This is a genomic window from Shinella sp. SUS2, from assembly GCF_001262505.1.
Classification (GTDB): domain Bacteria; phylum Pseudomonadota; class Alphaproteobacteria; order Rhizobiales; family Rhizobiaceae; genus Shinella.
In genome coordinates this window covers 169595-226031 of sequence record NZ_KQ410727.1, presented here as the reverse complement: position 1 = coordinate 226031, position 56437 = coordinate 169595, and the positions used below count along the sequence as shown (strand labels likewise).

The following is a 56437-nucleotide window of genomic DNA, read 5'->3' as shown; positions in this document are numbered from 1 at the left end:
AGGGGAAGGCGATACCTGGCTGATCCAGAAGCCGGTACACGTCGAAACGGCGGCCGTCGTCGAGGCGGTAGCGGAAGACGCCTGAGAGGCACCGCCACGGCACAGGCCTTGAACGGCCGCTGATCTTCAGTGGCTGCTTGCCGCGACCTCGTGTGTGCCGCCCTCCGCGGCGGCCGCACTTTCCGCCGGAGCACCGTCGCCGGCCCCCTCTTTCGCCTCGCCACCAATCGCAGCCGTCTCGGTGCCATCAACAGCACTCGGATCGACGCAATCCGCGCGGTCTTCCATCGCAGTCACGATGACCTTGATCTCATCCAGCGAAAGTTCCTTGCGTTCGCCGTAGAATTCACCGTTGCCCGCCGGCTGCCCGGTCGTGTAGCGCGCGACGAACGGCGCCGCCATGCCGGGAATGGCGGCAGGATTGCGCGCGAAAAGCACCTCGGCACCGATGGCCCGACCACGCATGTCGGCCCGGTTCACTGGACCGGCGGCATCGAGCAGGATGACCTGGTAGAGATCGGCTTCCTCATTGTTGGACACGGCGCCGGCGACGCGCAACGCCGTCTTGATGCGCACATCCCCATCCTTGGCGTCCGAGCGCACATATTTACGCAACCATTGCTGGCCATTCCTATCGAGGCGAACGGTGGACACCGTCGTGCAGACGGCGCCCGACACCTGTTCTGCCGGTGGCCCGAGCAGCGCATCGCGCCCGACAAAAATCGCGGCCGCCCCTGAGGCACCCGTCAACACGACGATGCCGGTGACGATGATCAGAAGCTTCCGGGACAAGCGGAAGGAGGTCGGAAGGAACTTCACGGGCGATGGTCTTCTCTTAAAACGCAGGAACACGAACGCGCCGAGAGCGCGCGAACTGCCCGCACTCTACAGGCCGTGCGTTTCGGAAGTTTTAAACGCGGGGCGTCCGATTTCGGGACGCTGTTGCGAATGATTTGCAATTGCGTTGACAGAAGCAAAAACAGCCCTATAGTTTAATGCAACTCATTCGCAAAAGCACATCAGGAGAACCGATGCTCCGCCGTTCATTTCATGCCCTTCTTCTCAGCCTGCCGCTCCTTGGTGCGGCCCCTGCTTTTTCCCCCGCCTTCGCCCAGGAAAAACCGAAGGTCGTCACGACCTTCACCATCATCGCCGACATCGCAGCGAATGTGGCGGGCGATGCCGCCGTGGTCGAATCCATCACCAAGCCCGGCGCCGAGATCCACAACTACCAGCCGACCCCGCGCGACATCCTGAAGGCACAGGACGCCAAGCTGGTTTTGTGGAACGGGCTGAACCTCGAACTCTGGTTCCAGAAATTCCTCGCCAATCTCGGCGACGTGCCGAACGTTACCGTCAGCGACGGCATCGAGCCGATGAGCATCGTGCAGGGCCCCTATGAGGGCAAGCCGAACCCGCATGCCTGGATGTCGCCGGCCAATGCGCTCGTCTATGTCGAGAACATCCGCAAGGCACTGGTCGCGCTCGATCCCGCCAATGCCGCGACCTACGATGCCAATGCCAAGGCCTATAGCGCCAAGATCACGGCACTCGGCGCAGAGATGAAGGCGAAGATCGACGCATTGCCGGAAGAAAAGCGCTGGCTCGTCACCAGCGAAGGCGCCTTCAGCTATCTCACCCGCGATTTCGGCCTGAAGGAACTCTTCCTCTGGCCGATCAACGCCGACCAGCAGGGCACGCCCAAGCAGGTGAAGGCGGTGATCGACGCGGTGCGCGAACACAACATCCATGTTGTCTTCTCCGAAAGCACCGTTTCCGCCGACCCGGCAAAACAGGTCGCCGCCGAAACGGGCGCAGCCTATGGCGGCGTGCTCTATGTCGACTCGCTGAGCGAGGTGGATGGCCCCGTGCCGACCTATCTCGATCTCCTGCGCGTCACATCGGAGACCATCGTGAAGGGTCTGTCACAATGATGATGGGCGGCAGGCCGAAGAAGGTGGACGGCATTCGCGCCGAGGACGTGACCGTCACCTACCGCAACGGCCACACGGCGCTGACGCATGCCAGCTTCTCCGTGCCGAAGGGTACGATCACCGCCCTTGTCGGCGTCAACGGCGCCGGCAAGTCCACGCTCTTCAAGGCGATCATGGGCTTCGTGCCGGTCGCCGCCGGCAGGGTGACGATCCTCGGCCTCTCGGTGAAGGAGGCGCTGAAGAAGAACCTCGTCGCCTATGTGCCGCAGGCGGAAGAGGTCGACTGGACCTTTCCCGTGCTCGTCGAGGACGTTGTGATGATGGGCCGCTACGGCCACATGAACTGGCTGCGCATCCCGACGAAACGCGACCACGAGATGGTCGACGAGGCCCTTGCCCGCGTGAACATGACCGCCTTCCGCAAGCGCCAGATCGGCGAGCTCTCGGGCGGACAGAGAAAACGCGTCTTCCTCGCCCGCGCGCTCGCACAGGAAGGCCAGGTGATCCTCCTCGACGAACCCTTCACCGGCGTCGATGTGAGAACCGAAGAGCAGATCGTCGAACTGCTCGGCAAGCTGCGCGACGAAGGCCGCGTCATGCTGGTCTCCACGCACAATCTCGGCAGCGTTCCCGATTTCTGCGACCGCACCGTCTTCGTGAAAGGCACCGTCATCGCCTCCGGCCCGACGGCCGAGACCTTTACCGAAGCCAATCTCGAGCGTGCCTTCGGCGGCGTGCTGCGCCACTTCATCCTCGGGGGCCATGACCTGCACGACGACGAGGACAAACGCTCCGTCAAGGTCATCACCGACGACGAACGCCCCTTCGTCATCTACGGCGAGCGCGACACGGAGAAGACGCCGTGATCGACATGCTCCTCGAGCCTTTCGGCTACGGATACATGGTGAATGCCATGTGGGTGAGTGCACTGGTCGGCTGCATCTGCGGCTTCCTTTCCGCCTATCTCATGCTGAAGGGCTGGTCGCTGATCGGCGACGCGCTCTCCCATTCCATCGTGCCCGGCGTTGCCGGTGCCTACATGCTGGGCCTGCCCTTTGCAGCCGGCGCCTTTCTTTCCGGCGGGCTTGCCGCCGCCGCGATGCTCTTCCTCAACCGCAAGACGCGATTGAAGGAAGACGCCATCATCGGCATGATCTTCTCCTCGTTCTTCGGCCTCGGCCTCTTCATGGTCTCGCTCGCACCGACCCCGGTGAACATCCAGACCATCGTGCTCGGCAATATCCTCGCCGTCAGCCCGGAGGATACGATCCAGCTCGCCATCATCGGCGTCGTTACGCTCGTCATCCTGCTCTTGAAGTGGAAGGACCTGATGGTCACCTTCTTCGACGAAAGCCATGCCCGCTCGATCGGCCTCAATCCGACGGGCCTGAAGATCCTGTTCTTCACGCTGCTCAGCGCCTCGACGGTCGCAGCCATGCAGACGGTCGGCGCCTTTCTGGTCATCGCCATGGTGGTGACGCCGGGCGCGACCGCCTATCTGCTGACAGACCGTTTCCAGCGGCTGATCACGATCGCCGCCGCGCTGGGCGCCGGCACCAGCTTCGTCGGCGCCTATATCTCCTATTTTCTCGACGGTGCGACGGGCGGTATCATCGTCGTGCTGCAGACGGCGATCTTCCTTGCCGCCTTCCTCTTCGCACCGAAACACGGCCTTCTTGCCGCGCGCCGCAGGAGCCGCCGCGCGCTTGAAACCTTGGGGGCCAAGCAGCCATGAACGAGACCCTCGAACTCGCAATCATGCCCTTCCAGCTCGCCTTCATGCAGAACGCCTTTCTGGTGACACTGATGATCGCGGTGCCGATGGCGCTGCTCTCCTGCTATCTCGTGCTGAAGGGCTGGTCGCTGATGGGCGATGCGGTCTCGCATGCCGTGCTGCCGGGCGTCGTCATCGCCTATGTCGTGGGCCTGCCCTTCGCGACAGGAGCTTTCGTCGCGGGCCTGTTCTGCGCCCTTTCGGCCGGCTATCTCAAGGACAACAGCCGGGTGAAGGAGGACACCATCCTCGGCATCGTCTTTTCCGGCATGTTCGCACTCGGCCTTGTTCTCTATGTGAAGATCCAGCCGGATATCCATCTCGACCACATCCTCTTCGGTGACATGCTCGGCATCGCCACGTCCGATCTCGTGGAAACGGCGGCGATCGCAGCGGCCGCGACGGCCTTCATCCTTCTCTTCCGCAAGGACCTCCTGGTGCATGCCTTCGACAGACAGCACGCCTCGGCCATCGGCCTGCCGGTGAAACTGCTGCATTACGGTCTGCTCGCCGTTCTGTCCCTCGTCGTCGTCGGTGCGCTGAAGGCGGTCGGCATCATCTTCGCCATCGCCATGCTGGTCGCGCCGGGCGCCATCGCCACCCTCGTCACACGGCGCTTTCCGAGCATGCTCATGGTTGCCGTCGCCGTCGCCCTTGGTGCCACCTTCTTCGGGATCTGGCTGAGCTTCCTCATCGACAGCGCCCCGGCCCCGACCATCGTGCTGCTGATGACCATCCTCTTCATACTCGCCTTCCTGTGGCAGGTGCTCCAGAGCCGTAAACCGGCACAGGAGGCCGGAAAACAGGCCTGAACGGCCACGGTTTGCGGCTCAGTCGACAGCCGTGCGCTTTCCGTCTATCGTCCGCCGCAATCCGCCGTTCCTGCTTCGCGGGCGGCGGCGCAACGAACGAAAACAACACGCAACGGGACGGCATGGCGCATATCGGTATCGTCGGCGGCGGCCTCATGGGCTGCGCCACAGCGCTCAATCTCTTGGAACAGGGCCACAGCGTCACCATTCTCGAGCGCGATGCCGGCGGCCTGCCGGCGTCCGTCGGAAATGCGGGCATCCTGGCCGTGCCGGAAATCGATCCGCTCGCCCGGCTCGACATGCTGCTCTCGGTGCCAAAATGGCTGCTCGATCCGCTGGGGCCTTTGGCCCTGCGCTGGCAGGACCTGCCGGCGCTCACCCCCTGGCTGATCCGTTTCCTTCTCTCCGCCCGCTCCGGCAAGGCTGCGGAAAGCCGCATGGCGCTGCTCCACCTGATGAAGTCGGCGGAAGCCGATCATGCCCGCCTCGGCGCGATGGCCGGCATCTCCGGCCATATGCGCGACACGGGTGCGCTGACGGTCTTCGACAGCGTGGCAGCACGTGACAAGGCGTTTGCACACGAGATAGAGAATGCCAGGCTGCTCGGCTGCAACGTCGAGACGCTGGATGTGGCGGAAGCCCGTCGCCGCGTGCCGGCACTTTCCGGCCCCTTCGCCGGCGCCACCTTCAACGATGGATACAAGACCTTCGAATATCCGCTAACCTTCCTGCGACGGCTGCAGGCGCTGCTGCGCGAACGGGCGGCGCTGATCGACGCCACCGTGTCGCGGGTCGCCCGCACGGAGAGCGGCATCTCCGTGACGACCGAAGGCGGCCGGACCTTCACCTTCGATCGCCTTGCCATTACCGCGGGCGTCTGGTCGCGCCGCTTCGTCGCCGATCTCGGGCTGAAAGTGTTGCTCGAGACCGAACGCGGCTACAATACCACGTTCATGAACCCGTCGACGGCACTCGAAATGCCGGTCTTCTTCTCCGAGCACGGCTTCGTGGCGACGCCTTTCGAAAATGCGCTGCGCATCGGCGGTGCCGTGGAGCTTGCCTCGCCGGACGCACCCGCAAACTACAAGCGCGCCGCCGCCATGCGCCGGAAGATGCGCCGCTATGTCCCTGATCTTCAAGAGGAAGGCGGCACCGAATGGATGGGGCGGCGCCCTTCCACTCCGGATTCAGTACCCGTCATCAGCCTGCACCCGGGCGATCCACGCATCGCCTTCGCCTTCGGCCATGGTCATCTCGGCCTCACGCTTTCCGCAACGACGGGCCGCCATGTGGCGCGCCTGCTCGCGGGCGAAGGCGAAAGCGCACTTGCCCCCTTCTCCATCGCCCGCTTCCAGTAGGAAGCGCGATCACAAGAAACCCCATAAGAACAACAAGAAAGAGATACACCATGCACAAGGTTATTTTCGATACGGACCCCGGCGTCGACGACGCGATGGCGCTGCTGTTCCTGCACAATCATCCCGGGATCGACCTCATCGGCATCACCACTGTCTTCGGCAATGCCGCCATCGAGACCACGACACGCAACGCGCTGTTCCTGAAGCGCGAATGGGGCATTGCGGCCCCCGTCGCCCGCGGCGACGGCAAGACCTACAACCCGATGCGCAACCCGATCGACTGGCCGGTGATGATCCATGGTCATGACGGGCTCGGCAACATCGACGTGCCCGACACGATCGACCTGCCACTCGACCCGCGCCCGGCGCACCGCTTCATCATCGAGACGGTGCGGGCCAATCCCGGCGAAGTGACGCTCATCGCCGTCGGCCGCATGTCGAACCTTGCCTATGCGCTGAAGGAAGACCCCGGTATCGCAGGCCTCGTCAAGCAGGTCATCATCATGGGCGGCGCCTTCGACGTTCCCGGCAACATCACACCGGCGGCGGAAGCCAACATCCACGGCGACCCGGAAGCCGCCGACGCGGTGATGGCGGCACCGTGGAAGGTCGTGGTCGTCGGCCTCGACGTAACAATGAAGACCGTGATGACCCGCAGGCGCCTTGCCGAACTCACCGAGAGGAACGGCACGCACCTGAAGTTGCTCTCCGACATCTCGCAGTTCTACATCGACTTCTACGGCCAGCACGTGAAGGACGAGGGCATGGTGGTGCATGACAGCTGCGCCTGTATCTACCTCGTCTCGCCGGAGCTCTTCACCACACGCCCCGGCGCCATCCGCGTCGTCGCCGGCGGCATTGCCGACGGTCAGACGATCCAGAAACCGGATGCCCGCACGTTCCCGCCCGGCAACTGGGACGATCTGCCGAGCCAGCATGCCTGCATCGGCATCGATGCGGAAAAGGTGATGGCCCTGCTCGACGAGACGCTCGTGCGATAGGACGGAGCAGCCGGCCGGGGACTACCGCCCGCCGGCTCGTTCCTGCCACCAGCGCAGCACGCGCAACGCCCTCAGCGTGATCCAGCGCGAGGGCTTTCCCACCTCTTCCATCTCGAACCATACCGGCCCTTTCAGCTGCCAGTCGAGCGGCCAGGTACCGTCTTCCGACTGCCGGGAGCGAAGATGATCGATGGCCTCGCCAAGCCTGGAATCCGGGGGTGTGCCGTCCACCAGGGAAGCCGCGCGAAAATAGTCGAGCCCGCGCAGAAGATCGTAGCGCCAGCGGTACGGGTGGAGGAAGGCCAGATAGCGCATATCGGCCGGCACGCCGCTGACCAGACGGCGAAAGAGGCCCCGTTTCAAGAGATATTCTTCACCGGCCGAGCGCGCAGCACGCGTTCCCGGCGTTGCGCCCACGGCGGTTTCGTATTCCAGAAGACCTTCCAGCACATTGATCGTAGAATGGAAGGAAGAGCGGTGCGAGCCGTTGCAGCGCTCGCAGTTCCAGCCGCCATCCGGCTGCCGCTCGCCGAGAAGACGCGCGACAATCGGCGAGACGTCGACGCCGAAATAGGCGCCCGTAATCACCGTCCGCCCGTTGATGCACTCCTCCACCTCGCCTTCCCAATAGGGCTGTCCATCATGATCCCAGCGTGAATTGCGTCCGATGAGGTCGACCGTCCGCCGTGCCGGTTCACTCGATGGATCGAGGCCGAAATCGTAGAGTTGCTGGAGCGAGAAACAGGTGGCGGTCCAGGCCTGGCCGAATTCACGCCATTTCTCTTCGGTGTAGTTCGCCGGCAGGAAGGCGCCGCCGGCCCATTGCCCGTCCTCATCCTGGTGGGAGAGAAGTCTTGCACCCCAACCTTCGGTCTCCACCCGCGCACGCTCGGCCCGCCATTCCGCCTCCGGCACGTCGAGAAGATCGCGCATCACCTGCCAGCGGATCGCGGGATCCGAAGCAAGAAGCCAGTCGATGACGGAGCTGGTGGACGCCATGCGGCAAGCCTACCAGCCCTGCTTGTGTCTGGCTATTGCGCCGCCGCCGGCAACTGCCAGTCGATCGGCTGGCGTCCGTGCTGCTCAAGAAAGGCATTCGCCTTGGAGAACGGCCGCGAGCCGAGAAAACCGTTATGGGCAGACAGCGGCGAAGGATGGGCGGACCGCAGGACGAGGTGACGATCCCGGTCGACGAAAGCCGCCTTCTTCTGGGCATAGGAGCCCCAGAGGATGAAGACAACAGGCTTTTCCTGCTCGTTGACAGCGCGGATGACCGCATCGGTGAACCGTTCCCAGCCACGCCCCTGGTGCGAGGCCGCGCGGCCCATCTCCACGGTCAGCACGCTGTTCAAGAGCAGGACGCCCTGCTTGGCCCAATGCTCCAGAAATCCGTGACGGGCCGGCGGGATACCGAGGTCCTCCTGCATTTCCTTGTAGATGTTGACCAGTGACGGCGGGGTGCGCACGCCCGGCTGCACGGAAAAGCAGAGTCCGTGCGCCTGCCCCTCGCCGTGATAGGGGTCCTGCCCGAGGATGACGACGCGCACATCTGCAAGCGGCGTCAGGTCAAGGGCCCGGAAGTACTCCGCCCCCTTGGGGAAGATGCGCCGTCCTGCCTCTTTCTGCTCCAGCAGGAAGGCCCTGAGGTCGGCCATGTAGGGGCTGGAGAACTCCGCCGCCAAAGGCGCCTTCCAGCTTTCCCCCACCTTTACTTCACCCGCTGCCATCGCCTGCTCCCGCCAAACTTTTCGAGAAAGCGGAGCTTAGCGCCTGACGACGGCGAGAACCGGCCGCAAGGCCAGTCATCCACAGCTAATCTTGCCCGACGCCAAGCACGGACATCAGGTTTTTCATGCGTGCAGCGGCGAGGTCCGGCCTGTCGAGCACGTTGGCCCGGTCGGCCAGGCGGAAGACTTCGGCATAATGCAGAAGGCCCCGGGCCGACTGCATGCCATCAGGCATGGTGAAATGGTCCTGGTGACCGTTCAGCCAGGCGAGGAAGACGACGCCGGCCTTGTAGTACGGTGTCGGCGCCTCAAAGATCTTGCGCGAAAGCGGGACCGTCGGCGCTATGACGGCGCGAAAGGTGGCAACATCGCCAGCCGCAAGCGCTGCAAGCGCCTTGGAAGCCTGCGGCGCCACCGCATCGAAGATGCCAAGCAGGGCGTGGCTGTATCTCTGCCCGTCCCCCTCGATCAGTTCGGCGTAATTGAAGTCGTCGCCCGTGAAGCAGATCACACCCTCGGGCAGCCGGTTGCGCAGCGCCACCTCACAGGCATTGTCGAGCAGCGAAATCTTGATGCCCTCAACCTTGTCGCGGTTCTCGGCGATGATCGACAGAACCGTTTCCAGCGCCGGCTCGAAAGTCCCGGAACCCCAGTAACCGGCAAGCTGCGGGTCGAACATGTCGCCCAGCCAGTGCAGCACGACCTTGTCCTTCGCCTGGCCGAGAATATGGCCGTAGACCCTGCGGTAATCGTCCGGCGAGGCTGCCAGGCGGGCGAGTGCCCGGCTCGCCATCATAATGGCACGGCCGCCGTGTTTTTCCACGAAACCGACCTGCTCCTCATAGGCCCGAATCACGTCGTCCAGCGAACGGGCATCGGCGGGGTTGAGGTGATCCGTGCCCGCACCGCAGGCAAGATCGGCACCTGGCACGGTCTTCGCCTCGGCGAGCGAGCGGCGGATCAGCTCCTGCGCGCCGGCCCAGTCGAGCCCCATGCCGCGCTGCGCCGTGTCCATCGCCTCGGCGATCCTGAAGCCGAGCGACCAGAGGTGATGCCGGAACGCCATCGTACGCTCCCAGTCGATGGCCGGCGCCTCCCAGGGCCGCGCATCGCGGCGCGGATCGGAAACCACATGGGCCGCCGCATAGGCGATGCGGCTGAAGGTCGGCACAACGGAGGGGCGCGGAAGCGGCGTCCCGACAAGATCGTAGCGGGAAAGGCCGCCATCCGGCAGCGGCAGGGTAAGGCTGATCGGCATGAAATCCTCCCGAGGTTTTTCACGGCAATAATTTAGATCGTTCCAAATTTCAAGATGGATTTTTTGAACGGCCGGTCGCCGCAGTCGAGTAGATTCGGATGAATTTGAGGATCCGGCCCTTTAACTTCCCTCTCGGCAACGCCAAAAACAACCGAAAAACCACTGAAAATCGACCAAAAATAGCAATATCGGCGCGATCTGATAAGAATGCGAACAATCCAGAAGACATCCAAGCACTGTCACCGCAGAGCCTACGCGAACGCACTTGACAAATTTGGAACGATCCAATTATGTTGCGCCAACAAACAGCGAAAATGATCGCCGCGCAGGGAGGAAGACCGTGAACAAGAGCCGGGTGACCGTCGTCGATATTGCACGCGCCGCCGGCGTGTCGAAGTCGACCGTCTCGCTCGTCCTGCAGGCAAGCCCCCTGGTGAACGAGGTGACCCGCGCCAAGGTGAACGCCGTCATTCGCGACCTCGGTTACGTCTACAATCGCGGCGCGGCGAACCTGCGCCAGTCCGCCTCCTCGCGGATCATCGGCATCATCGTCAACGACCTCACCAATTCCTTCTTCGCCGAGCTTGCTGTCGGCATGGACATGGTCATGCAATCGGCCGGCTACGTGCAGTTCCTGTCGAATTCGGCTGAGAGCGTCGACCGCCAGCGCGAGGTTATCGCCTCGATGCGCGAACACGGCATTGCCGGCCTCATCCTGTCGCCGGCCCGCGGCACGGAGGCGGCCGATCTGAAACCGCTCGCCGCCAGCGGCATCCCGGTCGTCGCCGTGGTGCGCAACGTCATCGGCGCCAAGGTCTCGACGCTGTTCTCCGACAATTATGCCGGCGCAAAGGATGCCGTCCGGCACCTCGTCTCGCTCGGCCACACCCACATCGCCTTCCTCGGTGGCATCGCCAACACGACGGTCTTCGCCGAGCGCGTCGAAGGCTGGCGGGATGCCCTTGCCGAAGCAGGACTTGCAGCGCCGGACCGGCTCGTCATCAGCACGGCGGCCTCGCGCGCCGGCGGCGTCGCCGCCATCGAACGCGCGCTGCTGCTGCCCGAAGCGCCGACCGCCGCGCTGTGCTTCAACGACGCGGCCGCCTTCGGCGTCTGCGACGGCCTGCGTGCCGCCGGCAAGGAGCCCGGCCGCGACTTCGCCGTCGTCGGCTTCGACGACGTGATCGAGGCCCAGACCGCCGTGCCGGCGCTGACGACGGTGTCCGTCGACCCCCAGGGCATGGGCCGGCGCGCCGCGCAACTCTTGCTGAAACAGATCAATGCCGGCCGGGTGGAACCCGAGACCATCGTCAGCTCCGTGCGCCTCGTCGTGCGCCAGAGCTGCGGCGCCGGCCAGACGGACAGGACGAGGAGGATTTCCGCATGACACGGTGGGGTTTGATCGGCGCCAGCACGATCGCGAAGGAATGGGTGATCGGCGCGATCCGCGCGACGGGCGGCGATGTCGTATCCGTGATGAGCACGAGCGCCGAGCGGGGCCGCACCTATGCGGACGAACAGCGCATCGCAAAGTCGGTCACGACGCTCGCCGATCTGCTTGACGATCCGGAGATCGACGCCGTCTACATCTCGACGACGAACGAACTGCACCGCGACCAGGCCCTCGCCGCAGCGAAGGCGGGCAAGCACATCCTGTGCGAAAAGCCGCTTGCCCTCTCGCTCGACGACGCCCGCGCCATGATCGCGGCAGCCAAGGCGTCCGGCGTGGTGCTCGCGACGAACCACCACCTGCGCAATGCTGCGACGCACCGGGCGATGCGCGATGCCATCAAGGCCGGGCGCATCGGCAAGCCGCTGTCAGCCCGCGTCTTCCACGCCGTTTACCTCCCGCCGCACCTGCAGGGCTGGCGGCTCGACAAGCCGGAGGCCGGCGGCGGCGTCATCCTCGACATCACCGTGCACGACGCCGATACCCTGCGCTTCGTGCTCGACGACGATCCGGCGGAAGCCGTCGCCTTCTCGCAGGCTGGCGGCATGGGCAAGGCAGGACTGGAGGATGCGGTGATGGGCGTTCTGCGCTTCCGCTCCGGCACGATCGCGCAGTTCCACGACGGCTTCACCACGAAATTCGCGGAAACCGGCCTAGAAGTCCATGGCACGGAAGGCTCGCTGATCGGCCGCAACGTCATGACGCAGCGCCCCACCGGCACGGTGACGCTGCGCAGTGCAGATGGCGAGCACGACCTGCCGCTCGACCACCGCAATCTCTATGAGACCACCCTTGCCGCCTTCCACGCCGCCATTGCCGGCGAGGGAACGCCATCGGCCACCGGCGAGGACGGTATCTGGTCGCTGGCGACAGGCCTTGCCGTCGTCGAAGCGGCGCGCACGGGCCATGCGGTCCGCATCGAGCCGGGGCTGTGAGCCCCATGAGCAAGCATATCACCCCGCGCGAGGCGGCAGGCCTGATCCCGGATGGCGCCATCGTTTCGGTCTCCTCGTCCTCCGGCCTCGGCTGCCCGGACCTGATGCTGAAGGCGATCGGCGAACGTTTCGACGAAACGGGCCATCCGAAGAGCCTGACGACGCTGCACCCCATCGCCGCCGGCGACATGAGCGGCATCAAGGGTATCGACCACATCGCCAGGAAGGGCCTCTTGAAGAAGATCATCGGCGGCTCCTATCCGTCCGGTCCCTCCTCGTCCGAGCCACCTCTCATCTGGCAAATGATCGGCGCAAACGAAGTCGACGCCTACAACATTCCCTCCGGCATCCTCTTCGACATGCATCGCGAGGCCGCTGCCAAACGCCCGGGTGTCATCACCAAGGTCGGCCTCGAAACCTTCGTCGACCCAAGCCGCGAAGGCTGCGCGATGAACGCCTCCGCCGCAAACGAACCGGTGGTGGAGAAGATCACCTTCGCCGGCGAGGAATGGCTCTACTTCAAGGCGATCGCGCCTCACGTGGCGATCATCCGCGCCACCACCGCCGATGAGCGCGGCAACCTCACCTACGAACACGAGGGCGCCTATCTCGGCGGGCTCGACCAGGCGCTCGCCGCCCGCAACAATGGCGGTATCGTCATCGCGCAGGTCAAGCGCATCACCAAGGACGGCTCCCTGAAGCCGCACGACGTGCGCGTGCCCGGCGTGCTGGTCGACTACATCGTGGTCGACCAGGAACAGAAGCAGACGACGCAGACGCTGTACGATCCCGCCATTTCCGGCGAGATCTTCCGCCCGCTCGACACATTCCGCGTGCCGGAATTCAACATCCAGAAGGTCATTGCCCGCCGGGTCGCCGAGGAGCTGGAAGCCGGCAGCGCCGTCAATCTCGGCTTCGGCATCTCCGCTAACGTACCGCGCATCCTGCTCGAAGAGGGCCTGCACGGTGCCGTCACCTGGGTGATCGAACAGGGCGCGGTCGGCGGCGTGCCGCTGCTCGATTTCGCCTTCGGCTGCGCCTCGAACGCCGACGCCTTCATGCCTTCGCCCTACCAGTTCACCTATTTCCAGGGCGCCGGCTTCGATGCCTCGCTGCTCTCCTTCCTGGAAATCGGCAAGGACGGCTCGGTGAACGTTTCGAAACTCTCCTTCCGCCCGCATGTAACGGCAGGGGCCGGCGGCTTCGTCGACATCACGGCGCGGGCAAAGAAGATCGTCTTCTCCGGCATGTTCAATGCCGGCGCGAAGCTTGCGATCGAAGGCGGCAAGCTGGTGATCGAGAAGGAAGGCAAGCTGAAGAAACTGGTCAATGCCGTCGAGCATGTCACCTTCTCCGGACCGCGCGGCGTGGCGCAGGGGCAGGACATCACCTATGTCACCGAGCGCTGCGTCATGAAGCTGACACCGGAGGGTATCGTACTCATCGAGATTGCACCCGGCGTCGACCTCAGGACACATATCCTCGACCAGTCGGAGTTCGCGCTGATCGTTTCACCCGATCTCAAGGTGATGGACGCAAAACTCTTCACCGATGCGCCGACCGGCCTCACGCTGCCCGAAAAGGCGCCGCGCAAGCTGGTGGGGGCCACCCATGGCTGAACAGCGCATCCGCATCTCCATCGAAGGCCCCGTCGCGACGATTACCGCCGCGCGGCCGGAAAAGCTCAACGCCTTCGACATCGACATGTTGAAGGAGCTTTCGGCGGCCTGCGACACCATCGAGGAAAATGCCGCGGTGCGCGTCGCCATTCTCACCGGCGAGGGCAAGGCCTTTTCCGCCGGCGGCGATATCCGGGCCTGGGCCGGCATGGAGGCGAACACGTTCGGCCATGCCTGGGTGCGCTTCGGCCATCGTGTCTTCGAGCGGCTGGCGACTTTGCGCATGCCGCTGATTGCTGCCGTTAACGGCCATGCGCTTGGCGGCGGGCTGGAACTGGCGGCCGCAGCCGATATCCGCATCGCGGAAACCCAGGTGAAGATCGGCCTGCCGGAGGCCGGCCTCGGCATGGTGCCCGGCTGGTCCGGCACGCAGCGGCTGGTGAAGCGCTTTGGCGCACAGGCGGTGCGCCGGATGCTGCTCGGCGGCGAGGTACTGACAGCGGTAGAGGCGCAGATTGCCGGCATCATCGACCAGGTCGTCAAGACAGGCACGGCCGTCGAAGCCGCAAAGGCCTACGCAGCGCGCATCGCAGCGCGCGGGCCGGCGGCAACGGAGGTGTCGAAGCTGATGATCGCAGTGGCGAACGGCGAGGACAATGGTGCGGCGGTGGAGGCCCTCGGCTCGATCCTCGTCGCCAAGACCGGGGACCTGAAGGAAGGTGTCGCCGCCTTCACGGGCAAACGCCCTGCCGATTTCAAGGGAGAATGGTAATGGCCGCGCATGTGAAACCCAAGGCGCTCGAAAACTTCAAGGCGCGCGATTTCCGCATGCTGATCGACGGCATCTGGACGGAAGGCGCCGGCGACCCGATCGAACGCATCGCGCCGGGCCATGGCATCGTGGTCAGCCGCTACCCGGCCGGCAGCAAGGCCGATGCCGAACGCGCCATTGCCGCCGCACGCAAGGCCTTCGACGACGGGCCATGGCCGTCCATGACCGGCGCCGAACGCTCGAACATCCTCCTCAAGGCCGCCGACCTCATTGCCGCCCGGGCGGAGGAACTGGCCTTCCTCGACTGCATCGAAAGCGGCAAGCCGATCAGCCAGGCAAAGGGTGAACTTGGTGGCGCCGTCGATATCTGGCGCTATGCCGCAGCGCTCGCCCGCGACCTGCACGGCGAAAGCTACAACACGCTTGGCGACGGCACGCTTGGCGTCGTTCTGCGCGAGGCGATCGGCGTCGTGTCGATCATCACGCCGTGGAACTTCCCCTTCCTGATCGTAAGCCAGAAATTACCATTCGCGCTCGCCGCGGGCTGCACGACGGTGGTCAAACCGTCCGAACTCACCTCGGGATCGACGCTTGTCCTCGGGGAGATCCTGATCGAGGCCGGCGTGCCCGCAGGTGTTGTCAACATCGTCACCGGCACCGGGCCGGAGGTCGGCGCGCCGATGACGACGCATCCCGACGTCGACATGGTCTCCTTTACCGGTTCCACCGGTGTCGGACGTCTGACCATGGCCAATGCCGCCCAGACCTTGAAGAAGGTATCGCTCGAACTCGGCGGAAAGAACCCGCAGATCGTCTTCCCGGATGCCGATCTCGACGCCTTCATCGACGCCGCTGTCTTCGGCGCCTATTTCAACGCCGGCGAATGCTGCAATGCCGGCTCGCGGCTGATCCTGCACAAATCCATCGCGGCCGCTGTCACGGCCCGCATCGCGGAACTGGCGAAGAAAGTGAAAGTCGGCGATCCACTCGACCCCGCAACGCAGGTCGGCGCGATCATCACGCCGCAGCATCTCCAAAAGATCGGCGCCTATGTCGAGGATGCAACCAAGGCCGGTGCTTCGGTCGCGCTCGGCGGCGCGGCGCTGGATCTCGGCCTCGGTCAGTTCATGGCCCCGACCATCCTCTCGGGCGTTCAACCTGACATGGCCGTCGCCCGCGAGGAAGTGTTCGGTCCGGTGCTTTCGGTTCTGACCTTCGAGACGACGGAAGAGGCGATCCGCATCGCCAACGCCATTGACTACGGCCTGTCCGCCGGCGTCTGGAGCCGCGATTTCGACACGTGCCTCACCATCGGCCGCAAGGTTCGCGCCGGCACGGTCTGGATGAACACCTTCATGGACGGCGCGTCCGAACTGCCCTTCGGCGGCTACCGCCAGTCCGGCCTCGGCCGTGAACTTGGTCGCCATGCGGTGGAGGATTATACGGAGACCAAGACACTCAACATGCATATCGGCGCACGCACCAGCTGGTGGATGCCGCGATGAGCAACGCTCTCCCGACAACCACGGCAGGGACCGGCGCTGCCGCCCGCTCAGGGCGTCGGGAAGCTGAATTGCGGGCTCTGCAGGATGGTGAGGTCCTCGATCGGCTCACCGCCGATCCGCTTCAGCAGCAGTCGGCCCATCGCCTCTCCCGCCGAGGTCAGGTCTTCGTAGAGCGTCTCGACCTTCGGCTGGATCTGGCTGAGCAGCCGCGAGGTCTGCTTGGCAACAATATCGTATTCGCCGCCAAGCGAGAGGCCGCGGTCGCTCATTCCGGTGATCGTGGCGAGCGCCGAGACTTCGCCGGGACAGGCAAAACCATCCGGTGGATCGGGCTCGGTGCTGCGGCGGCGCACATAGTCGCGGATCATGTCGGCGGGACTGTCGAGATCGAGCGCGTCGGGGATCTCGTAGGCAACGCCGGCCTCTCGCACAGCGGTCATGAAACCGTGCAGCATATGCTGGTAGAAGGTGAGGCGCCGGGGTGGCAGGACGATCGTCACCTTGCGCCGGCCCTTGGCGATCAGCCGCCTGGTGGCAGCATAGGCGAAGGCGAAATTGTCGTAGTCGACGAAGGCGTGCGGCGTGGAGAACTCCGTACGGCCATGCGTGACGAAGGGAAAGCCGTTTTCCAAAAGCAGCCGTACACGCGGATCGAAGGGTTCCGTGCGCGAGAAGATCAGCCCGTCGGCCATACCGTTGCGGATGATGTAGTTGACCGCTTCGACATTGCTGCCGTCGAGGAAATTCGGCGTGACGATGAGGTGGTAGGGCGTTCCCTGGAGGGCGCGCGCCAGACCGTGCATGATGGACGTGCCAAAGCCCAGGATCTCCTCGTGTGGATCGAGCAGAACGGACACGACATTGGTGCGGCCGGTCTTGAGGCGCTGGGCGGCACGGTCCGGCAGATAGCCGATTTCGGCTGCGACCTCATGCACGCGACGGCGCGTCGTCTCGGAAATCTGCGGCGCGTTGCCAAGTGCACGGGAGACCGTGGTGACCGCAAGGCCCGTCATTTCCGCAATCGTCTTCAGCGTCGGCTTGCCGGTTCGAAGCGCGGAGCGGGCGGGGTCACTGTCGGCGGGCTTTTCGATGCGGGACACGGGTGCGGTTCTTCAGATAGCGGCAGGCGATATGCGGCACCATATCCACGCACCTCGCCTTCGGCAATCTTGCGCTGCACAGAATTTAAAACGATTTCAGTGCGCCGCACAACGCCCTTCGAACTGCCGAAACCACCTGAGTCGCCGCAATTTACTGCATTTGTAGAAGCATATCCGGGGACGCACGCCGCACGCTTGACTCTGCAAATTTACAACGTTTTAAATTGGAGCGGCGCTTTGAGCCGCAGATGAACTATCGGCGGGAGGAGGCTCTCGCCCTTCGAACTTGCAAACGGGAGGAATACGATGCGCAAGTTTCTGACAACCACCGCGATCGCCGCGGTGATGATGACGATGGGCGGCATGTCCGCCAAGGCCGCCGAAGGCGTGGAAGTCCTGCACTGGTGGACCTCGGGTGGTGAAGCCGCCGCGCTCGACGTCTTGAAGAAAGATCTCGAATCCAAGGGCATTTCCTGGACCGACATGCCGGTCGCCGGCGGCGGCGGCACGGAAGCCATGACCGTCCTGCGCGCCCGCGTCACGGCCGGCAACGCGCCGACCGCGGTGCAGATGCTCGGCTTCGACATTCTCGACTGGGCCAAGGAAGGCGCACTCGGCAACCTGGACGAGATCGCCGCCAAGGAAGGCTGGGACAAGGTGATCCCGACCGCCCTGCAGCAGTTCTCCAAGTATGACGGCCACTGGATTGCCGCTCCCGTCAACGTGCACTCCACCAACTGGGTGTGGGTGAACAAGGCGGCGCTCGACAAGGCCGGCGGCAAGGAGCCTGCGAACTGGGATGAGCTGGTCGCGCTGCTCGACAAGTTCAAGGAACAGGGCATCACGCCGGTCGCCCATGGCGGCCAGCCGTGGCAGGACGCGACGATCTTCGACGCCGTCGTGCTCTCCTTCGGCAACGACTTCTACAAGAAGGCCTTCATCGACCTCGATCCGGAAACGCTGGGCGGCGCCCAGATGAAGGAAGCCTTCGACCGCATGACGAAGCTGCGCTCCTATGTGGACGACAACTTCTCGGGCCGCGACTGGAACCTCGCTTCGGCCATGGTCATCGAAGGCAAGGCCGGCGTGCAGTTCATGGGCGACTGGGCGAAGGGCGAATTCATCAAGGCCGGCAAGAAGCCGGGCACGGACTTCGTCTGCATGCGCTTCCCGGGTACCCAGGGTTCGGTCACCTTCAACTCCGACCAGTTCGCGATGTTCAAGGTCGCCGACGACAAGGTTCCGGCCCAGTTGACCATGGCCTCGGCCATCGAAAGCCCGGTCTTCCAGTCGGCCTTCAACGTGGTCAAGGGCTCTGCCCCGGCCCGCACGGACGTTTCCGACGAAGCCTTCGACGATTGCGGCAAGAAGGCGATCAAGGACCTTGCGGAAGCCAACACCAACGGCTCGCTGTTCGGCTCCATGGCGCACGGCCACGCCAACCCGGCCTCGGTCAAGAACGCCATCTACGACGTCGTGACCCGCCAATTCAACGGTGAACTGTCATCGGAAGAAGCCGTCACGGAACTGAAGGCCGCCGTCGAGGCTGCGAAGTAAGGCAAGGGCGCTGCCCCTCACCCTAACCCTCTCCCCGCAAGCGGGGAGAGGGGACAGAGAGGGCACGGCAGAATCCCTTCTCCCCGCTCGCGGGGAGAAGGTGCCGGCAGGCGGATGAGGGGCAAGACCCCACCGCACCAACACGATTTTCAACGGTGGTACCGACCATGGATAGCCGAAGCCGGCTGCAGGAGCTTTTGCCGAAGCTCGTGCTGGCCCCCAGTTTCCTCATCGTGCTCGTCTTCGTCTACGGCTTCATCGCCTATACGGGCTTTTTGTCCCTGACGGACAGCAAGATGCTGCCCTCCTACAATTTCGTAGGGCTCAGCAACTATTCAAAACTCTGGGCGCTGCCGCACTGGTGGCGGGCGATCTCCAATCTGGCGATCTTCGCTTCGCTCTACATCGTCATCTGCTCGGTGCTGGGCCTCGGCCTCGCCATCCTGCTCGACCAGAAGATCCGCGCCGAAGGCATCCTGCGGCCGATCTACCTCTATCCGATGGCGCTCTCCTTCATCGTCACGGGCACCGCCTGGAAATGGTTCCTCGATCCCGGCATCGGGCTTGAGAACACCATGCACCTCTGGGGCTGGGAGAGTTTCGCCTTCAACTGGATCAAGGACCGCAACTACGCGATCTACTGCGTGGTGATCGCCGCCGTCTGGCAATCCTCCGGCTTCGTCATGGCGATGTTCCTCGCCGGCCTTCGCGGCGTCGACAACGAGATCATCAAGGCGGCGCAGATCGACGGCGCCTCGACCTCGACCATCTACCGCCGCATCATCATTCCGCTGATGCGCCCGGTGTTCCTGTCCGCCTTCGTCGTGCTCGCCCACCTCGCCATCAAGGCATACGATCTTGTGGTGGCCTTGACAGGCGGCGGCCCCGGCCAGGCGACCGAACTGCCGGCGACCTTCATGTATTCCTACACCTTCACCCGCAACCAGATGGGCATCGGTGCGTCCTCGGCGATCATCATGCTGGTCATGATCTTCTCGATCATCATCCCCTACCTCTATTCCGAAATCCGCGGAGACAAAGGCCGATGAGCGCGCAAAATCCCGACAACGTCATCTCGCACAACAAGCTGACGCGCGCCCTCATCTATTCCGCGCTCATCCTCTTCGCGGTCTACTACCTGCTGCCGCTCTACGTCATGCTGGTCAATTCGCTGAAGCCGCTGGAGGAAATCCGCCAGGGCGGCATGCTGAACCTGCCGCAGGTCTGGACGATCGAACCCTGGTTGCAGGCCTGGTCGACAGCGCAGATCGGCGTGCAGCCGACAGGCCTTCGTCCCTTCTTCATCAACTCGATCCTGATGGTGGTTCCCGCCGTCGCGATCTCCACCATCGTCGGCGCGCTGAACGGCTATGTCTTGACCAAGTGGCAGTTCAAGGGCTCGAACGTCTTCTTCGGCCTGCTGCTGCTCTCCTGCTTCATTCCGTTCCAGATCGTGCTGATCCCGATGGCGCGCATTCTGGGCGCGCTCGGGCTTGCCGGCTCGCTCTGGGGTCTCATCCTCGTGCATGTCGTCTACGGTATCGGCTTCACGACGCTCTATTTCCGCAACTACTACGAAAACTTCCCGACCGAGCTGGTGCGCGCGGCGCAGATCGACGGCGCAAGCTTCTTCCAGATCTTCTACCGCATCCTGCTGCCGTCCTCGGGCCCGATCATCGTCGTGTCCGTCATCTGGCAGTTCACCAACATCTGGAACGACTTCCTGTTCGGTGCGTCCTTCTCGGGTGCTTCCACGACGCCCATGACCGTGGCGCTCAACAACCTCGTCCAGTCCTCCACCGGCGTGAAGGAATACAACGTGCACTTTGCCGGCGCGATCCTCGCCGCGCTCCCCACCCTCATCGTCTACATCGTCTCCGGACGGTACTTCGTGCGCGGCCTGATGTCCGGCGCCGTGAAAGGATAACGCCATGTCTTTCTTGAAAATCAGCAGCCTGCGCAAATCCTACGGTTCGCTCGAAATCCTGAAGGATATCAATATCGAGATCGAACAGGGCGGTTTCCTTGTGCTCGTCGGCCCCTCCGGCTGCGGCAAGTCCACCCTGCTCAACACGATCGCTGGCCTCGAACCGATCACCTCTGGTGATATCGCCATCGACGGCCGCTCGGTTTCAGGCCTGCATCCCTCCAAGCGCGACATCGCCATGGTGTTCCAGTCCTACGCGCTCTACCCGAACATGACGGTCGCCGGGAACATCGCCTTCGGCATGGAAATCCGCGGCGTGCCGAAGGAGGAGCGCGACAAGGCGATCAAGCAGGTCGCCGACATGCTGCAAATCGGCCATCTCCTGGAGCGCAAGCCCGGCCAGCTCTCCGGCGGCCAGCGCCAGCGCGTCGCCATGGGCCGCGCGCTGGTGCGCGACCCGAAACTCTTCCTGTTCGACGAGCCGCTGTCGAACCTCGACGCAAAACTGCGCGTCGACATGCGCACGGAAATCAAGCGCCTGCACCAGCGCATGAAGACCACCATCGTCTACGTGACGCACGACCAGATCGAGGCGATGACGCTCGCCACCAAGATCGCCGTGCTGAAGGACGGCGTGCTCCAACAGTTCGGCTCGCCCGCGGAAATCTACAACAACCCGGCCAACACCTTCGTTGCCGATTTCATGGGATCGCCCGCCATGAACCTGCTCAAGGCCAAGGTCGAGACCAACGGTTCGGGCATGGCCGTCTCGCTCGCCCGCCATCAGGCGGAGCCGCTGGTGCTTTCCGTCCCCAACGCCCCCGGCAGCCTTTCGGCCTATAACGGCAAGGACGTCATCTTCGGCATCCGCCCGGAGGCGCTGACCGACCCTGATGGCGCGGACCGCAACGCCCGCACCGTCGCGGAAGGCGATTGCCTGATCGAAGTGGTCGAGCCCGCCGGTGCCGACACCTTCGCCGTCACCCATCTCGGCGGCAAGGAGATCGTCGCGCGCCTGCGCGCCGACGTGCGCATCGCTGCCGGCCAGATGGCGCGCCTTGCCTTCAACCTCGACAAGGCGGTGTTCTTCGACCCCGCAAGCCAGCTTCGCATTGCCTGAGATTTTTCAATGACCACGCAGCCGGACATCGTCATCATCGGATCGGGCATCGGCGGCTCCACCATGGCCGCCGCGCTTGCCCCGACGGGCGCAAGGATCGTCATCCTCGAAGCGGGCGACCACCTGCCCGACCGCCCGGAAAACCGCGACCAGCGCGCCATCTTCCAGCGCGGCCATTTCCGCCCGAAAGAGATGTGGTACGAGGCTGACGGCACCGCCTTCAACCCCGGCAACTACTACAATGTCGGCGGCAATTCGAAATTCTACGGTGCGGTGCTGGTGCGCTACCGCCGTGAGGATTTCGAGGAAATGCGCCACCGCGACGGCGTCTCCCCCGCTTGGCCCTTCCCCTATGAGACGCTGGAGCCGTGGTATTCGGCTGCGGAAAAACTCTACAATGTCCGCGGCACGCTCGGCGCCGACCCGACCGAGCCGCACCATTCCGCGCCCTACCCCTTCCCGCCGGTGCCGGACGAGCCCGCCATCGCAAAAGTGCGCGCCAAGATGAAGGCGAACGGCCTGCATCCCTATTCGCTGCCGCTCGGCGTCGATATCGACCGCTGGCTCGCCAAGGCGAAGACGCCCTGGGATGCCCACCCCAACAGCAACGACGGCAAGATGGACGCCGAAAGCGCAGCGCTCGCCGAAGCGCTGAAACATAAAAATGTCGAACTGCGCACCAATTGCCGGGTGACGCGGCTCGCCACCGCCCCGCACGGCCGCACCATCGCGACCGTGCACTATCAGCGCGGCGGCGAGGCGGAGAGCGTTTCACCGAAACTGGTCATCCTCTCGGCCGGCGCGGTGCAATCCGCGGTGCTTCTGCTGCGCTCGGCCTCGGAAGCCTTCCCGAAGGGACTCGCCAACAGCTCCGACCAGGTCGGCCGCAACTTCATGAACCACAATTCGAGCGCCGTGATCGGCCTCTCGCCCTTCTACAGGAACACCTCCGTCTATCAGAAGAGCTTTGGCTTCAACGACTACTATCTCTCGGACGGCAACGGCGGTCCGCCGCTCGGTAATGTGCAGCTCCTCGGCCGCGTCTCGGGAAAGATCCTGAAGGCCAACATGCCCTCCGTGCCGGAATGGCTGCTGGACCAGGTGGCGGCCCGCGCCATCGATTTCTACGCCATGAGCGAGGACCTGCCGCATCCCGAAAGCCGCATCACGGTCGACCGCGACCGGATCGTCATGAAATGGACGCGCACCAACTGGCAGGCCCATCTCGATCTCGTCGCCAAGCTGAAAACCGCCCTGAAGAAGGCCGGCTTCCCGATCGTGCTTGCCCGCGCCTTCGACAAGCGCACGCCCTCGCACCAATGCGGCACCGTGCGCATCGGCAACGACCCGGCGACCGCGCCGCTCGACATCTGGTGCCGCGCCCATGACCATCCGAACCTCTTCGTGGTCGACGCCTCCTACCTGCCGACATCCGCCGCGGTGAACCCGGCCCTGTCCGTCGCCGCCCAGGCGCTGCGCGTCGCCGATCACATCCAATCGAGGGATCTTGCCGCATGACGACCTCAGCACGTCCCGTCGCCATCGTCACCGGCGGCCGCCGCGGCATCGGCCTCGGCATCGCCAGGGCGCTTGCGGCCGACGGTTTCGACATCGCCATAACAGGCATCGGGGATAGCGATGCCGCGACCGACGCCATGCTCGCCGATTTTTCCACCTTCGGCGCAAAGGCCGTTTATCTCAAGGCAGACCTTGCCGATCTCTCAGGCCACGCGGCCACAGTCTCGGCCATAGAAGATCAACTCGGCGCCATCGGCTGCCTTGTCAACAATGCCGGCATCGCCTCGGTCGTGCGCGGCGATTTCCTCGACCTCGCCCCCGAACATTTCGACACGATCGTCGCCACCAACCTGCGCGGCACCGTGTTCTTCACCCAGGCTGTGCTGAAGGCGATGCTGCACTCCAAACAGGCCGCCGGCCCGCGCGCGATCATCAACATCACCTCCGTCTCCGCCGGCCTCACCTCGCCCGAACGGCTCGACTATTGCATGACCAAGGCGGGGCTTGCCGCCTTCAGCCAGGGGCTGGCGCTCAGGCTGGCGGAAACCGGCATTTCCGTCTTCGAGATCCGCCCCGGCATCATCCGCTCCGACATGACGGCCGGCGTTTCGGCGAAATACGACACCCTTATCGCGGGCGGCCTCGTGCCTATGAAGCGCTGGGGCGAGCCCGAAGATATCGGCGCCGTCGCCACAGCGCTGGCGACCGGAAAATTCGCCTTCGCCACCGGCTCGGTGATCAATCTCGACGGCGGGCTCTCGATCGGCCGGCTGTGAACGTCACCCCGCGGGGTTGCCCCTCACCCCGCCCTCTCCCCGCAAGCGGGGCGAGGGAGACGAGAGGGCACGGCAAATCCCTTCTCCCCGCTTGGCTAGGGAGAAGGTGCCGGCAGGCGGATGAGGGGCAACTCCACCCGTAGCGGCACCGAACCATTCTGAGGACCAAGGCATGACATACGACTATATCATCACCGGCGCGGGACCGGCCGGCTGCGTGCTGGCGAACCGGCTTTCAGAAGACCCGGACGTGCGCGTGCTGCTGCTGGAGGCCGGCGGCGGCGACTGGAACCCGCTGTTCCACATGCCCGCCGGTTTCGCCAAGATGACAAAAGGCGTCGCAAGCTGGGGCTGGGAGACCGTGCCGCAAAAACACATGAAGGGCCGCGTGCTGCGCTACACGCAGGCGAAGGTCATCGGCGGCGGCTCCTCCATCAACGCCCAGCTCTATACCCGCGGCAATGCGGCCGATTACGACCTCTGGGCAAGCGAGGACGGCTGCGAGGGCTGGAGCTACCGGGAAATCCTGCCCTATTTCAAGCGCGCCGAGGACAACCAGCGTTTTGCCGACGACTACCATTCCTATGGCGGCCCGCTCGGCGTCTCCATGCCGGTCTCGGCGCTGCCGATCTGCGACGCCTATATCCGCGCCGGCCAGGAACTCGGCATTCCCTACAACCACGATTTCAACGGCCGCCAGCAGGCCGGCGTCGGCTTCTACCAGTTGACGCAAAGAAACCGCCGCCGCTCCTCCGCCTCGCTCTCCTACCTTTCCCCGATCAAGGACCGCAAGAACCTCACCATCCGCACCGGCGCCCGTGTCGCCCGCATCGTGCTGGAAGGGTCCCGCGCCGTCGGCGTCGAGGTTGTGACGACAAGCGGCGTCGAGACGATCCGGGCGGAGCGCGAGGTGCTGGTCTCCTCCGGCGCCATCGGCTCGCCGAAACTGCTCCAGCAATCGGGCATCGGCCCGGCGGATCACCTGAAATCCGTCGGCGTTGCGGTCAAGCACGACCTGCCGGGTGTCGGCTCGAACCTGCAGGACCACCTCGACCTCTTCGTCATCTGCGAATGCACCGGAGACCACACCTATGACGGCGTCGCGAAGCTGCACCGCACGCTCTGGGCCGGCCTGCAATATGTGCTCTTCCGCTCCGGCCCCGTCGCCTCATCACTCTTCGAGACGGGCGGCTTCTGGTATGCCGATCCCGATGCGCGCTCGCCGGACATCCAGTTCCACCTCGGCCTCGGCTCCGGCATCGAGGCGGGCGTCGAAAGGCTGAAGAATGCCGGCGTGACGCTGAATTCAGCCTATCTGCACCCCCGCTCCAAGGGCACGGTGCGTCTTGCCGCCGCCGATCCCTCGGCCGCGCCGCTGATCGACCCGAACTACTGGGACGACCCGCATGACCGGAAAATGTCGATCGAGGGGCTGAAGATCGCCCGCGAGATCATGCAGCAGGCCGCGCTGAAACCCTATGTGATGGCCGAGCGCCTGCCGGGGCCGAAGGTCATGACCGACGAAGACCTCTTCAACTACGGCTGCGCCCATGCCAAGACGGACCACCACCCCGTCGGCACCTGCAAGATGGGTACGGGGGCGGATGCGGTCGTCGGGCTCGATTTGAAGGTGCATGGTCTTGAAGGTCTGCGCGTCTGCGACAGTTCCGTTATGCCGCGCGTTCCCTCCTGCAACACCAATGCGCCGACAATCATGGTGGGGGAGAAGGGCGCCGACATCATCCGTGGCCTGCCGGCGCTGCCGGCCCAGGTTTTTCAATATGAACGCAACGACGCGCGCCCGCGTGCCCGCGCCAACATCCGATAGGGGGCAGCCATGATCCGCCACTGCGTTTTCATCCACTTCAAGCCGACGATATCAGCCGCCTACAAGGCCGAACTCTTCAACGAGATCGACGCCCTGAAGGACCGCCTGCCGGGCATGCTCGCCGTGCACATCGGCACGAATGTCAGCCCGGAAGAGGGCATGGACAAGGGCTTTGCCGATGGTTTCATCGTCGACTTCGCCGACAGTTTTTCCCGCGATGCCTATCTGGAAGACACGGAGCACAAGGAGACCGGCGCCCGCCTCGTCGCGGCGGCGGAAGGCGGCATCAAGGGTATCCTCGTCTACGATCTCGAAACCGGCGATCGCTAGGGCGTTTCTGCCCGCCTGTGCCACGTTCTGCGATGGATGTGAGAAATCCGTCAGCTGAATCGCGGGGAGCCAGCTTAACAGATGGCGCCGCACCGCACGATCCTGTCGGCGCGTCCTCCTACCTTTGCCGGCCTTGCGTCAGGCGCGCCCCGCCCGGCGCGACAGCACACGTTCGACGGCCGAAAAGGCATCGTAGATCAGCACCGCCAGCACGGCGACGACGAGACCACCCTGCAGCACGAAGGCAAGGTTGTTGGATTGCAGCCCGGCGATAATGACCTCGCCGAGCGTCTTCGCCGCGACCGTGGAGCCGATGGTCGCGGTGGCGAGGCTGATGACGACGGAAAGGCGGATGCCAGCGAGGATGACCGGCAGTGCCAGCGGTAGCTCAACCCGGGTGAGACGTTGCCAGGCGGTCATACCCGTACCGCGCGCCGCCTCCATGATGGCGGGTGGCAGGGTCGAAAGGCCGGTCATGGCATTTTCGAAGATCGGCAACAGGCCGTAAAGAAAGAGCGCGATCAGCGTCGGTTTTTCCCCAAAGCCAACGGCAGGCACGGCGAGCGCCAGCACGGCGACGGGCGGGAAGGTCTGGCCGATATTCACGAGGCTGCGCGACAGGGGCAGGAATTCCGCGCCGATCGGCCTTGTGACGAGGATGGCGAGCCCAACGGCAACGATGGTCGCGGCAAGCGTCGCGATGAAGACCGTGGCGAGGTGCGACAGCGTCAGCGACAGAAGGCTGCCCTGATTGTAGATGGCCGGCGCATTGGTCTGCACCAGCGGCTTCAACAACGGATCGAAAAGCAGCGGATGCACGAGAAAGGCGATGAGAACGACAAGCGCCGCCAGCCGCAGGAGATTGGGAAGATACCCCTTCATTGCGGCCTCGCCGCACGGCGGGCAAGGCCGGCAAGTGTGACGCGGCCAAGCCGGACACCATCAGCGCCAACGACCGGCAGGGCCGGTCGACCGGACCAGAGCAGGGCGGACAGCGCGTCGCGCTGGCTGGCTGCGGCAGAAATCGGCTCTCCCTCCGCCTCGCCGGCCTCAGCCGCGTCTGCGACAGCCCCGATCGACAGGAGCCGGAATGGCCGCTCACCGGCGCCGATCAGCGTCTCGACAAATTCCGTCGCCGGGTTCACCAGCATCTCCTCCGGCGCCGCATATTGCGCGATCCTGCCCTTGTCCATGACGGCAATGCGGTCGGCGAGATGGAAGGCTTCCTCCATATCGTGGGTGACAAGCACGATGGTCGTGCCGAAATGCTTCTGGATCGCCAAGAGATCATCCTGCGCCTTGGCCCGGATAACGGGGTCGAGCGCGCCAAACGGCTCGTCCATCAGGAGGATGTTCGGCTCGGCGGCGAGCGCCCGGGCGACGCCGACGCGCTGCTGCTGGCCGCCGGACAGTTCATGCGGATAACGCGGGCCGAAGGCGGCGGGATCGAGCTGGAACAGCGACAGCAGTTCCTTCACCTTCGCCGCGATGCGCGGTTTCTCCCAGCCGAGCAGGGTCGGTACGGTGGCGATGTTCTCCGCAACGGTGCGGTGCGGGAAGAGGCCGTGCCCCTGGATGGCATAGCCGATGCGGCGGCGCAACTCGTGGCCGGGAATGGAGCGGTTGTCGGCGCCGTCGATCAGGATCGTGCCGGAGGTCGGCTCGACGAGACGGTTGATCATGCGCATCAGCGTCGTCTTGCCGGAACCGGATGTGCCGACGATGACGGTGATCGTATGCGGCGCTATCGTCATGGAAACATTGTCGACGACCGCGGTTTCGCCATAGCGCTTGGTGATGCTGTCGATCTCGATCATGCGGTCCTGCCGAATTGTCTGCTGGAAAGTTCCGTTGCGGCGTCGAGGACGATCGCCGCGGCGAAGGCGAGGGCCACGGTCGGCACCGCGCCGAGCAGCACGAGATCCATCGCCGTCTGGCCGATCCCCTGGAAGACGAAGACGCCGAAGCCGCCCCCGCCGATGAGCGCCGCGATGGTCGCAAGACCGATATTCTGCACCAGAACGATGCGGATGCCGGTCAGGATGACCGGGAAGGCGAGCGGCAGCTCGATGCGGAAGAGGCGCTGGCCGTCCGTCATACCGATGCCGCGGGCGGCATCGTTCGCGTCACGCGGCACGCCGGCAAGCCCGACCACCGTGTTGGCAACGACCGGCAGCAGTGAATAAAGGAAGAGCGCGATGAAGGCCGGCGCGGCCCCGATGCCGCGAATGCCGAGCGCCGCTGCCCCCGGCACATGAAGGGCGACCCAACCCAGCGGCGCGATCAGAAGACCGAAAAGCGCGATCGAGGGAATCGTCTGGATGATGTTGAGCACGTTGAGAACGCCGGCGCGCAACGCCTCCACCCGGTGGCAGAGAATGCCGAGCGGCAGACCGACGAGCGTTGCCGCGACGAGCGAGCCGAGCGCCAGGACAACATGGCGGCCCGCCTCCAGCCAGAAGCTGTCGGCCCGGCTGCCATATTCCTTGAGGATCGACAGCCCGTCCCATACGCCTGAAATCAGAAGTCCCGCGGCAGCCGCGGCGACGGCAGCAAGCAGCGCCACCCGGGCGAGCGGCGACAGCCGGAGCCGGGCCAGCGCATCGGCCGTCAAAAGCGCAAAGGCAAAGCTCAGCAGCCAGAAGCCGGAGGCCGGCGAGACGCGGGCATAGGTGTTTTCCGGCGGCGTGAGATGACCGGCGGAAAGGCCGACGAGGATGGCGAGCACCAGCAGGGCGGCAAGTCCCAGCAGCAGCCGGAAGACCGTCGGCGTCTTCAGCGCGACGACAACGATCGCACTGGCGACAAAACCGAGCGGCGTCACACCGAGTGCCTCGGGAAGGGCCTCCAGAATGCCCTTTGCCTCGCCGGGCACGATGCGGTTGGCCCGGAAACTGGCGAAGGGCGCCAGAAAGGCGCCATAGGCCAGCAATGCGGCGATCACCACGCCGAGCTTGTCGATCCGGAACGTCATGAACACCTTTCGAGGGAGGTCCTCCGCTTTGAGAGCGGAGGACAAACGCGCCTTACTTGATGAAGCCGTTCTTCTTCAGGAAGTCCTCGGCAACGGCCTTGGCCGGCTCGCCGCCGACCTGGACGCGACCATTGAGATCCTGCAGCGTGACGAGATCGAGCTTTTCGAAGACGGGTTTCAGGATTTCCTCGATCTGCGGATTGGCCTTCAGCACCGCCTCGCGGATGATCGGCGCCGGCTGGTAGACCGGCTGCACGCCCTTGTCGTCCGCAAGAACCACAAGGCCCGACGGCGCGATACCGCCGTCCGTGCCATAGACCATGGCGGCATTTGCACCGTTCGTCTGGTTGGCAGCGGCCGCGATCGTCGCGGCCGTATCGCCGCCGGAAAGCGTGATGAGCTGTTCCGGCTTCAGGGTGAAGCTGTAGGTCGTCTGGAAAGCCGGCAGGGCCGCGGCCGAGTTAACGAATTCGGAGGAAGCCGCAAGCACCACCTCACCGCCGCCAGCGACATATTTGCCGAAATCGCTCAGCGTCACCAGTTTGTTCGGCTCGGCGACATCCTTGCGCAGGGCAATCGCCCAGGTGTTGTTGGCCGGGGACGGCGTCAGCCAGACGATCTTGTTGGCATCGAAATCAAGCGTCTTGGCCAGCTCATAGGCCTTGGCCGCATCCTTCCAGGCCGGATCCTCGGCCTTTTCGAAGAAGAAGGCGGCGTTGCCGGTATATTCCGGATAGATGTCGATCTCGCCCGCGATGATCGCCTGGCGCACGACCGGTGTCGCGCCGAGCTGCACACGGTCCGTCGTCTCAATGCCGTTGGCATTCAGCACCGAGAGGATGATGTTGCCAAGCACGCCGCCTTCGGTGTCGATCTTCGAGGAGACGACGACCTGGGCCTGAGCAGCGCCGGTTGCAAGCCCGAGGGCCAGAGCTGCTCCGAGGAATTTGACGACTGGACGCATGAGATAACCCTTTCGTTCTGTGCGGGAAGCCATGGCGGCATTTTCACCACGTTTGGGAAAGCCAGTCCCGGCAAAGCATTTCATATATGGCAGACAATCGCGAAAAATAGACTGCGCAACACCGGCGGGACATGCCGTTTGTTGCCGCGCTCAAAGCGCTTTCAAGATTGCGCGAAGCGACAGCCTTTTGCAACAGAAACGCATTGCAATTCCCGGTCGCATCCGACACTCTTCCCTTGGCCCGCCTCATTTTCCGATACTGCATTTCACCCTTGCCGGGAAACCATCCCGGGCCGATGTCCGGCGCAGATCTGTGAGGGACAATGAGCATTTACATTCTTGCATTGCTGATCGGTATCGTGGCGGGGCTGCGTGCAATGACGGCGCCGGCCGCCGTCAGCATCGGGGCCGCGCTCGGCTGGCTTCCCGTCTCCGGCACCTGGGCCGGTTTTCTGGCCTATCGTTTCACGCCCTACATTTTCGGCGCCCTCGCCGTCGTCGAATTCGTCACCGACCAGTTGCCGGGCACACCGAGCCGCAAGGTGCCGCAGCAGTTCGGCGCGCGCATCGTCAGTGGCGGCTTCTGCGGCGCAGCCCTTGGCACCGTTGGCGGATCGATGATCGGCGGCCTCGTCGCCGGCGTCCTCGGCGCGATCATCGGTACGCTCGGCGGCTATGAAGCCCGCAAGCGTCTCGTCGCAGCCACCGGCGGCAAGGACCTTCCCATCGCGCTGCTGGAAGACGCCGTCGCCGTGCTGCTCGGCCTCTTTGTCGTCTCATCGGTCGCCTGATGCGCACGTTCGACGCCATCATCATCGGCGCCGGGCAAGCCGGTCCGTCGCTCGCCGGCCGGCTGACGGCCGCTGGCAAGAAGGTCGCGCTCATCGAGCGCAAGCTGGTGGGCGGCACCTGCGTCAACACCGGCTGCATGCCAACCAAGGCCATGGTCGCCAGCGCCTATGCCGCCCACCTCGCCCGCCGCGGCGCCGATTACGGCGTGGTGACGGGCAAGGTCTCCATCGATTTCGCCCGGGTGATGGCCCGCAAGAACAAGGTGCGCTTCGACGCCCGCAAGGGCAACGAGGACTGGCTGGCGGGCATGCAGGGCCTCACCTTCATCCGCGGCCACGCGCGTTTCGAAAGCCCGACGGAGATTCGCGTCGGCGAGGAGTTACTGTCCGCCGGACAGATCTTCCTCAATGTCGGCGGACGGGCTGTCGTGCCCGACTTCCCCGGTATCCGGGACGTGCCCTATCTCGACAATGTCTCGATGATGGAGCTCACCGAGGTGCCGAAACACCTCATCGTCGTCGGCGGCAGCTATATCGGGCTGGAATTCGCCCAGATGTTCCGCCGCTTCGGCTCGGACGTGACGGTCATCGAGAAGGGGCCGCGGCTGATCGCCCGGGAGGACGAGGATATCAGCGCCGCCGTGCGCGACATCCTCGAACGCGAGGGCATCGCCATCCGCACGGGGGCGGAGTGCATCCGCTTCTTCAAAACCGGCGACAACGTCGGGGCCGGCGTCAATTGTACGGCAGGCACCCCCGAGATCCTGGGCTCCCATATCCTCCTCGCCACCGGCAGGCGGCCGAACACGGACGACCTCGGCCTCGACAAGGCGGGCGTGGCGGCGGACAAACGCGGCTACATCACCGTCGACGAGCGATTGGAAACCAGTGCGCCCGGCATCTTCGCGATGGGCGACTGCAACGGCCGCGGCGCCTTCACCCACACCGCCTACAACGACTTCGAGATCGTCGCGGCAAACCTCCTCGACAACGAGCCGCGCAAGGTGAGCGACCGCATCCAGACCTATGCGCTCTACATCGACCCGCCGCTCGGCCGCGCCGGCATGAGTGAGACGGAAGCACGCAAGACCGGCCGCAAGCTGCTGATCGGCACGCGGCCGATGACCCGCGTCGGCCGCGCCAAGGAAAAGGGCGAGACCCTCGGCTTCATGAAAGTGATCGCCGATGCCGAAACGAAGGAAATCCTCGGTGCCTCCATCCTCGGCACCGGCGGCGACGAAGCGGTGCAGAGTATTCTCGACGTGATGTATGCCGGCAAGCCCTATACAGCCATCACCCATGCCGTGCACATCCATCCGACCGTCTCGGAGCTGATCCCGACGGTTTTCGGGGACATGCGACCGGTGGAGTGAAAGAGGCGGAGAGCGCCCCTCATCCCGCTGCCGCGACCTTATCCCCGCAAGCGGGGCAGGAGGTAGCGGTTTCCCTCCCAGACAACGCCGCTGTGGCGGGAAACCGGCGCGGCATTCCCCTTCGCCCCGCTTGCGGGGAGAAGGTGCCGGCAGGCGGATGAGGGGCATCGCCCGCCGGCATCGGTCCTTACTTCTTGCGCAACGTCAATGCCGGATTATGGGCGAAGAAGTTGTGCGGCATGATGTGCACGGTCTTCCACTCCGTCGACATGACCGGCCAGTCTTCCATGCGCGGAATGTGATGGAAGCCGGCGGAGAACCAGGTGACGATGTCCTTGCCCATCAGGTTCTGGTCCTTCTTGACCCATTCGGCGAGCGTGTCCGAGCCATCGCTCTGCATGGCGAACTTGCCGCCGGCATAGCGCTGTTCCGGGTCGTAGACCGTGTTCCAGACCGAGTATTCGATATAGGCGTTGCGCTTCATCGGCGGGTCGTTGGCATAGTCGTAGGGACCATAGGCGACACTGCCGTGATGGATCATCCAGCCAGGCTCATGGCCGAGATACCCTTCGCGCGACGGGTTGGAGATGTGGAAGTAGCGCGGCTGCATGGCCGAGAGCTTGTAGCGCGCCTCCATTTCGGTCTTCGGCATATTGTGCTCGACCGTCCACATCGACTTGCGCGGGCTCGACGCATCCAGCTTGGCCGGCACGATGTCCATGGTCGAGAAATGGTTCACCGGCTGGTCGACGTCGAAATCGATGCGGAAGTTGAAGTAGTGGTCATGGTTGGCGGCAACGAGATTCGGCGCGATCAGCGTACCATAGGCGGTGTCCGCCTTCGCCGTCGGGTCCTTCATGGAGGTCGCGGCAACGCCCTTCACCGCATCGAGACCCGTCGCGCCGACATAGATGTTGACCTGGCCGTTCTGCTGCAGGCGATAATCGATGAGATAGTCGTAGTTGCCGACCTCGGAGGCCGTGCGCACGACAAGTTCCGTCGCCGGACGGCCTTCCGCCGGCACCGGGTTTTCCGGCGTCTGCGCGAAAACCTCGAAATGGCGCCAGGCCGGATCGCCGATGTTGCGCTCGAAGACGCAGATCGCATCCGGAATGACGAGCGGCGCGCCCTTGTCGTCGGCGATCGTCGCCGGCAGGAAAGTAGCGTGCGACGGGCAGTCGATACCGGCGCGCAGCGGGCTGAGGAAGAGGCCGAAACCATATTCCCCGCTGTCCATGTAGGTGCGCCAGTACCAGCCCTCCGTCGGATCCATGTAGGGCACGAAAACCTCGGAAAGGTGCGCCTGGTAGATGACCGAGCGCCAGGTGCCGTCGTCGTTGACATCGAGATTGGAGAGAACGAGGCCCGGGCGCTTGTCGACGCGGAAGTTGAAGCGCCAGATATCCCATTCGAGGTGACTGCCATCGATCTTGTAGTTCGGACCGCCTTCCTGCACGAGCGTGACGGGCTTCATTTCCGGGCGGAGCGGCAGGCGCTTGGCGACCTCCTCCTCCGTGTAGCCCCAGCTGTCCTTCGGCGCCTGTTCCACGACACCGGTGTCGATGACGCGCTGCACCTCTTTCTTGCCGATGTCGTAGATGGCGAAGAGCCCTTCGATCGGCTTCGCATAGAAGTTCGAGCCTTCCGGCACCTGGTAGCACGGCACCTTCATCAGGCGGGAGTTCTTGTATTCCTCGGTGAAGAAGTTGCCGCCCGTCAGCGGCAGGCAGAAGGCCTGCTCCGGCTTGAGGCCCCGCTTGGCAAGGCCTGCGATCATGTCCGGATGGCCGAGCGCGCCTTCCAGCGCGTTCATGAACTCGGTGAACAGCACCATCGGCTGGCCTGCTGTCTTGCCGTTGCTCTCGACCGTGCCCTTCGAGATGTTGACGACCGCCTCATTGAACCCGTCGGCGCTGGTGAAATAGACCGTCGCCTTGCGGTCGAGCGCCACGCCTTCCTTCCAGGCCAGCACCTCGGCCTTGGCCGGCTCCTTCAGTTCGATCAGCGGATAGAGTGTATTGTCATCCGCCACCTTCTGCTCGCGCAGGATCTGGTTGATCTTCTGGTATTCCTCGGCCGTCAGCCCGTCGAGCGGATGGGCGGCTGCCGCCCCGGCGGCAAGGCCGAACGCAAGGGCCGTCGTGGCGAGATGTTTCGTCAGTTTCATGATCGTTCCCTCTTTTCGTTTGTTTCTCTCAGGCAAAGACCACCTGGATATCGGTGTATTCGGCAAGCCCTTCCTCGGCGAACTCGACACCGATGCCCGAGGCTTTCACGCCGCCGAAGGGCACATTCGGCTGGATGGCACCGTGTTTGTTGATCCAGACGGAGCCGCAGGCGAGCCGGCTCGCAACCTTCTTGGCGGCCGCGACATCCGACGACCAGACCGAGCCGCCGAGACCGTTCGGGCTATCGTTGGCGAGCCGGATCGCCTCTTCGACGTCGGAATAGCGGATGATCGGCAAAGCCGGCCCGAACTGCTCCTCGTCGACCAGCGCATCGCCGTTGCGAAGGCCTGCGATGAGGGTCGGCGGGAAAAACAGGCCCTCGCCCGGCTCTCCCCCGAGCAGCACCTTGCCTCGCCCCTTCGCATCCGCGACGAGGCGCGAGACCTTGTCGAACTGCATGCGATTCTGGATGGGGCCGAGGATGCTCGCCTCCTCCATGCCGTCGCCGACCTTGATGCCTCGCGCATAGGCGACCAGCGCCTCGCAGACCGCATCGTGGATGGTGTCGTGCACATAGAGCCGCTTCATCGCCGCGCAGGTTTGGCCGTTGTTGATGAAGGCGCCCCAGAAGAGGCCTTCGGCAATCGCCACCGGGTCCGCATCGGGCAGGACGATACCGGCGTCGTTGCCGCCAAGTTCCAGCGTCAGGCGCTTCATCGTCTCGGCAGCGGACTGCATGACCCGCTGGCCGGTGGCGCAGGAGCCGGTGAAAACGATCTTGCGGATGTCCGGATGCGCCGACATGGCTGCGCCGAGATTGAAGGCCTGGTCGTCACCCGTCACCACGTTGACGACGCCCGGCGGCAGCACCTCATTCATGATCTCGACCAGCCGCAGGGTGGAAAGCGGGGTATAGGGCGAGGGCTTGACGACGACGGTATTGCCCGTGCGCAGCGCCGGAAGGATATGCCAGACGGCGATCATGACCGGAAAATTCCACGGCGTGATGGAGCCGACGACGCCGAGCGGCTTGCGGGTGAGTTCCACCCGGCCCTGCTCGTTGTCCTGAAGCACGCGCACCGGCAGCGAAAGCCCGGTCGTGTACCCCGCCCAGGCGACCGCACCGCCGACCTCCCAGCGCGAGCCGAGACCGTTGAGCGGCTTGCCCTGCTCCAGCGTGATGATCTCGGCGAGTTCGCCGGCATGTTCCTCGATCTTGGCCGTCACCGCCGCGCAGGCGGCCTGCAGGGCCGCATCGCTCTGCGCCGACCATGAGACGAACGCCGCCTTGGCGACCGAGACGGCCGCATCCAGCTCCGCCCCACCCATGTTCGGCGCGCGGCCGACCTCCTGGCCCGTCGCCGGGTTGAGAACGGCGAAGTCCACGCCGACGGGCGCCGGCTTGCCGCCGATGGTAGCCTTGAATTCCATCATATCCGCCTCCTCCATGAGCGGCCCGCCTCCTCCGGCGGGCACATATGGTGGCAGAGATTAGAGAGGGGCAGCACACCGGACTTGGACGGCACCGTCCCGCCTTTTGGACAAAAGCGTCAATGGCAGCGCGCGACCGCGCCCGGTGTCGTGCCGTACTTCTTGCGGAACTCGCGATAGAAATAGGAAAGGTCGTTGAAGCCGCAATCGAAGGCAACGACCGTAACGCCCTCCGCCGCCTGCTCTCCCTTGCGGGCGGAGAGCCGCGCATGGGCAAGCTCCAGCCGCCGATTGAGCAACCGGTGACCGGGTGTTTCCCCGAGCGGCCGAAAATGCCGCTGCAGCATGCGCTCCGAAACGTTGAGGCGGACGGCCAGCTCACGTGGCCCGAAGCCCGGATCCGCGCGGTGGCGATCGATCATCGCGAGCGCACGCGACAGCAGCGTCTCAGCGGCACCGGTCACGCGGGTCGAATGCAGGTAGGCGCCGAGAAGGCACAGGAAAGCTTCGCCGAGTTGCGCCTGCGCCCCTTCCTCCAGCAGCATTTTCGCGATGACCGCGCGCATGGCGAGCCAGAGAGGATCATCGCGCGAGATCGAAAGGCCACCGGTGCATGGCGTACCGAAACGGTGGAGCATCTCGTCGCGCGGGATATGCAGGGACACCTGGTTCGAGCGCTCGCCGCGATAGAGAAAGGACGAGGGTTTGAGGGAATCGACGAGGAACATGTCGCCGGGCGAAAGCTCCGCGACCTGATCGCCCTGCTCGACGCGACAGTGGCCCGCATCCTGCACCAGCAGGAAGAAGTATTCGCCGGGATCCTGCCGGATGGAGCGAGTGTTGCGCGCAACTTCGGAGGCATCGAGTGCGACGATGGCCGTATCGAAGGGACCGACACGCCGCGTCGTGACGTCGCCATTGACGACGCCCGTCCGCCCCATCGGCTCCAGATCGAACGAACCGCAGACCCTCCTGATCTCCGCCTCGAGAATTTCTACCGGCACCGGCTTGTGTCCCGGCGTCATCAGCGACTGCATCGTGCCCTCCCCGGCTCTAGCAGAAAGCCCGTTCTCCCAAAACTATCTCACCACAGTCCGCAACGCTTGCCTATCGCCGAGAGCCCTTCCCGTCCGCAAACGCGCAATCTTTCCGCCCTGCCGCAAGCCGGCAGGCAGTCTTGCCGGAATTGTCTCACCCGGCAAGCACCGAAAAACCACCGGCCTTTGCCGCCCGACGCAGGCCGTCGCTAGGCGGTTCGGCAAGGCCATCCGCTGCAAGGCGGTCCAGCACCGCCACCACCTCCGAAAGCCCGCGTCCCTCGGCATAGTGCATCGGCCCGCCGCGCCAGCGTGGGAAGCCATAACCATGGATCTTCACGAGATCGATATCGGCGGCGCGGAGTGCAACATGCTCTTCCAGGATGCACGTCGCCTCGTTGACCATGGGCAGGAGAATGGCATCAACGATGCCTGCCTCGTCCCATGCGCGCTGTGCCCGGCTTTCCGCTGCCTCGGCGATGATCGCCGCCACGGTGTCGGAGGGTTTCGGCGCACGGTCGCCCGGCTGGTAGTCGTACCAGCCGCCGCCGGTCTTCTGGCCGTAGCGCTCGAGGGCACAGAGCCGGTCGGCAACGGGCGCAAAAGGCGTTTCGCCGCGTTCACGCGCCGCCTTGCGCTGGAAGGCCGCGATGTCGAGGCCGCCGAGATCCTGCGCCTCGAACGGCCCCATCGGCAGGCCGAAGGCGCGCATGGCTGCATCAACCGCCGCAGGCGTCGCGCCCGACAGCAGCAGCCGCTCGGCCTGCGCACGTGTCACCTTCAGGATACGGTTGCCAATGAAGCCGTCGCAGATACCGGCGCGCACCGGGATCTTGCCGAGCAGGCGGGCGAGCGCAAAACCCGTCGCCAGCACGTCTGGCGCAGTCGTCCCGGTCGGCACAATTTCCAGCAGCTTCATGATGTGCGCCGGGCTGAAGAAATGCAGGCCGAGGAACCGTTCCGGATGGGCGATGCCTTCGCCGATCGCGTCCGGATCGAGATAGGAGGTGTTGGTGGCCAGCACCGCATCCGGCCGGCAAACCGCAGACAATTTTTCGAAGACGGCGCGCTTGACCGACAGGTCCTCGAACACCGCCTCGATGATGAGGTCCGTATCGGCCAGCAAGCCATAATCGCCGCTGCCGGCGACGCCGGCCATGCGCGCATCGGCGATGGCCTGCGTCACGCGCCCGCGCTTCACCGAACCGTCGTAGATGGCCTTGACATTGGCGAGCCCACGCTCGACCGCCGCCGCATCGCGCTCAATGAGAATGACCGGCAGACCGGCATCGCGCAACGCCGCGGCAATGCCCGCGCCCATCGTACCGCCGCCGATGACGGCCGCCGAGCGGACATCGCGTGGCGTGATCCCGGCAAGCTCCGGCGGGCGTGGCGCAGCGCGCTCGGCAAAGAAGACATGGCGCAGCGCCGACGCCTGTTGCGAGCCACGCAGGTCGAGGAAGGTTTCCCGCTCGAAAGCCATGGCACTGGCGAAATCCGTCTCGCTGGCCCGGCGCACCGAGGCAAGCGCCCGGAGCGGAGCGGCCTCCCGCTTCGCCTTGGCGGCCACCGCCTTTTCGGCACCCTCCCAGAAACCGGCTTCAACGGGCACTACGGCACGGCTGGAGATCGGCTCCGGCCGGGTTTTGCCGGCAGCACCATTCGCAAAGGCAATCGCGCCGGCCAGAAGGTCGCCCTCGATGACAGCATCCACGAGGCCGAGACCTTCCGCCTTCTTCGCGTCAACGGGGCTGCCGCTTGTCACGAGCTCGACGGCAGCCGCCGGACCGATCAGCCGCGGCAGGCGAACCGTGCCACCGGCACCGGGAATGATGCCGAGCTTGACTTCCGGCAGGCCGAGGCTGGCAGAAGCAACGGCCACCCGCCAGGCGCAGCCGAGCGCCACTTCGAGCCCGCCACCGAGCGCGCTGCCATGGATCGCCGCGACCCAGGGCTTCCTGGCGCCCTCGATGGTCGCCACCACGTCCGGCAGATGCGGCGGCTGCGGTGGTTTACCGAATTCGCTGACATCGGCCCCGGCGATGAAGGTGCGGCCGGCGCAGATCAGCACGACGGCTTTCACCGCGGCGTCCGCATCGAGCTTGGCGACGGCCTCGACGAGGGCCTGGCGCAGCGCCTGCGACAACGCGTTGACGGGCGGGTTGTCGATGGTGACGACGGCAATGCCGTTTTCGCTGATGATGCTGACGGTCATGGTGTCATATTCCCAGGTAAGCGGCGCGGATGCGTTCGTCGGCGATGAGGTCGGCAGCGGGGCCGGACATGGTGATGCGGCCCGTCTCCATGACATACCCGCGATCTGCGACCGAGAGTGCGCCGAATGCGTTCTGCTCGACGAGCAGCACGGTGACGCCGAGCGCCTTCAGGCTCTTCACCACATCGAATATCTGCGCGACGAGGATGGGGGCAAGGCCCATGCTCGGTTCGTCGAGCAGCAGGCAGGAAGGGCGGCCCATCAGCGCGCGGGCGATCGCCAGCATCTGCTGCTGGCCGCCGGAAAGGCCGCCGGCCGCAAGATTGCGCTTCTCCCTGAGGATCGGGAACATGGCGAAGGCGTCCTCCCGGTCCCGCTCCACCTTGTCATCGGAAAAGAGATAGGCACCGAGGCGCAGGTTCTCCTCCACCGTCAGGTTGGTGAAGATCTGGCGCCCTTCGGGCGACTGGGCAAGGCCGCGCCGCACGCGGGCATGCGCCGGCACCGCCGTCAGCGCCTCACCGCGAAAGACGATGGACCCGGCCGAGACCGGCTGGATGCCGGAGAGGCACTTGAGCAGCGTGGTCTTGCCGGCGCCGTTCGCGCCGACCACCGTGACGATCTCGCCCGAGGCAACATCGAGGTCGATGCCGTGCAGCACCTCGATACGGCCATAGCGCGAACGCAGTCCTTCAACCGTCAGCATTTTGCGCCTCCGTCGCCTGGGCACCCAGATAGGCCTCGATGACGCGCGGGTCGCGCGCGATCGCCGCCGGCTCGCCTTCGGCGATCTTCTCGCCATGGTCGAGCACCACGATATGGTTGGAAATACGCATGACCATCTTCATGTCGTGCTCCACCAGCAGGATCGACACGCCCTCGGCCGCGACCTGGGCGATCAGATGGTCGATCTCCTCCGTCTCGACGGCGTTGCAGCCGGCGGCCGGCTCGTCGAGCAGCAGGACGCGGGGTTTCAACGCCAGCGCGCGGGCGATCTCCAGCCGCTTCAGCGCACCATAGGAGAGCGAGCCCGCCTCCTGTTCGGCGGCGCGGCCGAGACCGACGCGGTCGAGCAGCGCACGCGCACTCTCCTCCGACGCCCTGCTGCGGCGGCGCGCGGCGGGCAGCGAGAGGATATCGGCAAAGACCGAGCCACGCTCGTGCAGGTGATGCCCGGCGACGGCGTTTTCGAGCACGCTCATCGACTGGAAGATCTGCAGGTTCTGGAAAGTGCGCGACAGGCCACGCCGCGCCAGAAGGTGCGGCGGCATGCGCGTGACATCCTCTCCGTCAAGCGCGACACGGCCGCGGGCCGGGGCGTAGACCCCCGAGATCATGTTGAACAGCGTCGTCTTGCCGGCGCCGTTCGGGCCGATGACGGAAACGATCTCGCCGGGTTTCAGGGAGAAGCCGACATCGTTGACGGCACGCACGCCGCCGAAATCGATCCCCAAACCCTCGATCTGAAGCAGGCTCATTCTGCCCTCCCCCGGATGCGGCGCGCGATGGAGGGTAGCAGCCCCTCGCGCATGAAGATCATGACCAGCATCATGACGAGGCCGAGCATGAGCTGTTCGTATTCCTGGAAGACCGTCAGCACCTGCGGCAGCGTGGTGAGGATCGCGGCACCGAGAATGGCGCCGAGCACCGACCCCGCGCCGCCCAGCACCGTCATGGTGACCATCTCGATCGAGTGCATGAAGCCTGCGACGTCAGGCGTGATGAACTTGTTTTGCAGCGCCAGAAGCGAGCCCGACACGGAGGCATAGACCGCCGAGAGGATGAAGGCGACAAGCTTGTAGTGCGCGACATCGACGCCGACCGTGCGGGCCGCGACCTCCGACCCGTGCAGCGCCCGCAGCGCCCGACCGGTCGGGCTGTGGTAGAGGTTGAGCGCCAGCCAGGCCCCGATGACAAGGACGAAGCCGGAGAAGGCATACCAGAATTCGGTGTTGGAAAGATCGATGCCGATGGCCTTCAGGACAGCGCGAAGTCCCAGTTCCGGCACCGCCATGCCGTCCGGCCCGCCGGTGAGCTGCGCCTCGTTGGAGAGCACCATCGAGACAAGGATGCCGAAGCCGAGGCTGGCGACGGCGAGATAATAGCCCTTGAGCCGCAGGATCGGCCGACCGACGAGGAAGGCGATGGCCGCCGAGAGCGCCGCACCGAGCAGAGCGGCAAGCGCCGGATGCAGACCGAGATGCACTGGCGCCAGCGCGCAGGCATAGGCGCCGATGCCGGCAAAACCCGCATGGCCAAGGCTGATCTGGCCGGCATAGCCGATGAGGATGACCAGACCCGTCACCGCGAGGCCGTTGACGAAGATCAGCGAACCGACGCGGAAATAATAGGAGGACGGGAAGAAGACCGGCGCGATCGCGATGACCGCGGCGAGGATGAGGAGCGTGGTTGCCTTGCTGGAGAGCCGCATGATCACACCCGATCCGTCGACTTGCGGCCGAAAAGGCCCTGCGGCATGGCGAAGAGCACCGCAAGGATGACGACGAAGGCGGCTGCGTCCTTGTATTGTGAGCTGATATAGCCGGCCGTCATCGCCTCCAGGATGCCGAGCATAAGACCGCCCACGAGCGCGCCCTTGGGATTGCCCATGCCCCCGAGCATGGCGGCAGCAAAACCCTTCAATGCCAGCGCGAGGCCGACATCATAGCTCGTCAGCGTGATCGGCGTCACCAGCACGCCGGCGAGAGCACCGATGGCGGCCGACATGGCGAAGGAGAGCGTCATCACATAGTTGGTGTTGATGCCGACGAGCTGGGCGGCGATGCGGTTGTTTGCCGTCGCCAGTACCGCGCGACCGATGAGGGTGCGTGTGAAGAACAGCCAGAGACAGAAGAAGACGGCAAGCGCACCGGCAATCACCCAGAGGCTCTGTGGCAGGATGGTCGCTCCGCCGATGACGATCGGCTGGTCGCCCGAAAAGGCCGGGAAGCGATGGAGCTGCTTGTCGAAGACGAGCTGTGTCGCGCCGCGGATGAAGATCGAGGCGCCGATGGTGATGATGATCAGCGAGACGACGGGTGCGCCCCGTGCCGGCTCGATCGCCAGCTTGTTGAGCGCAACGCCGACACCCGCCGTGACGATGATGGCGATGAGCGCGGCAAGCGGCAGCGGCAATCCGGCGGCATGCGCGAAGAAGGTGATCATGCCTCCGAGCATGACGAACTCGCCCTGGGCGAAGTTCACGACGTCGGAAGCGTTGTAGATGATCGTGAAGCCGAGCGCGACCAGCGCATAGACCGCGCCGACCGTGATCCCGGAAAGTAGGAATTGCAGGAGTTCGGGCATGAATGCCTCCGCTTCGCGCACGACGGTTTCCGCCGGCCCACAGCCCTGTGGCGCGGGCCGGCAGGCTCGATTACTCGACGATCTTCCAGCCGCCCTTTTCGATCTGCAGCATGCGGAAGGCCGACAGGTCGAGGCCGAGATGATCCTCCGCCGTCATGGTTACCGTGCCGGTCGTACCGACAAGGCCCGCCGTACCTTCGATCGCATCGCGAATCGCCGAAGGCTCGGTGCTGCCTGCCCGCTTGATCGCATCGACGAGAATGCGCAGCGCATCGTGGGCGTAGCCGCCGAAGGTCGAGACCGGCTTGCCGGTCGCCTTTTCATAGGCCTCCTTGTAGGCGACGACGACGGCGCGCTGCGGGTCGTTCTCCGGCAGCAGACCCGCGACGAGAAGCGCCGTGCCCGGCAGGCGCACGCCTTCGGCGGCCTCCGCGCCGGCAAGCTCGATGAAACCATCCGAGGCGACGCCGTGCGACTGGTAGAGCGGCAGGCCGACGGCGAGCTGCGCATAGTTGCGTGTGACGATCGCCGGCCCCTGGCCGAAACCGGGGTTCAGCACGGCCTGCACGCCGTCCTTGCCCTTGATGTTGGTAAGCTGCGGCGTCATGTCGGCATCGGTCGGGCCGTAGGTCTCGTCGGCCAGCACCTCGATACCGTATTCCCCGACGATGGACAGGCACTGCTTGTGCATGGATGCGCCGAAACCGTCGGAGCCGGAGATCATGCCGATCTTGGTGATGCCGTTCTTCTTCATGTCCTCGAAGATCTTCGCGCAGGCCATACGGTCCGTGTGCGGGGTCTTGAAGGTGAAGGGACGGACGGGATCGATGATCTCGATCGCGCCCGCAAGCGAGATGAACGGGACTTCGGCATCCTCGAAGACGGGGATGATGGCCATGGAGGTGCCCGTCGTCGTGCCGCCGATCACGGCGACGACCTCGTCGTCCTCTACCAGGCGGGTGGCGAAGGTGCGCGCCTTGTTCGGGTCGCCACCGTCGTCATAGACGATCAGGTCGATCTTCTCGCCATTGACGCCGCCGGCCGCATTGATCTCCTCAACCAGCATCTTCAGCGTCTTGGCTTCCGGATCACCAAGGAAGGAGGCAGGGCCGGTCTCCGAAAGGGTCGCGCCGATCTTGATATCGGCAAGGGCAGGCGCGGCAAAGCCGAGGACGAAGGCCAGCGTGCCGGCGAGCGCGGTGGTGGTGAGCGAAAATTTCATGTCGGTTTCTCCTCCCAACAAAGACAAAGGTTAAAGCGAAAACTCCTCACGCCGCCGCGGGGCGGCGCCACATCACCACGCGGAACCGGTTCGCGACGAAGGCCGCATCCGTCAGGCTGGCATTGCCCGCCGGATTGGCACCGGTAACGTGGAAATCGCTGAAGGCGGCGCTCTGGTTGACATAGATGCCGCCGGTCAGGTTGACGGAAAGATTGACGCCCGCCGTGGCGAAACGATCGGCCGCGGCAAGAATCTGGGTTTCATCCGCCGCGTAGAGCGCCGCCGTGATCGCCCCCTTGCGCTCGGCAAGCCTGGCAGCATGGTCGATGCCGTCCTCGACGTCATCAACCGCAACGACGAAAGCGATGGGACCGAAGCGTTCCTCCGCGTAAGAATCCGCATCCGCTGCATCGACGACGAGGATCAAAGGCGTTGCAGTGCGAGCGCCATCGAGGCCTTCGACGGGCGCCGAGTCACGGACGATGCGGCCAAGCGACCGGGCCGTCGCAATGCGGGCGAGCGTCGCCGGATTGGCGATGGCCCCACAGACACCGGCCGCACGCGCCGGATCGGCAAGCAGACCATCGATGGCAGCCGCGATGCCAGCCGCAACCTCGTCGAAACTCTTGTGGCCTTCATTCGTCGCAATGCCGCCGCGTGGGACAAAAATATCCTGCGGCGCCGTGCACATCTGGCCGGAATAGAGCGAGAGCGAGAAGGCGATATTGCTGCACATGCCGGCAAAATCATCCGTCGCACCGATGACGATCGAGTTGACGCCGGCCTCTTCGGTGTAGACATCGGCATGACCGGCGTTTTCGCGCACCCAGGCACCGAACGTATTGGAACCGGTATAGTCGATGATGGCGACGGCAGGATGCTGCACGAGATCCCTGGTGATCTCGGCACCGGGCGCATCGGCGGCGAGCAGCACGATATCGGCCGCAAACCCCTCTTCCACGAGCACCTGCCGCGCGACTTCGACGGTGATGGCAAGCGGCAGGATCGCCGCCGGATGCGGCTTGACGATGATGGTATTGCCCGTGACGAGGCTGGCGAAAAGGCCCGGATAGCTGTTCCAGGTCGGGAACGTATTGCAGCCGATGACGAGGGAAATACCGCGCGGCACGATGCGCCAGTGCTTTTCCATGACGATCGGCGCGCCCTTGCCCTGCGGCTTGGTCCAGGTCGCCTGCGCCGGTATGCGGCTCATCTCGGCATGGGCATAGGCGACGGCCTCGAGGCCACGATCCTGCGCATGTGGGCCACCGGCCTGGAAGGCCATGGCGAAGGCCTGGCCCGTCGTGTGCATGACGGCATTTGCCATCTCGAAGCTGCGGGCATTGAGGCGGGCAAGGATTTCGAGACAGATGCCGGCGCGTATGTCCGGCGAGGCCGCGGCCCATTGCGGGGCGACCGCACGCGAGGCCATGACCAGCATGTCGGCAGAGGCGGCGGGATACGTGATGCCGAGGGTCGGCCCATACGGCGAAACCTCGGCACCGACGCGCCCTTCGGCCGGATGATCGACGAGATCGAACGCCGCATCGAGCCGTGCCGTATAGGCGGCAAGGCCATCGTCCTTTGCCGTTTCACCGTATATCTTGCCACTCGGCACTTCGGGATAGACGGTCCAGAAATCACGCTTGGCGGCCGCTTCGATTGCGGCGGCCAGCGTCGGGCGATGGCGCTCGAAAAGTCCGGTCATCTCTGGCTCCTCCAGTCAGTGCTTTTATAATTGACTGACCGGTCGGTTTATGCAAGAGTTTTTTTACGGTCGCCGCTGGGAAGGGCGACAGGGAGGAACCATGACCACTTCCGACACCATTCTGTCGGCGCTCGCCGATGGCGTTCTGAGCCTCACGCTGAACCGCCCGGACAAGCTTAACGCCTTTAACGACGAGATGCACCTTGCACTGCGCGCCGGCTTCGAGCGCGCCCATGCGGATGATGCGGTACGCGCCGTACTGCTGACCGGTGCCGGCCGCGGCTTCTGCGCCGGCCAGGATCTCGGCGACCGCGATCCCAAGAAAGGCGTACCGGACCTCGGCCACACGATCGAGACCTACTACAATCCCCTGCTGCGCCTTATCCGCAGCCTCGAAAAACCTGTCATCTGCGCGGTCAACGGCGTCGCCGCCGGCGCGGGTGCCAATATCGCCTTTGCCTGTGATATCACGCTCGCCGCCCGCTCCGCCCGCTTCATCCAGGCCTTCGCCAAGATCGGCCTGGTGCCCGATTCCGGCGGCACCTGGAGCCTGCCCCGCCTGATCGGCGAGGCGCGCGCCAAGGCGCTTGCGCTCACCGCAGAACCGCTCGGCGCGGAAACCGCCGCCGACTGGGGCCTCATCTGGCGCGCCGTCGACGACGACAGGCTGATGGAAGAGGCGAGCGCTCTCGCCGTACGCCTTGCCGCCGGCCCGACCAAAGGTCTCGGCATGACGAAACGCGCCATCCAGGCCGCCGCCACCAATTCTCTCGACCAGCAGCTCGACCTCGAGCGCGACCTGCAGCGCGCGGCCGGTCGCAGCGCCGACTACGCCGAGGGCGTTTCCGCCTTCCTCGAAAAGCGCAAGCCGGAGTTCTCCGGCAAATGAGCGCCGCCGAGCTTTCTCCGCAAGCGCTCGCCGAAGCCTGCGCCAAGGCGATGTGGGATGACGACAACGCCACCCGTCATCTCGGCATGGAGCTCGTTGCCATCGCACCCGGCGAAGCGGCCATTGTCATGACCATCGCCGAGACCATGACCAACGGCCACGGCACCTGTCACGGCGGCTACATCTTCACACTGGCGGATTCGGCCTTCGCCTTCGCCTGCAACACCTACAACCAGCGCACCGTCGCCCAGCACTGTTCAGTGACCTTCATCGCGCCGGCCTTCCGGGGCGACAGGCTGACCGCGACGGCGAAGGAGGTGTCGCGCCGCGGTCGTGGCGGCATCTACGACATCCGCATCACCAACCAGGAGGGCGAGCATGTCGCGGAATTCCGCGGCCACTCGCGAACAGTCAAGGGCACCCATCTGCCGGAGTGAGGCAGAGGGCACACTATCCCGCATTCTCGGAGGAGATTTTCATGGAAGACCTGTCCCCCCGCCCCGGAGACCTCGAAGCGATCGAGACTGCCTCCCGCGATGAGATTTCCGCGCTGCAGCTTGAGCGCATGAAATGGTCACTGACCCACGCCTACGAGAATTCGCCTTTCTATCGTCAGCGCTTCGACGCGGCAGGCGTACACCCCTCCGACCTCAAGACACTCGCCGACCTTTCAAAATTCCCCTTCACCACCAAGAAGGACCTGCGCGACACCTACCCGTTCGGCATGTTCGCCGTACCCCGTGAGAAGCTGGCGCGCATCCACGCCTCGTCGGGCACGACCGGCAAGCCCACCGTTGTCGGTTACACGAAGAACGACATCGACACCTGGGCGAACGTCGTCGCCCGCTCGATCCGCGCCTCGGGCGGCCGGGCCGGCGATGTCGTGCATGTCGCCTATGGCTATGGCCTCTTCACCGGCGGTCTCGGCGCGCATTACGGCGCGGAACGGGCGGGCTGTACCGTGGTGCCGATCTCCGGTGGCATGACGGAACGCCAGGTCACCCTGATGCAGGATTTCAAGCCGCGCATCATCATGGTCACGCCCTCCTACATGCTCTCCATCCTCGACGAATTCCGTCGCCAGGGCGTCGATCCGCGGGAAAGCTCGCTCGCCGTCGGTATTTTCGGCGCCGAGCCCTGGACAAACGCCATGCGGGAGGAGATCGAGCAGTCCTTCGACATGCACGCCGTCGACATCTACGGCCTGTCGGAGGTCATGGGGCCAGGCGTCGCCAATGAATGCGTCGAGACAAAGGACGGCCTGCACATCTGGGAAGACCATTTCTACCCCGAAATCATCGATCCGGTCACCGGTGCGGTGCTGCCGGACGGCGAGATCGGCGAGCTGGTCTTCACCACGCTTACCAAGGAAGGCCTGCCGATCATCCGCTATCGCACGCGCGATCTGACGCGGCTGCTGCCCGGCACCGCCCGCTCGATGCGCCGCATGGAAAAGGTCACTGGCAGGTCCGACGACATGATGATCCTGCGCGGCGTCAACGTCTTCCCGACACAGATCGAGGAACAGATCCTGAAATGTCGCGGCCTCGCGCCGCATTTCCAGATCGAGCTGACACGCTCGGGCCGCATGGACAACATGACCGTGCATGTGGAGTGCACGCTCGAGGCAGCCGACGAGGGTTCTCGCACGGGTTCGGCCAAGGAACTCGCCCACCACATCAAGAGCGTGGTCGGGGTCTCGACGAAGATCACGGTGCACGAGCCCGGCGGCGTCGCCCGCTCGGAAGGCAAGGCAAAACGGGTGGTCGACAACCGCCCGAAGGAATGAAAGGCCGGGCGGAACAATTCCAGCAGTCGCGCGAGGAATGATTTTGCGTCCGGAGTTGTGTAGAAACAAAGAGATGGGGAATCTTCGCCGTTAGAAGAAGGATGAAGGTCCCCTATCCCGGAACCGGGTTGACTGTGTATAGGGAGGGCAGCCACCTTCCCGGAAGCAGCCGGGCAAAGCAAAGCAGGATAAAATGGCACGCACGCGCGCAGTTGATTTCGAGGAAAAACAGCGCGGCATTCTCTCGAGTGCCGCCGCGGTCTTTGCCGAGATGGGCATGGAGAAAGCCTCCATGTCTATGATCGCCTCGCACAGCAATGTCTCCAAGGCGCTGCTCTATCACTATTATCCGAGCAAGGATGCGCTGATCTTCGACATCGTACGCACGCACCTGACGGAGCTGGCAAACGCCATCGAAGCCGCCGACCGACCAGACGTCGCCCCGCAGGATCGCCTGCGGCTTCTCGTGAAGGCCGTACTGGCGAACTACGAGGGTCGGGACAACGAGCACAAGGTGCAGCTCAACGGCACCAGCGCACTTTCCCTCGAACAGCTTTCCGAACTGCAGGCGATCGAGCGGCAGATCGTCAAGCGCTTCTCCGGCGTCATCCGCGACATCAACCCGGATCTCAACAAGGACCGGCCGCTGCTGATGCCCGTCACCATGTCGCTCTTCGGCATGATGAACTGGGTCTATATGTGGTTCCGCCCGAACGGGCCAGTGACGCGGGATGAGTATGCGGATATCGCGACGACGCTGATCCTTGAGGGCGTCAAAGCCGTTACGTAAGCAAAAACTAACCGTCGTCCGATCGTTCCACGTCCTTGCCCGTCGCGGCGACCGATTCCAGCCGCTCGGCAAATTCACGCCGCAGCGTGCGGCGCAACTCTGCCGCCTTGTAGCGCCTGGCATCCACCGGATCCGTCGGCTGCAACTCCGGCACACGCACCGGCTTTCCCGCTTCGTCCACGGCGACCATGGTGAAATAACAGGAATTGGTGTGCCGGCGGTGGCCGGAGCGGATGTTCTCCGCCTCGACGCGAATGCCGATCTCCATGGAGGTTCGGCCGGTATGGTTCACCGAAGCGCGAAAGGTGACGAGTTCGCCGACATGGATCGGCTCCTTGAACATCACCTGATCGACCGAAAGCGTCACCGCATATTGCTGCGAATAACGCGAGGCGCAGGAGAAGGCGACGCGATCGAGCAGGTTCAGAAGCGCGCCACCGTGAACCTTTCCGGAAAAATTCGCCATGTCCGGCGTCATCAAAACGGTCATTTCCAGGCGGCGCGGGTCCATGCGGTCAGTCTCTCGTTTTGGCCACCATGGTCAGCACGTCGTACTGCGCGACGGTGGCGCCCGTCTGGTTGGTCACGTTGCAATCCCAGCGCACCTCGCCGTGCTCGGCATTGGCGCGCGGGTTGATCTCCTTGCAGGTGAGCTGCACTTGCAGCGTATCACCCGGATTGACCGGTGTCAGGAAGCGCAGATTGTCGACGCCGTAATTGGCCAGCACCGGGCCCGGCGCCGGATCGACGAACAGGCCGGCGGCGAAAGAGACGATGAGGTAGCCATGCGCCACGCGCCCGTCGAAGAACGGGTTCGCCCTGGCCGCGTCCTCGTCCATGTGGGCATAAAAAGTGTCGCCGGTGAAATGGGCGAAATGCTCGATATCGTCGAGCGTCACCGTGCGCGTGGCGGTGATGAGCTGGTCGCCGATCTTCAGTTCCGCCAGCGATTTGCGGAACGGATGCTCGCCGCCCGCCCGCGCCTCCGCGCCCGGCAACCAGCGGCCGGTGACGGCGGAAAGCATGGTCGGCGCGCCCTGAATGGCGGTACGCTGCATGTAGTGCTTGACGCCGCGCATGCCGCCCAGTTCCTCGCCGCCGCCCGCGCGGCCGGGGCCGCCATGCACGAGGCCCGGCAGCGGCGAACCGTGGCCGGTGGATGTCTTGGCGCTGACGCGGTTACCGATCATCACGCGACCATGGAAGGGGGCAAGGCCGAGTACCACCTCTTGGGCAAAACCCGGATCGTTGGTGAAGACCGAGGCGACGAGGCTGCCCTTGCCGCGCCGGGCGAGATCGACCGCCTCTTCCGCCGTGTCATAGGGCATGACGGTGCTGACCGGGCCGAAGGCCTCGACATCGTGCACGGCGCGGGCCGAGCCCGGCTTGTCGCAATAGAGCAGCACCGGATTGAGGAAGGCCCCGGCCACGGCGTCGCCGGACTGGACGCTCGGATTGTCGGGGTCGCCGGCGACGATCTCGGCGTCGGCGGAGAGATCGCGGATACGGGCGCGAACTTCTTCGCGCTGGTCGAGGCTGGCGAGCGGGCCCATGCGTACGGCTTCGTCGGCGGGATTGCCGATCGCCGTCTTCGCAAGACGCGCGCCAAGACTTTCGATGAGGGCCTCGCTATAGGCGCGCGGGGCGATGACGCGGCGGATCGCCGTACATTTCTGGCCGGCTTTCACCGTCATCTCGCGGGCGACTTCCTTGACGAAGAGGTCGAATTCCTCCGTACCGGGCGCGGCGTCGAGGCCGAGCACGGCGGCGTTGAGGCTGTCGGCCTCCATGGTGAAGCGCACCGAGTTTTCGATGATCGCCTTGTGCGTCTTGAGGCACTGGCCGGTGGCGGCCGAACCGGTGAAGGTGACGGCGTCCTGTCCTTCGACGTGATCGAGCAGGTCGCCGACCGAGCCGCAGACGAGCTGCAACGCGCCTTCCGGCAGGATGCCGGTCTCGACGATACGGCGGACCATCAGTTCGGTGAGATAGGCCGTCTGGCTCGCCGGCTTGACGATGGCGGGAACGCCGGCGATCAGCGTCGGGGCGAGCTTTTCCAGCATGCCCCAGCAGGGGAAGTTGAAGGCGTTGATATGCACCGCGACGCCCTGCAACGGGGTCAGGATATGCTGCGCGGCAAAGGTGTTGTCCTTGGAGAGCGGCTCCACGTCGCCATCGAGCAGGACGCGGGTGTTCGGCAATTCGCGCCGGCCCTTGGAAGCATAGGAGAGCAGCGTGCCGATGCCGCCCTCGATATCGACCCAGCTATCGGCGCGGGTCGCACCCGTGGCGGTAGAAAGTGCGTAAAACTCCTCCTTCTTCTCCATCAGCGCCTGGCCGAGCGCCTTCAGCATGGCGGCGCGCTCGTGGAAGGACATGCGCCGCAGCGCCGGGCCGCCCTTGTCGCGGCCGTGGGCGAGGATCGCCTTGAAATCGATGCCGGAGGAATCGATGAAGGCGACCGGATCGCCCGTCGCGGCGTCGAGCAGGGGCACGCCCTCCTTCGCACCGACGACCCAAGCGCCGCCGACATAGCTTTCGAGCCGGCGCGGCCGGTTTGCCATGACGTTCATCTCAATGTCCTTCCTGTTTTTTTCGCAATCACGGACGGAAAACCGCTTCACACTTTTCCTGGGATTGCTCAGTTCAATCCAAGCGCAGCGAGCTGCGCATCGACCTCGGCTCGCCATTCGGCCAGCTGGGTCTCGTTGGGCGTATGCCGCAGGCCGAAACGCGACAGCGTTTCGAAGCGGGCGGAGCCGGAATGGCCAAAACTGGCGGCGACGCGCGGATACCAGTAGGCGACGGAAGCCTGCGCTTTGGCGCGGCCCTCCTCGTCACCGGCGATGCGCACAAGGCCGGCAAGGCCAAGCTCCGCATGGCGCGTCTCGCGCGGCAGGATGGCGCGGAAAATCTCGGCGAGCGGCTGGTAGGAGACGCGCGACAGTTCCTTCAACTGCACGACGCTCGCCCGGCCCATCAGCACGTTCATGACGACGGCATCCACCCAGCCTTGCAGCGGATAGTGGAAGACGGAGAGGCGCATGTCGCCGCCCTGCCGTGCCGCGCCGATATCGGCCTCGCGGGAAAGCCGCTCGGCCCACGGATGGTGCACGGCGTAGCGCCCGCCATTCGCGCCGAAGGTTTCCATGACCTGCAAGACCTTGCCGGCGTGATCGGCCTTTTCCAGCACGATGCGGGCGGCGGAGATGCGCTCCTGAATGCCCGGCGCATCGTTGATCGTATCGGCGAAGCCGGCGGAACCGGCCAGTTCGCTGTCGACAAAGCTCGCCATGAGGCGCAAGAGTTCGCCGCGATAGCGCGGCGGCACGTTGGCGGGCGAGGAGAGAACGCCGCCCTCAGCCAGATAATCCTCGATCGGCATCGTATCGGACATGGAAATTCCCCTTACTGGTCGTAGCTGACGACGATGCGGTCGGTGAGCGGGAAGCACTGGCAGGTCAGCACATAGCCCTGGCGCACCTCGTAATCCTCAAGCGCGTGGTTGACCTCCATCTCGGCCTCGCCCTCAATGATCTTGGCGCGGCAGGTTGAACAGACGCCGGCCTTGCAGGCATAGGGCACGTCCATGGCGTTTTCGAGCGCGGCGTCGAGCAGGCTCTGGCCCTGTTTCGGGAACTTGAAGGTGCGGGTCGCGCCGTCGAGCGTGACGGTGGCCTCGCAGGCCGCGCCCTGGTCCGTACCGTTCGCCTTCTCCACCCTGGCGCGCGCCCGGCCGGGCTGCGAGGAGGCGAAGAGTTCGAACTTGATCTGGTCGTCACGCAGGCCATGCTCACGAAGGGCGGCAGCGATCGCCAGCATCATCGGCTCCGGGCCGCAGATGAAGGCGGTCGTCACAGATTTCGGGTCGATCCAGTTCCTGAACAGCGCCGCGCACTTTTCACCGTCGATGCGGCCGGTGAAGAGGTCGATATCCTGCGCCTCGCTTTCGAGGATATGCAGCACCGAGAAGCGCCCAAGATAAAGGTTTTTCAAGTCCTCCAGTTCCTCGCGGAACATGATCGAGCTGATCTGGCGGTTGGCGTAGACCAGCGTGAAGCGCGCGCGCGGTTCACGCGACAGCACCGTCTTGATGATCGAGAGCACCGGCGTGATGCCGCTGCCGCCGGCAAAGCCGAGATAGTGTTTTGCGGCGTCCGGCTCCAGCGCGGTGAAGAACGCGCCCATCGGGGGCATGGCCTCCAGCGTGTCGCCGGCCTTCAGGCTTTCGTTGACCCAGGTGGAGAAACAGCCGCCGTCGACGCGCTTGATGCCGACCTTCAGGACACCCTCGTCCTTGCCGGCGCAGATCGAATAGGAGCGGCGCAGCTCCTCGTCCTCGAACTTGCGGCGGAAGGTCAGGTACTGGCCTTGCGTGAAGTCGAAGACAGCGCGGTCCTCTTCGGACGGCCGGAGCGTGACCACGACCGCGTCGCGCGTCTCGCGGCGAACGTCGGTCACGGTCAGGGAATGAAAACGTGCCATGTGCGGGCCTTCTCCCTAGAGCATTTCCAGCCGGAGCGGCATCGCTTCGGCGTCGGATCATGCGGTAAAAACAGGAAACCAGAGCGTGTCAGGCGAATTCCGGTTCGCCGGAATCGCTTCCGGTCAGATGCACTTGAAATAGTCGAACGGTTCCAGGCAGTCCGTGCAGCGGTAGCTCGCCTTGCAGGGCGTCGAGCCGAACTGGCTGATCTTTTCCGTGTTCGCCGAGCCGCAGCGCGGACAGGCGATGGTCAGGTTCGAACGGCCGGAGAGCCGGTCGATGCGTTTCATCAAGACGCCGTCGGCGGCCGTGCCGTCGATCGGCGGGGCGATGCCGTAGTCGCGCAGCTTCTCCCGGCCTTCGGCGCTGATCCAGTCCGTCGTCCAGGCGGGCGAGAGACGGCGCTCCAGCTTCACCTTGGCAAGGCCCTTTCCGGTGAGCGCCGTCTCGATATCGAGATTGATCACCGTGGTGGCGGGACAGCCCGAATAGGTCGGTGTCACCGTCACGACAAGCGTATCGTCCCGCCATTCGACATCGCGGATAATGCCGAGATCGGTGAGCGAGATGACCGGGATTTCCGGGTCCGGCACTTCGGAAAGCCAGTGCCAGACCTCCTTGACCGAGGGACGAAGCGCCGGGTCCATCGCCGCCTCCTACCAGGTCGCGCCCGGATAGGCGCGTTGCAGGAACTGCATCTCGGTGAGGATGAAGCCGAGATGCTCGGTGTGAACGCCGCGCCGGCCGCCCTTGTGCATGTAGCCGTCGGCCGGCTTCTTCAGCGTGCCCTCGGAGAGCGTCTCCGCGACGATCTCGTCCCAGCCCGCCTTGAGGCTTGCGGGGGTCGGGATGATGCCGGCCTCGGCCAGTTCGGCATCGAGCGCATCGCTCATGAACATCTCGCCGGTGAAGGGCCAGAGCTCATCCAGCGCCTCCTGCATGCGGCGGTGGCTTTCCGCCGTGCCGTCGCCGAGGCGGATGACCAGATCACGGCTGCGGTCGAGATGGTAGGAGACTTCCTTGAACGCCTTTTCCGCGATCTCGGCGATGCGGGTGTCGGAAGACCCCTTCAGCGCCTTGAGGAGCAGATAGTGCCAGGCGTCGAACAGGAACTGCCGCATCAGCGTCTTGCCGAAATCGCCGTTCGGGCGCTCGACGATGAGGATGTTGCGGAATTCGTAACCGTCGCGCAGATAGGCGAGATCGTCGGCGGAACGGCCCTTGCCTTCCACCTCGCCGGCAAGGCCGAGCCAGAGCTGCGTCTGGCCGATCAGGTCGAGCGCGGTGTTGGCGAGCGCGATATCCTCCTCCAGCGCGGGCGAGTGCCCGCACCATTCGGAAACGCGATGGCCGAGGATCAGCGTGTTGTCGCCGATGCGCAGCAGGAATTCGAGAAGCGCCGCGCCCGCCATCACATGTGCCCCACTTCGTCCGGAATGTCGAAGAAGGTCGGGTGACGGTAGACCTTGGAATTCGACGGATCGAACAGCGGGCCCTTTTCCGAGGGCGCGCTGGCGGTGATTTCTGAGGATTTCACCACCCAGATGCTGACGCCCTCGTTGCGGCGCGTATAGACGTCGCGGGCGTTGTTGACAGCCATTTCGGCGTCAGGCGCATGCAGGCTCCCGACATGGCGATGGTTGAGGCCGTGCTGGCCTCGGATGAAAACTTCCCAAAGCGGCCATTCGCTGGACATCGTGCTCTCTCCCTTACTCGGCGGCGATTTTTGCCGCAGCGCGGCGGTCGGCGGCCTTTTCGGCATGCGCCGTCAGGCCGTCACGGAACCAGGCGCCGTCATTCCAGGCCTTCTTGCGGGCGTTGAGGCGCTCCGCATTGCACGGGCCGTTGCCGGCGATCACGTTGAAGAATTCCTCCCAATCCGGCTCGCCGAAATCGTGGCCGCCCTTTTCCTCGTTCCACTTGAGGTCCGGATCCGGCACGGTGAGGCCGAGATATTTTGCCTGCGGCACGGTCTGGTCGACGAATTTCTGGCGCAGCTCGTCGTTGGAGTTCTGCTTGATCTTCCAGGCCATCGACTGCGCCGAATGCACGGAGGCATCGTCCGAGGGGCCGAACATCATGAGGGACGGCCACCACCAGCGGTTCAGCGCGTCCTGCACCATGGCCTTCTGGGCCGCCGTGCCCTTCACCATCTTCATCAGGGCGTCATACCCCTGGCGCTGGTGAAAGCTTTCTTCCTTGCAGATGCGCACCATGGCCCGCGCATAGGGGCCGTAGGAACAGCGCTGCAACGGCACCTGGTTCATGATGGCCGCGCCATCGACCAGCCAGCCGATCGCACCGATATCGGCCCATGTCAGCGTCGGATAGTTGAAGATCGAGGAATATTTGGCCTTGCCGGAATGCAACTGCTCGTACATCTGGTCGCGGCTGATGCCGAGCGTTTCGGCGGCGCAATAGAGGTAGAGGCCGTGGCCGGCCTCGTCCTGCACCTTGGCGAGCAGGATCGCCTTTCTTTCCAAGGTGGGTGCGCGGGTGATCCAGTTGCCTTCCGGCAATTGGCCGACGATTTCCGAATGGGCGTGCTGGCTGATCTGGCGCACAAGCGTCTTGCGATAACCCTCGGGCATCCATTCCTTCGGCTCGATCTTCTGGCCGGCGTCGACGCGCTCCTGGAAGGCGCGCTCCACGGGGTCCATCTCGTCGAGGGACCGGACGCGAGCGGCATCGGTCTTCACCATCTGGGCATACATGGTCTTTCCTCCTTGCTGGCGCGTCAGACGCGCTCGAGAATGATGGCGATGCCCTGGCCGACGCCGATGCACATGGTACAGAGTGCATAACGCCCGCCCTGGCGGTGGAGCTGGTAGGTGGCTGTCGTGACGAGCCGCGCGCCGCTCATGCCGAGCGGATGGCCAAGCGCGATGGCGCCACCGTTCGGGTTCACATGCGGCGCATCATCCGGCAGGCCGAGATCGCGCAGAACCGCGAGCGCCTGCGAGGCGAAGGCTTCGTTGAGTTCGATGACGTCC

The 56437-nt window shown here is 64.7% G+C and carries 54 protein-coding genes (2 of these 54 cut by a window edge); 26 read left to right on the top strand and 28 right to left on the bottom strand.

The window, feature by feature from the left end; genetic code table 11:
- Positions 1 to 85, top strand: partial view of a class I SAM-dependent methyltransferase gene (locus AKG11_RS09715; protein ID WP_050743738.1) — the final stretch only. 743 nt of this gene lie to the left of the window's left edge; the window shows 85 of its 828 coding nt (coding positions 744–828); its start codon lies off the left edge, out of view; its stop codon occupies positions 83 to 85.
- Between the two features lie 41 nt (positions 86 to 126).
- On the opposite strand, the gene AKG11_RS09710 is transcribed toward AKG11_RS09715, so the two are convergent.
- The gene (locus tag AKG11_RS09710; protein ID WP_023517021.1) at positions 127 to 819 is read right to left on the bottom strand and encodes a hypothetical protein; all 693 of its coding nucleotides are present in this window, start codon (positions 817 to 819) and stop codon (positions 127 to 129) included.
- Between the two features lie 212 nt (positions 820 to 1031).
- Between AKG11_RS09710 and AKG11_RS09705 the strand changes: the two genes are divergently transcribed.
- The 6 genes from AKG11_RS09705 to AKG11_RS09680 all read left to right on the top strand — a co-directional run bounded on the left by AKG11_RS09705 (position 1032) and on the right by AKG11_RS09680 (position 6879).
- Positions 1032 to 1934 (top strand): metal ABC transporter substrate-binding protein, encoded by a 903-nt coding sequence (locus AKG11_RS09705; protein WP_050743737.1) that lies wholly within the window; start codon positions 1032 to 1034, stop codon positions 1932 to 1934.
- A complete protein-coding gene (locus AKG11_RS09700; RefSeq protein ID WP_023517469.1) occupies positions 1931 to 2800 on the top strand; it encodes a manganese/iron ABC transporter ATP-binding protein in 870 nt (289 codons plus the stop codon). The genes AKG11_RS09705 and AKG11_RS09700 overlap by 4 nt, the downstream gene beginning before the upstream one ends.
- Positions 2797 to 3669, top strand: a complete 873-nt coding sequence (locus tag AKG11_RS09695) for a metal ABC transporter permease (RefSeq protein ID WP_024270914.1) — start codon at positions 2797 to 2799, stop codon at positions 3667 to 3669. The genes AKG11_RS09700 and AKG11_RS09695 overlap by 4 nt, the downstream gene beginning before the upstream one ends.
- Positions 3666 to 4520: a metal ABC transporter permease gene (locus AKG11_RS09690; RefSeq protein ID WP_050743736.1), complete on the top strand. Its 855-nt coding sequence runs from the start codon at positions 3666 to 3668 to the stop codon at positions 4518 to 4520. The genes AKG11_RS09695 and AKG11_RS09690 overlap by 4 nt, the downstream gene beginning before the upstream one ends.
- Before the next feature lie 122 nt (positions 4521 to 4642).
- Complete coding sequence (locus AKG11_RS09685) at positions 4643 to 5878, top strand: NAD(P)/FAD-dependent oxidoreductase (protein WP_050743735.1); 1236 nt, start codon at positions 4643 to 4645, stop codon at positions 5876 to 5878.
- A 50-nt stretch (positions 5879 to 5928) separates the two neighbouring features.
- The gene (locus AKG11_RS09680) at positions 5929 to 6879 is read left to right on the top strand and encodes a nucleoside hydrolase (protein WP_050743734.1); all 951 of its coding nucleotides are present in this window, start codon (positions 5929 to 5931) and stop codon (positions 6877 to 6879) included.
- 21 nt (positions 6880 to 6900) lie between these two features.
- Here AKG11_RS09680 and AKG11_RS09675 read toward each other — a convergent pair whose 3' ends face one another.
- From AKG11_RS09675 to AKG11_RS09665, 3 genes are all read right to left on the bottom strand, one after another.
- Positions 6901 to 7878 (bottom strand): squalene cyclase, encoded by a 978-nt coding sequence (locus tag AKG11_RS09675; RefSeq protein WP_050743733.1) that lies wholly within the window; start codon positions 7876 to 7878, stop codon positions 6901 to 6903.
- A gap of 32 nt (positions 7879 to 7910) precedes the next feature.
- Positions 7911 to 8606: a uracil-DNA glycosylase gene (ung, locus tag AKG11_RS09670; RefSeq protein WP_050743732.1), complete on the bottom strand. Its 696-nt coding sequence runs from the start codon at positions 8604 to 8606 to the stop codon at positions 7911 to 7913.
- An 85-nt stretch (positions 8607 to 8691) separates the two neighbouring features.
- Positions 8692 to 9864, bottom strand: coding sequence for a dihydrodipicolinate synthase family protein (locus tag AKG11_RS09665; RefSeq protein WP_050743731.1), 1173 nt, complete (start codon positions 9862 to 9864; stop codon positions 8692 to 8694).
- Positions 9865 to 10204: 340 nt separating this feature from the next.
- On the opposite strand from AKG11_RS09665, the gene AKG11_RS09660 reads away from it, so the two are divergent.
- The 5 genes from AKG11_RS09660 to AKG11_RS09640 are packed head-to-tail and all read left to right on the top strand — an operon-like array spanning position 10205 to position 16145.
- Positions 10205 to 11251, top strand: coding sequence for a LacI family DNA-binding transcriptional regulator (locus AKG11_RS09660; protein ID WP_024270915.1), 1047 nt, complete (start codon positions 10205 to 10207; stop codon positions 11249 to 11251).
- The gene (locus tag AKG11_RS09655) at positions 11248 to 12249 is read left to right on the top strand and encodes a Gfo/Idh/MocA family protein (protein WP_050743730.1); all 1002 of its coding nucleotides are present in this window, start codon (positions 11248 to 11250) and stop codon (positions 12247 to 12249) included. The genes AKG11_RS09660 and AKG11_RS09655 overlap by 4 nt, the downstream gene beginning before the upstream one ends.
- A gap of 5 nt (positions 12250 to 12254) precedes the next feature.
- The gene (locus tag AKG11_RS09650; protein ID WP_050743729.1) at positions 12255 to 13868 is read left to right on the top strand and encodes an acyl CoA:acetate/3-ketoacid CoA transferase; all 1614 of its coding nucleotides are present in this window, start codon (positions 12255 to 12257) and stop codon (positions 13866 to 13868) included.
- A complete protein-coding gene (locus tag AKG11_RS09645) occupies positions 13861 to 14640 on the top strand; it encodes an enoyl-CoA hydratase/isomerase family protein (protein WP_050743728.1) in 780 nt (259 codons plus the stop codon). The genes AKG11_RS09650 and AKG11_RS09645 overlap by 8 nt, the downstream gene beginning before the upstream one ends.
- On the top strand, positions 14634 to 16145 hold the full coding sequence (locus AKG11_RS09640) for an aldehyde dehydrogenase family protein (protein WP_082342390.1): 1512 nt from the start codon (positions 14634 to 14636) through the stop codon (positions 16143 to 16145). Before AKG11_RS09645 ends, AKG11_RS09640 begins: the two co-directional genes overlap by 7 nt.
- Before the next feature lie 47 nt (positions 16146 to 16192).
- Here the strand turns inward: AKG11_RS09640 and AKG11_RS09635 are convergent, their stop codons facing one another.
- Positions 16193 to 17245, bottom strand: coding sequence for a LacI family transcriptional regulator (locus AKG11_RS09635; RefSeq protein WP_023516645.1), 1053 nt, complete (start codon positions 17243 to 17245; stop codon positions 16193 to 16195).
- A gap of 306 nt (positions 17246 to 17551) precedes the next feature.
- Between AKG11_RS09635 and AKG11_RS09630 the strand changes: the two genes are divergently transcribed.
- The 8 genes from AKG11_RS09630 (at position 17552) to AKG11_RS09595 (ending at position 26301) form a co-directional block, all read left to right on the top strand.
- On the top strand, positions 17552 to 18802 hold the full coding sequence (locus AKG11_RS09630) for an ABC transporter substrate-binding protein (protein WP_050743726.1): 1251 nt from the start codon (positions 17552 to 17554) through the stop codon (positions 18800 to 18802).
- 167 nt (positions 18803 to 18969) lie between these two features.
- Positions 18970 to 19851, top strand: a complete 882-nt coding sequence (locus AKG11_RS09625; protein WP_050743725.1) for a carbohydrate ABC transporter permease — start codon at positions 18970 to 18972, stop codon at positions 19849 to 19851.
- On the top strand, positions 19848 to 20729 hold the full coding sequence (locus AKG11_RS09620; protein ID WP_050743724.1) for a carbohydrate ABC transporter permease: 882 nt from the start codon (positions 19848 to 19850) through the stop codon (positions 20727 to 20729). Before AKG11_RS09625 ends, AKG11_RS09620 begins: the two co-directional genes overlap by 4 nt.
- A gap of 4 nt (positions 20730 to 20733) precedes the next feature.
- A complete protein-coding gene (locus tag AKG11_RS09615) occupies positions 20734 to 21849 on the top strand; it encodes an ABC transporter ATP-binding protein (protein WP_023517141.1) in 1116 nt (371 codons plus the stop codon).
- 9 nt (positions 21850 to 21858) lie between these two features.
- Positions 21859 to 23367, top strand: a complete 1509-nt coding sequence (locus AKG11_RS09610) for a GMC oxidoreductase (RefSeq protein WP_050743723.1) — start codon at positions 21859 to 21861, stop codon at positions 23365 to 23367.
- Positions 23364 to 24143 carry a 3-ketoacyl-ACP reductase gene (locus AKG11_RS09605; RefSeq protein WP_050743722.1) on the top strand — a complete coding sequence of 260 codons (780 nt, stop codon included), beginning with the start codon at positions 23364 to 23366 and terminating at the stop codon, positions 24141 to 24143. The genes AKG11_RS09610 and AKG11_RS09605 overlap by 4 nt, the downstream gene beginning before the upstream one ends.
- Positions 24144 to 24315: 172 nt before the next feature.
- On the top strand, positions 24316 to 25971 hold the full coding sequence (locus AKG11_RS09600; protein ID WP_050743721.1) for a GMC family oxidoreductase: 1656 nt from the start codon (positions 24316 to 24318) through the stop codon (positions 25969 to 25971).
- Between the two features lie 9 nt (positions 25972 to 25980).
- Positions 25981 to 26301 carry a Dabb family protein gene (locus tag AKG11_RS09595; protein WP_023514100.1) on the top strand — a complete coding sequence of 107 codons (321 nt, stop codon included), beginning with the start codon at positions 25981 to 25983 and terminating at the stop codon, positions 26299 to 26301.
- Positions 26302 to 26439: 138 nt separating this feature from the next.
- Here AKG11_RS09595 and AKG11_RS09590 read toward each other — a convergent pair whose 3' ends face one another.
- From AKG11_RS09590 to AKG11_RS09575, 4 genes are read right to left on the bottom strand one after another with little or no spacing between them, the layout of a single operon-like run.
- Positions 26440 to 27183, bottom strand: coding sequence for an ABC transporter permease (locus tag AKG11_RS09590; protein ID WP_050743720.1), 744 nt, complete (start codon positions 27181 to 27183; stop codon positions 26440 to 26442).
- Positions 27180 to 28118, bottom strand: coding sequence for an ABC transporter ATP-binding protein (locus tag AKG11_RS09585; RefSeq protein WP_050743719.1), 939 nt, complete (start codon positions 28116 to 28118; stop codon positions 27180 to 27182). The genes AKG11_RS09590 and AKG11_RS09585 overlap by 4 nt, the downstream gene beginning before the upstream one ends.
- Positions 28115 to 29275: an ABC transporter permease gene (locus AKG11_RS09580; RefSeq protein ID WP_023514103.1), complete on the bottom strand. Its 1161-nt coding sequence runs from the start codon at positions 29273 to 29275 to the stop codon at positions 28115 to 28117. Before AKG11_RS09580 ends, AKG11_RS09585 begins: the two co-directional genes overlap by 4 nt.
- Positions 29276 to 29327: 52 nt before the next feature.
- The gene (locus tag AKG11_RS09575) at positions 29328 to 30239 is read right to left on the bottom strand and encodes a glycine betaine ABC transporter substrate-binding protein OsmF (protein ID WP_024271331.1); all 912 of its coding nucleotides are present in this window, start codon (positions 30237 to 30239) and stop codon (positions 29328 to 29330) included.
- 323 nt (positions 30240 to 30562) lie between these two features.
- Between AKG11_RS09575 and AKG11_RS09570 the strand changes: the two genes are divergently transcribed.
- The gene (locus AKG11_RS09570; RefSeq protein WP_050743718.1) at positions 30563 to 31030 is read left to right on the top strand and encodes a hypothetical protein; all 468 of its coding nucleotides are present in this window, start codon (positions 30563 to 30565) and stop codon (positions 31028 to 31030) included.
- Positions 31027 to 32403, top strand: coding sequence for an FAD-containing oxidoreductase (locus AKG11_RS09565; RefSeq protein ID WP_050743717.1), 1377 nt, complete (start codon positions 31027 to 31029; stop codon positions 32401 to 32403). Before AKG11_RS09570 ends, AKG11_RS09565 begins: the two co-directional genes overlap by 4 nt.
- A gap of 187 nt (positions 32404 to 32590) precedes the next feature.
- Here AKG11_RS09565 and AKG11_RS09560 read toward each other — a convergent pair whose 3' ends face one another.
- From AKG11_RS09560 to paaN, 10 genes are all read right to left on the bottom strand, one after another.
- Positions 32591 to 34570 carry a copper amine oxidase gene (locus tag AKG11_RS09560; protein ID WP_024271330.1) on the bottom strand — a complete coding sequence of 660 codons (1980 nt, stop codon included), beginning with the start codon at positions 34568 to 34570 and terminating at the stop codon, positions 32591 to 32593.
- Positions 34571 to 34598: 28 nt separating this feature from the next.
- A complete protein-coding gene (locus tag AKG11_RS09555; RefSeq protein WP_050743819.1) occupies positions 34599 to 36005 on the bottom strand; it encodes an aldehyde dehydrogenase family protein in 1407 nt (468 codons plus the stop codon).
- A 116-nt stretch (positions 36006 to 36121) separates the two neighbouring features.
- Positions 36122 to 37039, bottom strand: coding sequence for a helix-turn-helix domain-containing protein (locus tag AKG11_RS09550; RefSeq protein WP_050743716.1), 918 nt, complete (start codon positions 37037 to 37039; stop codon positions 36122 to 36124).
- A gap of 154 nt (positions 37040 to 37193) precedes the next feature.
- On the bottom strand, positions 37194 to 39254 hold the full coding sequence (locus tag AKG11_RS09545; RefSeq protein ID WP_050743715.1) for a 3-hydroxyacyl-CoA dehydrogenase NAD-binding domain-containing protein: 2061 nt from the start codon (positions 39252 to 39254) through the stop codon (positions 37194 to 37196).
- Between the two features lie 4 nt (positions 39255 to 39258).
- Positions 39259 to 39960: an ABC transporter ATP-binding protein gene (locus AKG11_RS09540; protein ID WP_023512763.1), complete on the bottom strand. Its 702-nt coding sequence runs from the start codon at positions 39958 to 39960 to the stop codon at positions 39259 to 39261.
- On the bottom strand, positions 39947 to 40732 hold the full coding sequence (locus AKG11_RS09535) for an ABC transporter ATP-binding protein (RefSeq protein ID WP_050743714.1): 786 nt from the start codon (positions 40730 to 40732) through the stop codon (positions 39947 to 39949). The genes AKG11_RS09540 and AKG11_RS09535 overlap by 14 nt, the downstream gene beginning before the upstream one ends.
- The gene (locus AKG11_RS09530; protein WP_023512765.1) at positions 40729 to 41685 is read right to left on the bottom strand and encodes a branched-chain amino acid ABC transporter permease; all 957 of its coding nucleotides are present in this window, start codon (positions 41683 to 41685) and stop codon (positions 40729 to 40731) included. Before AKG11_RS09530 ends, AKG11_RS09535 begins: the two co-directional genes overlap by 4 nt.
- Positions 41686 to 41687: 2 nt before the next feature.
- Positions 41688 to 42560: a branched-chain amino acid ABC transporter permease gene (locus AKG11_RS09525; RefSeq protein WP_023512766.1), complete on the bottom strand. Its 873-nt coding sequence runs from the start codon at positions 42558 to 42560 to the stop codon at positions 41688 to 41690.
- Between the two features lie 70 nt (positions 42561 to 42630).
- Positions 42631 to 43782 (bottom strand): ABC transporter substrate-binding protein, encoded by a 1152-nt coding sequence (locus AKG11_RS09520; protein WP_023512767.1) that lies wholly within the window; start codon positions 43780 to 43782, stop codon positions 42631 to 42633.
- 46 nt (positions 43783 to 43828) lie between these two features.
- Positions 43829 to 45490: a phenylacetic acid degradation protein PaaN gene (gene paaN / locus AKG11_RS09515; RefSeq protein ID WP_050743713.1), complete on the bottom strand. Its 1662-nt coding sequence runs from the start codon at positions 45488 to 45490 to the stop codon at positions 43829 to 43831.
- Between the two features lie 100 nt (positions 45491 to 45590).
- Here paaN and paaG point away from each other — a divergent pair, with 100 nt between their 5' ends.
- The 4 genes from paaG to AKG11_RS09495 all read left to right on the top strand — a co-directional run bounded on the left by paaG (position 45591) and on the right by AKG11_RS09495 (position 48958).
- The gene (paaG, locus tag AKG11_RS09510) at positions 45591 to 46379 is read left to right on the top strand and encodes a 2-(1,2-epoxy-1,2-dihydrophenyl)acetyl-CoA isomerase PaaG (protein WP_050743712.1); all 789 of its coding nucleotides are present in this window, start codon (positions 45591 to 45593) and stop codon (positions 46377 to 46379) included.
- Positions 46376 to 46816, top strand: coding sequence for a hydroxyphenylacetyl-CoA thioesterase PaaI (paaI, locus tag AKG11_RS09505; protein WP_050743711.1), 441 nt, complete (start codon positions 46376 to 46378; stop codon positions 46814 to 46816). The genes paaG and paaI overlap by 4 nt, the downstream gene beginning before the upstream one ends.
- Before the next feature lie 41 nt (positions 46817 to 46857).
- A complete protein-coding gene (gene paaK, locus AKG11_RS09500) occupies positions 46858 to 48168 on the top strand; it encodes a phenylacetate--CoA ligase PaaK (RefSeq protein ID WP_023512771.1) in 1311 nt (436 codons plus the stop codon).
- Between the two features lie 193 nt (positions 48169 to 48361).
- Complete coding sequence (locus AKG11_RS09495; protein WP_050743710.1) at positions 48362 to 48958, top strand: TetR/AcrR family transcriptional regulator; 597 nt, start codon at positions 48362 to 48364, stop codon at positions 48956 to 48958.
- A gap of 7 nt (positions 48959 to 48965) precedes the next feature.
- Here AKG11_RS09495 and AKG11_RS09490 read toward each other — a convergent pair whose 3' ends face one another.
- From AKG11_RS09490 to pcaF, 9 genes are all read right to left on the bottom strand, one after another.
- Positions 48966 to 49469, bottom strand: a complete 504-nt coding sequence (locus AKG11_RS09490; protein WP_050743709.1) for an acyl-CoA thioesterase — start codon at positions 49467 to 49469, stop codon at positions 48966 to 48968.
- A 4-nt stretch (positions 49470 to 49473) separates the two neighbouring features.
- The gene (gene paaZ, locus AKG11_RS09485; RefSeq protein ID WP_050743818.1) at positions 49474 to 51531 is read right to left on the bottom strand and encodes a phenylacetic acid degradation bifunctional protein PaaZ; all 2058 of its coding nucleotides are present in this window, start codon (positions 51529 to 51531) and stop codon (positions 49474 to 49476) included.
- A 68-nt stretch (positions 51532 to 51599) separates the two neighbouring features.
- Positions 51600 to 52355: a Phenylacetic acid catabolic protein gene (locus tag AKG11_RS09480; protein WP_050743708.1), complete on the bottom strand. Its 756-nt coding sequence runs from the start codon at positions 52353 to 52355 to the stop codon at positions 51600 to 51602.
- 11 nt (positions 52356 to 52366) lie between these two features.
- Positions 52367 to 53443, bottom strand: coding sequence for a 1,2-phenylacetyl-CoA epoxidase subunit PaaE (gene paaE, locus AKG11_RS09475; RefSeq protein ID WP_050743707.1), 1077 nt, complete (start codon positions 53441 to 53443; stop codon positions 52367 to 52369).
- A 123-nt stretch (positions 53444 to 53566) separates the two neighbouring features.
- Positions 53567 to 54091, bottom strand: coding sequence for a 1,2-phenylacetyl-CoA epoxidase subunit PaaD (gene paaD, locus AKG11_RS09470; RefSeq protein ID WP_050743706.1), 525 nt, complete (start codon positions 54089 to 54091; stop codon positions 53567 to 53569).
- Between the two features lie 9 nt (positions 54092 to 54100).
- Positions 54101 to 54856: a 1,2-phenylacetyl-CoA epoxidase subunit PaaC gene (gene paaC, locus AKG11_RS09465; RefSeq protein ID WP_050743705.1), complete on the bottom strand. Its 756-nt coding sequence runs from the start codon at positions 54854 to 54856 to the stop codon at positions 54101 to 54103.
- Entirely contained in the window at positions 54856 to 55140 is a 285-nt protein-coding gene (gene paaB / locus AKG11_RS09460) for a 1,2-phenylacetyl-CoA epoxidase subunit PaaB (protein WP_034482795.1), read from the bottom strand. Before paaB ends, paaC begins: the two co-directional genes overlap by 1 nt.
- Positions 55141 to 55153: 13 nt before the next feature.
- Positions 55154 to 56158: a 1,2-phenylacetyl-CoA epoxidase subunit PaaA gene (paaA, locus tag AKG11_RS09455; RefSeq protein ID WP_050743704.1), complete on the bottom strand. Its 1005-nt coding sequence runs from the start codon at positions 56156 to 56158 to the stop codon at positions 55154 to 55156.
- A gap of 23 nt (positions 56159 to 56181) precedes the next feature.
- Positions 56182 to 56437: the 3' end of a 3-oxoadipyl-CoA thiolase gene (pcaF, locus tag AKG11_RS09450; protein ID WP_050743703.1), read on the bottom strand. Its footprint extends 950 nt past the window's final position; 256 of the gene's 1206 nt are visible here — the last part of the coding sequence; its start codon lies off the right edge, out of view; it ends in the stop codon at positions 56182 to 56184.

Excerpts from the sequence above, each read along its gene's own strand:
- AKG11_RS09620 (WP_050743724.1), top strand. The coding sequence starts at position 19,848 with ATGAGCGCGCAAAATCCCGACAACGTCATCTCGCACAACAAGCTGACG.
- AKG11_RS09655 (WP_050743730.1), top strand. The coding sequence starts at position 11,248 with ATGACACGGTGGGGTTTGATCGGCGCCAGCACGATCGCGAAGGAATGG.
- paaG (WP_050743712.1), top strand. The coding sequence starts at position 45,591 with ATGACCACTTCCGACACCATTCTGTCGGCGCTCGCCGATGGCGTTCTG.
- AKG11_RS09690 (WP_050743736.1), top strand. The coding sequence starts at position 3,666 with ATGAACGAGACCCTCGAACTCGCAATCATGCCCTTCCAGCTCGCCTTC.
- AKG11_RS09680 (WP_050743734.1), top strand. The coding sequence starts at position 5,929 with ATGCACAAGGTTATTTTCGATACGGACCCCGGCGTCGACGACGCGATG.
- AKG11_RS09625 (WP_050743725.1), top strand. The coding sequence starts at position 18,970 with ATGGATAGCCGAAGCCGGCTGCAGGAGCTTTTGCCGAAGCTCGTGCTG.
- AKG11_RS09665 (WP_050743731.1), bottom strand. The coding sequence starts at position 9,864 with ATGCCGATCAGCCTTACCCTGCCGCTGCCGGATGGCGGCCTTTCCCGC.
- paaZ (WP_050743818.1), bottom strand. The coding sequence starts at position 51,531 with ATGAACGTCATGGCAAACCGGCCGCGCCGGCTCGAAAGCTATGTCGGC.
- AKG11_RS09640 (WP_082342390.1), top strand. The coding sequence starts at position 14,634 with ATGGTAATGGCCGCGCATGTGAAACCCAAGGCGCTCGAAAACTTCAAG.
- AKG11_RS09605 (WP_050743722.1), top strand. The coding sequence starts at position 23,364 with ATGACGACCTCAGCACGTCCCGTCGCCATCGTCACCGGCGGCCGCCGC.
- paaD (WP_050743706.1), bottom strand. The coding sequence starts at position 54,091 with ATGGACCCGGCGCTTCGTCCCTCGGTCAAGGAGGTCTGGCACTGGCTT.
- paaA (WP_050743704.1), bottom strand. The coding sequence starts at position 56,158 with ATGTATGCCCAGATGGTGAAGACCGATGCCGCTCGCGTCCGGTCCCTC.
- paaE (WP_050743707.1), bottom strand. The coding sequence starts at position 53,443 with ATGGCACGTTTTCATTCCCTGACCGTGACCGACGTTCGCCGCGAGACG.
- AKG11_RS09590 (WP_050743720.1), bottom strand. The coding sequence starts at position 27,183 with ATGAAGGGGTATCTTCCCAATCTCCTGCGGCTGGCGGCGCTTGTCGTT.
- AKG11_RS09555 (WP_050743819.1), bottom strand. The coding sequence starts at position 36,005 with ATGATGGAATTCAAGGCTACCATCGGCGGCAAGCCGGCGCCCGTCGGC.
- paaN (WP_050743713.1), bottom strand. The coding sequence starts at position 45,490 with ATGACCGGACTTTTCGAGCGCCATCGCCCGACGCTGGCCGCCGCAATC.
- AKG11_RS09600 (WP_050743721.1), top strand. The coding sequence starts at position 24,316 with ATGACATACGACTATATCATCACCGGCGCGGGACCGGCCGGCTGCGTG.
- AKG11_RS09545 (WP_050743715.1), bottom strand. The coding sequence starts at position 39,254 with ATGACCGTCAGCATCATCAGCGAAAACGGCATTGCCGTCGTCACCATC.
- paaC (WP_050743705.1), bottom strand. The coding sequence starts at position 54,856 with ATGGCGGGCGCGGCGCTTCTCGAATTCCTGCTGCGCATCGGCGACAAC.
- AKG11_RS09495 (WP_050743710.1), top strand. The coding sequence starts at position 48,362 with ATGGCACGCACGCGCGCAGTTGATTTCGAGGAAAAACAGCGCGGCATT.
- AKG11_RS09585 (WP_050743719.1), bottom strand. The coding sequence starts at position 28,118 with ATGATCGAGATCGACAGCATCACCAAGCGCTATGGCGAAACCGCGGTC.
- AKG11_RS09630 (WP_050743726.1), top strand. The coding sequence starts at position 17,552 with ATGCGCAAGTTTCTGACAACCACCGCGATCGCCGCGGTGATGATGACG.
- paaB (WP_034482795.1), bottom strand. The coding sequence starts at position 55,140 with ATGTCCAGCGAATGGCCGCTTTGGGAAGTTTTCATCCGAGGCCAGCAC.
- AKG11_RS09650 (WP_050743729.1), top strand. The coding sequence starts at position 12,255 with ATGAGCAAGCATATCACCCCGCGCGAGGCGGCAGGCCTGATCCCGGAT.
- AKG11_RS09480 (WP_050743708.1), bottom strand. The coding sequence starts at position 52,355 with ATGTCCGATACGATGCCGATCGAGGATTATCTGGCTGAGGGCGGCGTT.
- AKG11_RS09550 (WP_050743716.1), bottom strand. The coding sequence starts at position 37,039 with ATGCAGTCGCTGATGACGCCGGGACACAAGCCGGTGCCGGTAGAAATT.
- AKG11_RS09490 (WP_050743709.1), bottom strand. The coding sequence starts at position 49,469 with ATGGACCCGCGCCGCCTGGAAATGACCGTTTTGATGACGCCGGACATG.
- AKG11_RS09560 (WP_024271330.1), bottom strand. The coding sequence starts at position 34,570 with ATGAAACTGACGAAACATCTCGCCACGACGGCCCTTGCGTTCGGCCTT.
- paaI (WP_050743711.1), top strand. The coding sequence starts at position 46,376 with ATGAGCGCCGCCGAGCTTTCTCCGCAAGCGCTCGCCGAAGCCTGCGCC.
- AKG11_RS09705 (WP_050743737.1), top strand. The coding sequence starts at position 1,032 with ATGCTCCGCCGTTCATTTCATGCCCTTCTTCTCAGCCTGCCGCTCCTT.
- AKG11_RS09570 (WP_050743718.1), top strand. The coding sequence starts at position 30,563 with ATGAGCATTTACATTCTTGCATTGCTGATCGGTATCGTGGCGGGGCTG.
- paaK (WP_023512771.1), top strand. The coding sequence starts at position 46,858 with ATGGAAGACCTGTCCCCCCGCCCCGGAGACCTCGAAGCGATCGAGACT.
- AKG11_RS09580 (WP_023514103.1), bottom strand. The coding sequence starts at position 29,275 with ATGACGTTCCGGATCGACAAGCTCGGCGTGGTGATCGCCGCATTGCTG.
- AKG11_RS09610 (WP_050743723.1), top strand. The coding sequence starts at position 21,859 with ATGACCACGCAGCCGGACATCGTCATCATCGGATCGGGCATCGGCGGC.
- AKG11_RS09530 (WP_023512765.1), bottom strand. The coding sequence starts at position 41,685 with ATGCGGCTCTCCAGCAAGGCAACCACGCTCCTCATCCTCGCCGCGGTC.
- AKG11_RS09535 (WP_050743714.1), bottom strand. The coding sequence starts at position 40,732 with ATGAGCCTGCTTCAGATCGAGGGTTTGGGGATCGATTTCGGCGGCGTG.
- AKG11_RS09675 (WP_050743733.1), bottom strand. The coding sequence starts at position 7,878 with ATGGCGTCCACCAGCTCCGTCATCGACTGGCTTCTTGCTTCGGATCCC.
- AKG11_RS09525 (WP_023512766.1), bottom strand. The coding sequence starts at position 42,560 with ATGCCCGAACTCCTGCAATTCCTACTTTCCGGGATCACGGTCGGCGCG.
- AKG11_RS09575 (WP_024271331.1), bottom strand. The coding sequence starts at position 30,239 with ATGCGTCCAGTCGTCAAATTCCTCGGAGCAGCTCTGGCCCTCGGGCTT.
- AKG11_RS09595 (WP_023514100.1), top strand. The coding sequence starts at position 25,981 with ATGATCCGCCACTGCGTTTTCATCCACTTCAAGCCGACGATATCAGCC.
- AKG11_RS09615 (WP_023517141.1), top strand. The coding sequence starts at position 20,734 with ATGTCTTTCTTGAAAATCAGCAGCCTGCGCAAATCCTACGGTTCGCTC.
- AKG11_RS09700 (WP_023517469.1), top strand. The coding sequence starts at position 1,931 with ATGATGATGGGCGGCAGGCCGAAGAAGGTGGACGGCATTCGCGCCGAG.
- AKG11_RS09540 (WP_023512763.1), bottom strand. The coding sequence starts at position 39,960 with ATGCTGACGGTTGAAGGACTGCGTTCGCGCTATGGCCGTATCGAGGTG.
- AKG11_RS09645 (WP_050743728.1), top strand. The coding sequence starts at position 13,861 with ATGGCTGAACAGCGCATCCGCATCTCCATCGAAGGCCCCGTCGCGACG.
- ung (WP_050743732.1), bottom strand. The coding sequence starts at position 8,606 with ATGGCAGCGGGTGAAGTAAAGGTGGGGGAAAGCTGGAAGGCGCCTTTG.
- AKG11_RS09520 (WP_023512767.1), bottom strand. The coding sequence starts at position 43,782 with ATGAAATTTTCGCTCACCACCACCGCGCTCGCCGGCACGCTGGCCTTC.
- AKG11_RS09685 (WP_050743735.1), top strand. The coding sequence starts at position 4,643 with ATGGCGCATATCGGTATCGTCGGCGGCGGCCTCATGGGCTGCGCCACA.